Below are 57,154 nucleotides of genomic sequence, written 5' to 3'. Positions count from 1 at the left end.
ATTTATTATTAAGCATACTTGTTTATTTAAAAATCCTAATAATCACTCCTTCTAAAGCCCGGTCTTCTTAGATTGAAGAGCGGGCTTTTTATTAGGGAAATATTTATTTTTTCAACCGGATCTCTTTTTCCCTTTTTCAATTAAAAGTGTTGGCGCGACAACAGGACTAGTCTTTTGCTTCTGCTATAATATTGGTGTAGCAATAAAGCGCTCTCATGTGATAATTTTAGCAAATACATTATTTAAGCTGATTGGCTAACAGTCAGTTTACCGATTAATAAATAATACGAGGAGGAAAGACGATGTCACAATATGATTTAGTGATTGTGGGTGCCGGCCCAGCTGGGATGACGGCTGCGATTTATGGGGTACGGGCTGATTTGAAGGTATTAATGCTAGATAAATTAGCTCCCGGTGGACAAGTCATTAATACTAATGAAGTTGATAACTACCCTGGTAAACCCAAGATTAATGGTGCTGAATTATGTATGGACATGTTCCAACATACCCAATCTTTAGGGGCTGACTTCGACTACAAGACCGTTACCCGGGTTCAAGTCGCTGATGACGGTGTCATGAAGACCATTTACTTTGCGGAAGATGAGGAAACCGTCCAAGCCCCAACCGTGATTGTAGCTACCGGAACGCGGTCACGGACCTTAAACATTCCCGGTGAAGAACAATTCAAGGGCTCAGCTATCTCCTGGTGTGCTATCTGTGACGGGGCCAAATACCGCGACAAGGATGTTGTGATCATCGGTGGTGGGAACTCGGCTGTGGATGAGGGGACTTACCTGGCTGGCATTGTTAACCACCTCACCATCGTTACTGACTTTGACCTGACTGCTGATCCTGCTTCCTGTGACTACCTGCGTTCCCTAGACAATGTGACCGTTTACCCTTACAAGGCGGTACAAAGCTTCGAAGCCAATGAAGACGGCAGCCTCAAAGGGGTTAAATTCGCTGATAAGGAAACTGGCGAAAACGAACAAGTTGTTGAATGTGACGGGGTTTTTGAATACATCGGTGCAGTCCCAAGTACGGAATTCATCCAAGACCTAGGCATTACCGAATCACACGGTTATGTGGAAACCGATGCCCATATGGCGACCGCTGTACCTGGTATCTATGGGGCCGGTGACTCTAACAGTAAATTCTTACGTCAAATCGTGACTGCTACTTCAGACGGTGCGACCGCAGCCCAAGAAGCCAGTGGCTATATCAAGAAATTACGGGCAGAAGGCAAGTACGAATAAGAAGTCGCTGCTTTTATGATAAAGTATAATTATGAATAAATAAGGAGTGACTCTGAGTGATCAAAGAATTAGAAAAAGACACCTTCAAAGAAGATTTACAAAATGGAACCGTTTTGGTGGACTTCTATTCCAAAACCTGTGGCCCCTGCAAGATGCTATCCTTTATCCTAGATGACGTGGATAAAACCAAAGGCGATGACCTCTCCATCATCAAAATTCCCTTTGAAGAAAACCCTGACTTAGTCGAAGAATATGGCGTTGAAGGCTACCCAACCTTAATCGCCTTTAAAGATGGAGAAGAAGTTACCCGTAAAGCCGGCCTCCAACAAAAACCAGTCATCCTAAAAATGATCGAAGAAGCAGAATAAAAGGTAGAGTGCGACAAGTGCAATAAGAGGGGAGAGCGTTGGAAGGAGTACGCAGAAAATCTTCAAAGAGGATTTTCAAGGACTTCTGAAACGCAGCTCCCCTCGCACTTGGAGCAGGTTTGAAAAGGATGAGAGGAAGGATCAGGGAGGGCGATTCCTTGGAAGAAAAGGGGATAAGATCAGCCTGCTGATCGTTCAACTTTTCTGAAAGAACATCCCCTCACCTTTTCGAACTCAACTGTAGAGTGCGACAAGCGCAAGAAGAGAGAGCTGGGGTTTCCCTCAGCTCCTTTTTTAATAGAAAAGAGTGAGTTGATGAATAATCAAGCCATTGGTGATTTAATGCTCAACTGGGCTGAAGTGGCTAAAGGACAAGTGACAGCTGGCTTAGACCAGGACTTAGGCGTCAAGGAAAAGTCCAGTGCCCGGGACCTGGTAACCGTATTAGACGGTCAGCTGGAGCGTTTTTATCGTAGTCAAATACGAAAATACTTTCCCCATGACCGTATCCTAGGAGAAGAGGGTCAGGGCGACCAGGCCAAGTCCTTAGACGGGGCGGTCTGGATCATTGATCCCATCGACGGCACCCTGAATTTTGTTAAGCAGCGGGCCCATTATGTGACCATGCTGGCCCGCTATGTTGATGGGGTCGGACAAGTGGGTGTGATCTATGCTTTAGACACGGGCCAGTCACTCTTAGCCTTGGCTGGCCAAGGCGCTTATTTAAACGGCCAAGCCCTGGACCTGACAGGACCAAGTGACCTAGCCGAAGCTAGTTTAGACCAGGTCCTGATGTCAACGGAAGCCTTGCCTTTAGATGGGGACTTAGCCCTCTATCAGCTGTCTAAACAGAGCCTGGGTTTAAGAATTTTTGGTTGTGCTGGCTTGGATGCGGTTCATTTGGCACTAGGTCGGACCGGTTTGTACCTCAACCATCTCTACCCTTGGGATAATGCTGTTGCTCTCATCTTGGCTGAAGTCTGTGGCTTTAAGGTGACCGATTTTCAGGGTCAGCCACTTAACTTGTTGGACCGCCAATATGTCCTCATGGCCTATCCTAAGATTCATGACCAAGTACTCAACTATCTAAAAGACCGCCAATAACAACAAGTCGCGCTGAGTCAGGAATTTTCCTGTCGCTCAGCGCTTTTTTAATGGGTAATGGGTTCAAAGAAGGAACCTTGTCTCTGGCTGAAGAGTTGGATGAAGTCCTTAGCGGCAGAAGAGAGTTGGGCCTTGGCCTTGTAGATCAGGTAGGTTTCCCGGTAGAGTTCCATGTCACGAACCTCTAGATATTTAACCTGGGGGTAGGTCCGGCTAGCGGATTTGGTAGTTAAACTAATGCCGAAGCCGGACTGGACTAAGGAGATGATAGAGGCGTCGTTCATGACCTTGTGGCGGATAGAGATATCCGTGTAATGGATGTCTCCCGTTGAGCGACCGTATTTTTCCATGGCCAGTTTGCGCAGGTGTTCCGAATCATAAGTGCGAAAGAAGGTTTCTCCCTGGATTTGCTGGAAAGTGATGGCGTCAAAGTGGGCCAAAGGATGATCTATAGGCACCAAGATCCCTAGTCGTTCTTTGAGCAGGCGGAAAGTCTTTAGACCGGGAGTAGCCAGGTCAAATTCTTCGCCTGTCAAGCAGGCCAAGTCGTAACTCCCGTCCATTATCCCCATGACCACTTCTTGGCTGAGGACCTCGGTGTAGTTAATGGCAGTGTTAGGGTATTGGTCCTTAGAGACCTTGAGTAATTCCGGGATAACAAAGTAAGTGGTGGAAAATAAATTCGATGAACACAGTGACAGACTATCGGTGCTTTGGGCCAGTTCTTCCTGGACTTCACGAATACTATCATTAATATAGGTCATCCCTTGACTCAGGCGCTGGGCTAACTTGCGACCAGCATAGGTGATTTGAATCTCGCGTCCGGCTTTAACAATCAGGGGAATGCGGAGATTTTTTTCCAGTTTGGCGATGGCCTTAGACAGGGTCGAAGGGGACAGGTAGAGTTGGGCGGCAGCCTTAGTCAGACTTTCACATTCTACCACCTTGATAAAGTAAGCCAAGTGCTGCCAGTTAAGTTCTTTCATGATTTTATCCTTTCTATTGTTGAAAAATATTCACTGATAAGAGAATTTATTTCATTTTATCTTTTGCCTGGAATAATGTATGATTAATCACAAGAGGGTCGGTAACCGCTTCCATAATGGCACGGCTTTTACTTTAAGTCAAGGGCGGACTTTTCTCTCTAGCAAGCAACTTGTGACTTAATTATGAATATTTTTCACTTAAAAGGGATGACGAACGAGAAAGGAGCTGGAGAATGTTTGACAATTTACTTTATGAAATAAATCACCAGGTGGCGACCATCACTATGAATCGCCCGGATTCTGCCAATGGCATGGACCAAGGGATGATTAAGGACCTTGTAGCCGCCTTTCGCCAGGTAGAGACGGAGCCTGACGTCCGGGTAGTGGTGCTTAGGGCCAAGGGTAAGCTCTTCTCCGGTGGGGGCGACATGAGCTGGATGAATGAGATGATCGACCAGGGGCAGACCTTTGACTCCAGTGACATCTACCGGGCCAATCAAATCGCCCAAGCCATCCGCAATGTCTCTAAACCCGTTGTGGCTGCTGTTCACGGTACCGTGGCAGGTGGAGCAGCAGGAATTATCATGGCCTGTGACTTCCGCATTATGAGTGACAAGGCCAAGATCGTGCCAGCCTTCTCCAATATCGGTTTGAGTGGCGACACCGGTTTGATTTATTCCTTGATGTTGTCTTTAGGCTTTAGCCGGACCTATGAAATCATGGCCCTAGGACAAATCATTTCGGCCCAAGAAGCCAATGATTGGGGCCTAGTCACCCGCTTAGCCAGTCCGGAAGACTTTGAAAACACGGTGGCTGATTTTATCGAGCTCTTAAAGAACCGCCCTACCCTGGCCTTGGCGAGACAGAAACAAGCCATGAATGCATTCTTCTACCAAGACCTGGCCAAATTCGGTCTCAGCGAAGCCGTAAACATTCCTTACCTTTCTGGTACAGAGGACTTCAAGCAAGCCATTAAAGGCTTTGTCAATAAGGAAGAGGTTCACTTTCAAGGCAAGTAGCTTAAAAAAGTTGTGAATTAAAAAATGATAAAAACTAAGGAGGATCTATCAATGACAGATGTATGTGAAATGTTAGGCATTAAATACCCAATCTTTTGTGGCGCTATGGGGGGGATTTCCCGTCCAGAATTAGTGGCTGCCGTATCCAATGCTGGCGGCATGGGGATCTTGATGACTGCTGGGATGAAGGATGAAGAAAAAATTCGCCAAGCGGTCCAAAAAACCCGGGAATTAACCGACAAACCCTTCGGCGCTAACGTGGCCATTATTTCTGGTAACGCTAAAGAAGTGCTGGAAGTCCTCATTGACGAAGGCGTGAAATTCTTTACCACTGGCGCTGGAGACCCGATTCCTTATATTGACATGATCCACCAAGCCGGCGGAAAGATCTTCCCAGTGGTACCAAGTGCCCGGGTAGTCCGTAAGGTGGAAGACGCTGGTGCAGACGGTGTGGTTGTTGAAGGGATGGAAGCCGGTGGCCACGTCGGTCAAGCGACAACCATGACCCTGACCCGCCAAGCCGTTGAAGCGGTTGACCATGTCCCTGTTATTGCAGCGGGTGGGATTGCGGACGGCCACGGTTTAGCGGCTGCTTATGCCCTCGGTGCTGACGGCGTCCAAGTCGGAACCGTCCTCGTTGCTTCTACCGAAGCGCCGATCCATGATAACTACAAACAAGCCATCGTGGATGCTAACGATACCGCCACCTTTGTGTCAGGTTCCATGACCGGCGCACCGATCCGGATTGAAAAGAATGCTGCCGCTCAAAAACACCACGACATGGATATGGACCCAGAAGTGGACGTCAAAGCCATCGAAGCTTACACCATTCCTTCCCTAACCAAGGCGGCGGCTGAAGGGGACGTGAAGGAAGAAATCGTGACATACGGGCAAATCGCTGGTTTAGTCCATGAAGTCCGCCCGGTGAAAGAAATCATCGATTCCATCTTCCAAGAAGCTAATGAAGTCATTGACGCCTTAGCTGCTAAGAAGATTTAAAGAAGAGAGTGTGACAGTCACAAAATAGGACGAGAGCGCTGGAGCTAAAGGGCGAAAGAATTCTCAAAAAGGATGGGAGGGCGCCGTCAAAGATTTGAATCACTGGAGGAAAATACCATAAGCACAGGACACTGTGCGTTGGCATTTTCTGAAGTGACTTCAAAGCTGGCGCCCGAGTTCAACTAGAGAATTTGTTGACCTTTAGTAAAGCGGACGTTCGTCCTGTGACTGGAACAGGTTTTGAAAAGAGACTAGGACTTTTGACCTAGCCTTATCACTTAAAAAAGTAAAAATATTTCAAGGAGGAAAATGAAAGCATGAGTGAAACACGTAAAGACTTAATTCCCGAATACGGCCCCTTACATGGGGTAAGAATCCTGGGTTTAGGGTCCATTGTGGCCATGCCACATGCCGGTAACCTCTTAGCCGACTTAGGGGCAGAATTTATCCAAATTGAACGCCCCGGCATGGGAGATTCATTACGGATGTTGGCACCTTTTTCCAAGAAAACCAAGGTATCCAACGGCTGGATGCAAGATGCCCGAAACCGTCTAAGCATTACCTTAGAATCCAACCTCAACAATGAAGAGGCCAAGGCAGTTTTCTTAGACCTGATCAAAGAAGTCGACATCTTCATGGACAACATGGTTTGGTTGAAGAAATTAGGGATTGATGATGAAGAAATGTTGGCAGCCAATCCCAAATTAGTTATCTGCCACGTGTCTGGTTTCGGGCAAGAAGCCTTTGGTGGGGCAGAAGGCGTTTCTGGCCGGGCATCCTTTGACATGATCGGTCAAGCTTACGGTGGTTTCTTGAACTTGAATGGGGAACCTGACCAAGCACCAATGATTGTGAAACCTTACTTAAACGACTATGTGTCTGCCTTAAACGCTACCTATGGGGTATTAGCAGCTTATATTCACGCCCAAAAGACCGGCAAAGGCCAAGTGGTGGATGTGGCCCAATATGAAGCCATGGCCCGGATTTTGTCCGATACCTTCGTCACCTATACCGAAAACGGGGAAGACAAAGAACGGACCGGCAACAAGACCACTGCCTTCCAACCATACGGCCTCTTCTTTGACAAGAATGGAGAATACGTCGTTGTTGGTGCCTTTGGGCGGAACGTCTACAACCGTTTCTTGGAAGCAGTTGGCTTCGATAAAGAATACTTCGCCTATGAAGTGGCCGGTAACGGGGTAGAAGCCGTGATGTCTGAACGTGGCCAAGAGCTCGACCAAAAGATTAAGGAATGGTGTAGCCAACGGACCGCTAAGGAAATCGAAGAAACCCTCAACGCTCACCGGGTACCAGCTTCCAAGGTTAACAAGGCCTCAGACGCGCTCAATTCCGAACACTTCAAGGCCCGTAACAACTTCGTCACCTATACCGACCAAACCAGTGGTGAAGAAGTCACTGCCTTTGGTGTCGTGCCTCACATGAGCGAAACCCCAGGGAAAGTATGGCGGGGCGCTCCAGCCATGGGTCAAGACAACGAACTCGTTTATGGCGAGCTCTTAGGTTACTCTGAAGACAAGATCGCCGAATTAAAAGAAAAAGGGCTTATCTAGAAATAAGGATGTGAGGGCGCCACAAGAAACTTGAATCAATGGAGGAAAATACTATAAGCACAGGAAGCTGTGCGTTGGAATTTTCTGAAGCAACTTCAAGGCTAGCGTACGAACTCAACTATTAGAGTGTGACAAGCGCACCAGTTTATAAAAACAGCTCCCTCTTAAGTGATAGTACTTAGGGGGAGCTGTTTTTGTATGGTTAATGGAGATTAGCGAGGACTTTGATGAATTTAGCCACCTGGTCATTGGGCTCCTTGGAATAGATAATACCGTAGGGAACCCCAGGGCCAGACCAAGCCAGGGGGATAGTGATGAGGGAAGGGTGGATGTCTTCCCAAACATCTAAGGACAAGAGAATGGCTCCTGTCTGCTCACAACGGTTAAAGGTCGAAAGATCATAATAGTAAGCCGCATCGATAATATGGATACTGCGGTAGTGAGACTTGAGATAGCTTCTTAGGGCGTCATTACTTTGACTATGGCCCTCCTTTACCATAATTAAATCCTGATCGTTGAGGTCTTCAAGTTGGATACAGGCCTTGCCTTTGAGGGGATGGTTTTTAGCCATAGCACAGGTCAGCTTAGCTTCTTTCAAGGGCAAGAGCTGGACGTATTCTAGCCATTTCAAGGAATCGCAAGCCCCCACCATGAGGTCAAAGCCTTGGCCTAGGTGTTTAATGGTCTCGAGAATGCTTTGCTGGTTATCTTCAAAGGGCACGACTTCCAGTTTAAATTGGGGGTAGTGTTGGTTGAAACGATGCCACAAAGGAAAAAAGTCCTGGGCAGGATTTAAAAAGGACCGCCCCAAACGAATCAGGTAAGGCGATTTTTGGGCGATTTGCTTGGCTCGGTGTATGGCTTTTTGACTTTGGTCAATAAGAGCGAGACTATCCTGGTAGAAACTGTGACCCGCTTCGGTGAGCTTAACCCCGCGACTGGAGCGTTGGAAAAGATCGAGACCCAGGAGATCTTCTAAGCGGTCGATTTGTTTCTTAACAGCAGTCGGACTGATATACAAACGTTGAGCTGCCTGGCTGAAGGACCCTTCTTGGGCCACGGCAATGAATATTTCTAACTTGCGACTATACATCCTTAACCTCCTGTCTACTCGCTTTAACTTCTGGTTAATACTATTATAACCTTTTTGAACTGTTAAGGCAGCGCTTTTTAGGGGATAATACTAGTGAAACAGAGTGATTTGCTTAGGATTTGTGAAAAAAGAAAGGAAAGGAAAGGAAAAAATGAACAAGATTACTTTAAGTAATGGTGTCCAAATGCCGCAACTGGGTTTTGGTGTCTATCAGATTGAGGATTTGGACCTCTGCCAAGCAGCGGTAGAACATGCCTTAAAAACCGGCTACCGTCTGATCGATACCGCTGCCGCTTACTTTAACGAAGAAGCCGTGGGCAAGGCGATTCAAGCCTCTGATGTGCCACGCCAAGACATCTTCCTAGTCAGCAAGGTCTGGATCCAAGATTATGGCTATGAAGCGACCAAGGCAGCTTTTAATCGGTCCTTAGAGAAACTCCAAACCGATTATTTGGACTTATACCTGATCCACCAGGCCTATAATGACTATTACGGCGCTTGGCGGGCCATGGAAGAACTCTATGAAGCCGGCAAGGTCAAGGCCATCGGGGTATGTAACTTCAATAGTCGCCAATTGGTTGACTTAATTAGCTATAACCAGATCAAGCCCCATGTGGTCCAAGTCGAATTTAACCCACTCTTCCAACAAGAGGGCTTTAGACAAGTCCTAAATGACTACGACATTCAATTGATGGCTTGGGGACCCTTTGCGGAAGGACAGGGCAATCTATTTAATCACGAGGTCTTAAAAGCTATTGGCGACCAATACGATAAGACCCCGGCTCAAGTGATGTTACGCTGGAATTTGGACCAAGGCTCAGTCACGATCCCTAAGTCTGTACATAAGGAGCGAATCGAAGAGAACTTTGCGATTGGGGACTTTACTTTGAGCGCAGAGGACCAAGACAAGATCAAAGCCTTAGACCAAGGGAAGAGCATCGTTATTGATTTTGATGACCCTGAAACTGTGAAAGCCTTAAGCCAGTTTAAGATCCACGATTAAGAGTTCACTAGTCTAGCTGAGAAGAAGGCTAGCCGTGACTTGTGGGTCCAGGGGAGAAATAGAGGAGTACAAGCATGAAAAAAATTATTCAAACAGCCGGTCGGGACGCTTTAGGCGACTTTGCGCCAGAATTTGCCCATTTTAATGATGATATTCTCTTTGGTGAGAATTGGAATAATGAATCGATCTCTATCAAAACCCGGTGCATCATTACCTTAGTCGCCTTGATGAGCATGGGAATCACGGACTCTTCTTTAGTTTACCATCTCGAAAATGCTAAAAAGCATGGTGTCAGCCAAAGAGAAATTGCTGGCATCATCACCCACCTAGGCTTCTATGTGGGTTGGCCCAAAGCCTGGGCCGTCTTTAACCTGGCCAAAGATATCTGGGCCATCCATGAGGGCGACTCGACCTACTCAAACCCGGCCATGGCTGCCCATGCTAAACGGATGCCCTTCCCAATTGGAGAAGAGAATACCGCCTTTGCTCAGTATTTTATTGGCAAGAGTTACCTGGCTCCTTTATCAAGTCAACAAGTGGATATCCATAATGTGACTTTCGAACCGGGATGTCGCAATCACTGGCATATTCACCATGCTAGTCAGGGTGGGGGACAGATACTGATTGCGGTTGCTGGGACCGGTTACTACCAAGAGTGGGGACAAGACCCAATTAAACTAGAACCTGGTCATGTCATTAATGTGGGCGCCGGCGTCAAGCATTGGCATGGGGCCAGCAAAGAGGACTGGTTTTCCCATATCGCCATCGCCGTCCCTGGCCAAGATACCAGCAATGAATGGTGTGAACCCGTGGATGACGACTATTACCAACAATTAAAGTAAAAGCGGACAATTTTAAAATAAAACCAGGTCCCCAATAAGTCTCAATACTTAGAGGGAGCTGGTTTTCTGATGGAGAGAAAGTTAAGGGATAAAGGGAAATCAAATGCAATGTACTAGTCTTCACTCACCAAGGCATAGACTCTGGCCGGGAAACTCGGGGCGCCTTTGACCTTTAGCGGGGCAACGACAATGACTGCGCCTTGGGTCGGTAGGGCGGAGAGGTTATTTAAGACTTCGACCTGATAGCGGTCTTGGTCCAGCCAGTAAAATTCACCCGGTAAGGCTTCTTGGTCGTGGTAGACGTGGCCGGGATCGGTATCCAGGTTTTCATGGCCAATGGCTTTGACGTCGCGTTCGTGGGCTAAGAATTCCAAAGCCTCAACGGTCCAACCGGGGGTGTGGGCAATACCGTTTTCGTCTTCATTATAGAAGGCTTTTGGGTCATCCCAGCGCTTGGACCAGTCGCTAGCAAAGGCTACAAAGGTCCCGGCTGGAATCTTACCGTGGTCGGCTTCGTAGTCAAGGATAACGTCTTTAGTCACTGAAAAGTCGGGATCGGCAGCGACTTCTTTTTCCAGGTGGAGGACATAGAGCGGCAAGATCAATTCATCCAGGCCCACCCCATCTAGGAGCCGCTTCCCGGCGGCAAAGTGGCCGGGCGAATCGATATGGGTCCCGTAGGAAGTGGCCAGGGTGTATTCCTTAGCATAGAAACCATCTTCTTCGATGGTATTTAGGGTTTTCTCTTGTATGGGAGAGAAGGCATTGAAGAGAGGAATATTTTCGTGTAATTCATGGGACAGGTCGATGCGTTTAGCATTTAATAATTGAGAAAGATCTTGTGACATAGGGCATAGCTCCTTTTTATTCCTTAGTGACTAGTGACTTACTTTAGTTCTTTTGATGTGTTTTTATCTTAGAAAAGAGCAGGGAGAAATGCAAGGGTTTAGTCGCTAAGACTCGCCACTTAGGGGGTAGGCTTGCTGTGATGACGGGCTTTTAGGAGGTGTACAGAATAGTGATCACTAGTGATTTGAAGCCTGAGGAGACTCTTCTCTTATGCGGCGATGCTTCCTTTCATATCAGCACTTATCGCTTGAAGCGATTAAAAATCGGGGAGAGGCTGCCTTGACTGGGGTTCGCTTGTAACAATCAATTGTTAAGTAAAAAGCCCATCAAAGCAGGGATTGACAGGCTTAGATAAAGGGACTATGATGGACCCACAATAACTTATAACTAATGAAAGTGCGGGAGCAGAGCTTGACTAGGCATTTAGTCCCATCTGACTGAAAGACCGTAGTCAATCCTCCCGCGACCTTCAAGCATTGTTAAACGTCGACTGTCGCAACGCATCCGAGCAAACCTCCATTTAGGTTGCTGAATGGCTTGTGGCGGGACCGTGAAAGAGGTGGTTAAGCGAAAAATGATCAGTCGAATGTTACCCAATAGAAAAAGGGACTTGATAAAGAAAGCCTTGAATCAGTGACTTCTCTGGAAAAGAAGAACTGGATCAAGGCTTTTTTATTGGCTGTTAAAAGGCGGTGAAAATCTTTAGCGTTTCAATTTTTGAATGGTTTCAATGACTTGGTCCGGCTGATTGGGCTCTACAGCAATTCGCTGGGTCGCTTGGGCCATTTTATAGGTTTCATGGATGTAAGTTGACTCTGGAATGGCGGAAAAGTCAGGGAGATCGAAACGCAAGGGGATATTATAAAGGTTAATGGTCCCATCATGATTGCTGGAATAGGTTACCACCCCATCGATGAGCCGATTGCCAGTCAATTGGGTCACGGTTTCTGGGTATCTTGCCCCATTGGCTAGGTAGGGGTTAATGAGCGTGCCCTGAGGGATAATATGGACATTGATGGTGTCCGCGTCTTGGTTAGGGCCTAGTTGGAGCCAGATGCGGGCGTATTCAATGGCTAAGGGGTCATAAGCTGCTAGGGGATCAGTGTTAGAGGCGGAGGCATGGCCTTCATCGCTCTTTTCTTCACTGCTAGCGGTCGCACTGTCCACTTGCTTTGGACTAGGGGCAAGTGCTTGCTCAGAATTATCCTGGGAAGTGTCTGCAGACTCCTTAGCTGGACTTTGAGAGTGGCTCATGGATTGACTAGAATCTTGTTCAGGCGCTGAGGAAGTCTCCTTGGATTCTTTGGATGGCGAACAGGAACAGCCAAGTAGAGTGGCAGCTATTAGTGCCAATGACAGATAGTTTTTCCATTTCATGACGTTTCACCTCTTTAGTTAATTATATCATATAATGAATACAATTAAGCGCTTTCTAGTGAATGAGAGGAGTAGTCACGGTCCAGGACGACATGAATCCAGAGAAAAAAGTGAGCCTATGCTATACTAAGTCAAACCCAAATGAAAAAGAGATGATAAAATGACCACCATCAGACCGATCCAAGCTAAAGATGATAGGCAACTGGCTAAAATTATTAGACATTCATTAGAATCGGTAGGCTTAGACCAACCAGGAACGGCCTACTATGACCCAGAACTAGATCATTTAAGCCAGTTTTACCAAGCCAAGCCTGAAAGTCGCGGCTATTTTGTCGCTGTAGATGACAATGACCAGGTTCTTGGTGGGGTAGGCTTTTCGGCATGTGAGCTTTTCGACCAATCCGCTGAGCTACAAAAGATTTACCTAGCCCCAGGAGTCCGAGGTCTGGGCTTAGGCCAGGCTTTGATGGAAGAATTGATCCGGCAAGTCAAGTCAGCCGGCTACCGCCAATTGTATTTAGAGACCCATTTCTCCTTAAAAGCAGCCATTGGTCTCTATCAAAAATACGGCTTTAAGGAAATTCCTCAACCGGAAAATTTGATTCATACGACTATGGATCGTTTTTTCTTGAAAGATTTAGAGGATTAGCCCCTGGGAGAAATCCTGATAACAAGGAAAAGACACAGAGAGCTGTTAAACAAAGAACAGTTTTCTGTGTCTTTTTTTAGTTTTTATTGGAAGAGGTAGACTTTAATCGACCCGGTAATAAAATCTTTCGGGGGATTCAATATAACCCATATCCTGTGTCACGATGAGACGGTCACGGCTTTGATCCGAGGCATCAGTATATTGATGGAAGACAATCTGACTGCCTGCAGGAGCAACGATTAAGCCAGACCCAAATGAACCAGCGAGCAGGTTGGCCCATAAAATTTGCCCTTCAATTCTTGCAGTCGTCGTCTGTACGATTTCTCCAGTACTTACTTGGCCGTTTTGGCCAATAGTCATCTCCTCACCCAGACCATTACGCCAAGTTCCTGCTAGTGTAGACAGATCTCCTGCTTGGATTTGCTTGATGTCTACGCCCTGATGGCTAGCAGAGGGCGCCGGCTCACTGGCGGCTGTTGAGCTAGGTTGGCTGGCTTTTGGTGCTAATTTTTGCCAAGGCAAAGAGTCGATATCCAGTTTTTTGTCATTTTCTAGGCCCAGTAAGGGGGCAGGGTCCTTGGTCTCTTGTAAGTCGTAGGCCACTTTCTTAACTTCTTCGACTTGCCCATCCTTAGTGATGCGATAATTGGTCGCCTGGGCATCGGGACTTGGGGAGTGGAAAGTGTTGAAGACAAAGCTACCGTTGTCATAGAGAGTAAGGAGCCGACGTTCGCCACCAGAACCCGCAACGCCACCCTCCTTGGCCAGTATGGGTTTATCGCCTTGCAGGGTATAGATGGCAATAATGGTATACTGGTCTCGTAAGATTAATTCATCTTGGCCATCCTTATTGATGTCATAAAAAGCATATTGGATGTTTTCCCCATTGGAATCATTAATAATAAAAGCCACGTAAGAAGTTTCAGGGTCTTCGATAGTCGCTTTTTGGATGTCATGGTTCTTGGCCAGGTTAACGATTTCTTGATACCAATCGAGAGTGGCTTGGTAGAGTTGATGGACTTGCTCTGGTGTTTTACTTTCGGGCTTTTCAGCCTTATCGTCTTGATGCCCTTCTTTTTCTTTACTGTCCGCTTTTTCTGAGCTAGCTTCAGAAGTCACTGCCTCTTGGCTTTGGGAAGTGGCTGTTGACTGGTTACTGTCTTTTTGGCAGCCGACTACAAATAGGCTGACTAAGACGGATAAAGCGAGGAGAGATCGCTTTTGTTGGTGGATTCGTGCTAGCATGGTGGTTTTTGGTAAATTGATTTTCTTCATATGTCCTCCCTAAGGTTAAAATTTGACAAGTATTAGGATGGTTAATCCTATCATCTTATGCATTGAAAACCCTTTCCTTAATTAAAGACCTTGGGGATGCCTTTGTCAAGGGGATTTGGGGGAGTTTAGAGAGGATGTTTTGCTATGATTATTGCAAAGATCTGGATTATAAAATCAGGCGATTAATCAAAATATTTTCCACTACTGATATAAGTGAGTAATAAAAGACATTATATTTTATTTCCATACTATCTAAGACCAGCCAGCTTATATTTACGAGCTGGCTATTTTTTTCGACTAAGCCATTTATCCATAACAAGAAGTAAATGATTACTATTGATCGTTTACGGGAAAGCTTTTTCTGATTGAAGCTGTCGATCAAACACCACCTTAAGTTGAAAAAGCTGAATTGACGCCTTTTTTAGCAATAAAGCCAATAGGGCAAATGCATTTTTAACTCCTTAATAGCAAAAGACCTAAAGCGCCGATTATAACTGATAGTGAATGGGTATCTTGGTCGTATTGCTAGACCAAGAAAGATTATGCTAAACTTCCAAACTAATAACTGCCTAGTTATTAAATAAATCCTTGAAGAGAAACTGACGAGCCCAGTGCCCGTATTTTTCTTGGATAGAGATAAAACGAATGACCTTTGGAGGTAAATCTATGAAAAAAATTGTTTTGTCACTTGTTGCTATCGCCCTAGTTGCTGCGGGTTTTCTATATTTTTCTCACCAACAAGAAGAGAAGAAGGTAGTTCTCGGTGTTAGCGGACAGAGTGCAGGAATGGTTAAATACGTTGAACAAGCCTTGAATGAAAAAGGCTACAAGCTGGAACTGTCTGTTGCAGAGAGTACTATTGCAAGTAATGAAGGCCTGATGGATGGGTCAGTCGATGTCAATATCATGCAACATGAAGCTTATATGAATCAATTTAATAAAGACCGTGGTGCGAGCTTAGTCAAAGCCGGAAAGCCTCTCTTTGAACAATTTATTGGTGTTTACAGTAGAAAGTATAAATCCCTGGATGAGCTTCCTGATGGGGCCAAAGTAGCTATTCAAAATGATGCCTCAAATATTCAACGAGCCCTCCGTGTCTTAGAGCAGGCCAAATTAATTGAAGTCAAACAAGATATTCCTAAAGGGGAAACACTAACGCCGCTCGATGTGACCTCTAATCCGAAAAATCTGGAATTTGTGGAATTAGGTGGCGGGACCTTGATCGAGTCCCTGGATGAAGTGGATATTGCGGTTTTCTGTGGTCTAGCAGCAAATAAGGCCGGCTTTAAGACCGAAGATGCCCTGTATAAATTTGAACCCAAAGATTTAAAGGCCAATGCCCTTATCCTAGCCACCAAGGATGGTAACCAAGATAAAGAGGCGGTCAAGATTATCCATGACGCCTTTGAATCCAAGGAATCCGTCGAACTGGTCAAAGAGGTCAGCGGCGGGACCTGGTTCCCTTATACAGGTGATTAAGATGACTGAGCCTTTAGTAGAAATCAAACATTTGCGCAAGTTCTATGGAAATTTTGAAGTCTTATCGGATATTAACCTGACTATCAATGAAGGGGATATCTATGGCCTAGTTGGCAAGAGTGGGGCCGGCAAGTCGACCTTGCTGCGCTGCATCAACGGTTTGGAAAGTTTTGATGCGGGATCTATTCAAGTCCTCGGTGAGGATATTCAAAGCTTATCAGGCAATTCTCTTAGATACCTGCAAAAAGAAATTGGCATGATTTTCCAGCAATTTGAGTTAATTAATCGCAAAACGGTCCGTGACAATGTCGCCCTGCCCTTAAAATTATGGAATATTGAAGAGAATGACCAGCGGATCCAGAGTTTATTAGACTTAGTGGATATGTCGGCCAAGGCAGACGCCTATCCCAGCAAGCTATCCGGTGGCCAAAAACAGCGGGTAGGTATTGCTAGAGCTTTGTCCTTGAACCCTAAGCTTCTCCTCTCTGACGAAGCCACTTCCGCTCTGGACCCCTCAATTACCCGGTCAATCATTGACCTCTTACAGAAGATCAACCAAAAATTGAAGCTAACCATTATCGTGGTCACCCATGAAATTGAAGTGGTGAAAAAGATCTGCAATAAAGTCGCCATTCTAGAAAATGGCAAGATTGTTGCCGCAGGGAATACGGTGGATCTATTCCTTGACCAACCACCCGCTTTAAGGCGCTTAATGGGACTTGAAGCCGAGACCGAACCCCAAGTGGAAGCTGGGCACTTTGCCTTTAAGTTGGTTCTCCCTGATGTTGACCAGCAAAAGGACCTCTTATCGCGAATTTTTTCCGACTTACAAATTCCTTACACGATTGAGGACGCCCATTATGAGGAAATTAATGACCGAACTACCGCTTATTTTAAAATTCAGGTCGCTGCCCAGCACCGACCACTTGTGGAAGCCTATTTGAAAGACCATCAGATTGAATGGAGGGAATAAGATGGAAGCGAGCTTAATAAAATTATCAGCAATTTTAGGGCCATCGGTTTTTGACACGGCTTATATGGTGTTTTTTACCATGATTTTATCGACCGCCTTAGGTTTTATCATCGCGGTGGCCTTGTATTATACCGATAAGGAAGGGCTGCGACCCAATGCTCTTATTTATGGCATTTTGGATGCCTTCATTAATATTGTCCGGTCCTTTCCCTTCATTATCCTGGTCGTGGCTGTCATCCCCTTAACCCGAAGCATTGTTGGCGGGGTTATCGGGCGCACAGCAGCCTTGGTGCCCTTAACCATCAGTGGAACCGCAACCGTGGCGCGCCTATTAGAGAATTCCTTCCGTGAGGTCGGGCGATCCTTAATTGAGGCCATCCGCTCATTTGGCGCCAGTGACTACCAAATCATGAAGGAAGTCGTCTTAGTGGAAGCGGCGCCCCTGGTGATTGTGAACTTAACCGTGGCCATTATTGGAATTATCGGGACGACTTCAGCTGCCGGAACGGTTGGCGCTGGAGGACTGGGGTCAGTGGCCATTAACTATGGCTACAATAGCTTTGACTCAGTCATTATGTACGGGACCATCCTCGTAATTATCCTCCTGGTTCACTGTGCCCAATTTGTTGGCAACTACCTCTATAAACAGTCTCTAAGATAGCCCCCTGTAAAATGAATATAATGGAGAAAACAAAGATGAGTAAAATTGAATTAATCAGAAAAGTTATTAATAAAGAAGTCACTGACTATGTTCCCTTTTCCTTTAAGTCACACCTGCCTCAAGTCGACCATGATCCGGTAAAATATGCTCAAGCGCTGGCAGAAAAAGTTAAGCAATATGACCTGGATTATGCTGGTCACAGCAGTAACGGGCTGTTTACGGTGGAGGACTATGTGGATGAGGTGGACCATTCGCCGGTTTATAAAGGAGGCGTATCCAGAGTGGTTAAGACCCCTTATAACCAGCCAGGAGATTTAAAAAAGCTACCCCATAACCTCGATATTAGTACAGCCAGCTACCAGCGCGAGTTAAAATCGCTGACTTACCTATTAGATCTTCTTGGTGACCAGGTGCCGGTTACGGTGATTTCCTTCAGTCCGCTGACGATTCTGGATAAGTTGACCCAGGGTCGGGCGGTCGAATTTATCCGGAGTGAAGAAAAGGAGCTCATTCATCAAACGCTGGAAAACTTGACCAATGTCCAAGTCCAATATGTTCAGGCAGCCTTGGACTTGGGAGCCGCTGGCGTCTACCTGGCTTCTCAGTTTATTCGCTATGACCGGGTAACGGAGGAAGAATACTTAGAATTTGGTAAACCCTATGACTTAAAGATATTAGAAGCTTCCAAGGCGGGTTGGTTTAACAGCTTCCATGCCCATGGGACTAATATTATGTTTGACCTGATCAAGGATTATCCCATCCAAGTCTTTAACTGGCATGCCTTTGAGTCCTTACCCAGCGTAGAGGAAGTCTTCCGGTATAGCGATTTCGTCCTGAATTGTGGGGTTGACCGCTTTAGCTTCAACGACTTCAACCGGAACCTCATCCGTGATCAAATCTACCAAATCTACAAAGCCACCCAGGGGCAACGCTTATTACTTAGCCCCTCTTGTGGGACCAATAGCTTCTTTGACCCTGAGCTGATTTACTATATCAAGAAAGTCAAGGCGGAAACTGACCGCGTTTTTAATTTAAGGACTGAGGCTTAGTGGTTTGTTGGTGTTTATAGATAAAAATGATGTAGAATTTAAAAGGCACAGCAGTCCGCTAGTCATTGAAGGGATTGCTGTGCCTTTTTGTGAGTTGAAATTTTAGGTTTAGTCTACACGATAAAAGAATTCATTTGGGTATTCGATCATGTCATAAGTGTGTCCTCCAAGCAAGCGGTCACGGCTTTTATCTGAGGCATCAACTAGGTGATCCATAGAGTTATAAACTTCTACTCCTGCCGGAATAATGTAAAAGGCTGCTCCACCAATATAACCATCTGTGGCTCTAAGATCTGCCACTAAAAATTGACCTTCCCTTTTGCTACCATCCAAATTGATGAAGCTGTGGGGCTCGACATAGCCGTCTTCATGAATGACAAATTCCTGTCCGCGACCATTACGCCAAGTTCCTACCAGAGTGGAAAAATCCCCTGCTTGGATTTGATCGATATCAATACCTTGCTGGTCAGAATCAGTCGTCTGATCCTCAAGACTTGTGGCGGTGGACTCATTGGCTGAGCTTTCAGATTCAGTCTCTTCCGCTTGGCTTTCACTTTCAGCCTTTTCTTCCTTGGCAGCTTTTTCTGCTTTTTCCTCCTCTTGTTTGCTCTCAGACTCTTCTTTGTTGGATTCTTTTTCCTTGGCTTCTTCTTTTTCTGAACTGGATTCAGAACTTACCGATTCCTGGCTTTCGCTGGTGTCAGTGGCTTGGTCAGGATTGTTTTGGCAGCCGACAAGGAATAAGGCAAGTAGGGCGGTTAGATATAGGAATCCTTGTGGTCGTTTCTTCATATTATTTCCTCCATTAAGATATTGTTTGATAGTTGATTGTCTCGTTATAAAATACAATGAAAACACTTTCTTTAATTAAATCCGGTTAGAATGGATTTGTCAAGGGGATTGGGGTGAATTTGTCTTTAATAGAATGATAAACATAGGATAATTGATAAATTATTAAAAATAGAAAGCATTGAGCGATTTAATATTTTTTTAAAGTAAAAAATAAAACAACACTACCGCAATCACTAAATTAGCCTTATTCTTTGTTATACTTAAAAGAGTTAAAGTTTTTAAAGGAATTAGGTGTATTTATGGACGGTAGTATTCAAAATTTAGCTAACTTTCTGAAACGGTCTTCAAAGATCATTATCCCTGTTTACCAACGTAACTATGATTGGAAGTTAGATAACTGTAAACGTTTATTTTCCGATTTGATGAGTATTCATGAGGAAGGACGCCGGACCCATTTCTTCGGGTCCATTGTTGTAAAACCAGGCACCCTGATAGATGAAACCATTGTTATTGACGGTCAACAGCGGATTACTACGGTTTCTTTACTATTTCTAGCTTTGTGTAATTGGATGGACGATAACAATGTCAGTGAGGGGTCCTTCACGAGTGAGAATATCCGTGATGAATACTTGGTGAACCGCTTGTCTAATGAAGCTGATAAATATAAATTACGGCTGAATATTGAAGACGATAAAATTTATAAATTATTACTGACAGATCCCAAACATGCAGAGCGGGCAGTTGATGTTGGTAATACCAATGTGCTGGACAATTATAATTATTTTTACCAACAAGTAGAGCAAACGTCGCTGTCTATTGTTGATCTGATACAAGTGATTTCCAGGCTTGAAGTGATGGGGGTTAATTTGAGTTCGCCGGATGATGATGCTCAATTAATTTTCGAAAGCCTTAACTCAACTGGAGTGGATCTTACTGAAGCGGATAAGATACGGAATTTCCTCTTAATGAATGAAAACCAGGAAGACCAAAATCGTTATTTTATCACTTACTGGCATCCAATAGAAAAACGGACCCAATATGATTTAAGCTTATTTTTCTGGTATTACATGGCCATTAAGCAAGGCAAGTATCCAGTTAAATCGCGCTTATATGAAGATTTCAAAAGGTTTTATGAGAATAATTTCACGGACAAGGAAAGATTTTTTAAAGAAATTAATGATTATTCCTATGCCTTTCAGGAAGTGGTATCAGCCAATACAGGACACCATGCCATTGATGATATTCTATTCCGCCTTAGTCAAATCGATCTAACAGTAATGCGGCCTTTCTTGATGTCATTGATCCTGGCCTATAATAAGGGAGAACTATTGGAGGATGAGGCGGTTGCTATGTTAGAACTGATCGAATCCTTTACTGCTCGTCACATTATCATTAAATCCTCAACAAACCTATTTAATAAATTCTATTCTTCCTTATACCGTGATTTTCAACGGATCTATAAGCAGGCTAAAGAAGAAGGCCAATCCGTAGAAAAAGTCGAAGTTCTAGGCGCTTTACTGGTTAATAAGTCGAAAAATATAGCCTTCCCTAAAGATGAAGAAGTCTTACCTGACTTACGGATGAGGGATTTCTATAATATTCGCCCTAATTATCGGACTTATCTCTTTGAGCGATTAGAAAATTATAATCATCATGAGATTTTGAATATTTATCAAGGGATAGAGGAAGGAAATTATTCGATTGAGCATATCATGCCACAAAAGTTAAGTAAAACTTGGATAAATGAACTAGGTCCTAACTATGAGGCGATTCATGAAAGTTACCTAAATCGTTTAGGCAATTTAACTATCACTGGTTATAATTCCAAATATAGTAACAAGTCCTTTCAAACCAAGAAGACCATGGACAAAGGCTTTAATGAGAGCCATTTCGTATACCTTAATGCCTTGCCTAGGGAAGTGGACCATTGGAATGAAGAAACCATTAAGGAAAGAACACGTCTCTTAGCGGATAAAGCCTTGGAAGTATGGCCCTATCCGGACGTTGATTTTGAAATTAAAACGGAGAGCCAAGATGGATTAGAAACTTATGACGGGGAAAAAGATTTTAATAGCTATCAGATTAAAGGCTATATCTTTCGGGACCAGGAATATCGGCCGGTCAAAAATTGGAAAACCTTGTTGATTGAAGTTTTACAAGAACTTGCTTATCTGGACTATCAAACCCTTTATCAAATAGCAGAGGAACAAAAATCACGGGGCTGGCAAACGCGTTTGTCAACGAGTGAAGGTGAATGGCGTAATCAGGTCACTAAAGATATCTATATTGATACGGGCATTAATAATTGGAATAAGATGAACATTATTCGCCATCTTTTCGATATTTATGACATTGAATACAGTGAATTGCAGGTAGACGTACGTCCGCCTAAAAATAAGCGATAAAATTGAAAATAAAGGCTGAGACGATGGTCAAAGCCTTTTTTGATTTAGTGAAAGCTTAAAGCTAGTCAAGGATCTTTTGGGTTTTTTACTGGTTTACAGTATAATTAGAATTAAAAACTTTTTTATTATTTGAAGGTGGAGTGACTATTAATGTCTGAACAAGTAACGACCATTCAACAGGCTCTATGGAATTCGGCGAATGTGCTGCGTTCAAAGATGGATGCCAACGAATATAAGAACTATACCTTAGGAATTATTTTCTATAAGTTTCTATCCGACCAACTATTAGAAAAGACCTGTGATTTGATGGGGGAAGACTTTGTCGACCTTAACCAAGCGCAAGCCCTATACGAGGAAACTTATTATGATGAAGAGGACGGTGAAGATCTCCTTAATGAATTAAGATACACCTATTCTTACACCATTCATCCTGACTTTACCTTTACCAAGTTTATGGAAAAGATTAATGATAATAACTTTATGCTGGAAGAGTTAGCTCAGGGTTTCCGTGATATTGAACGGTCCCATCCTGATTTCGAGAACTTATTTGAAGACGTGGACCTCATGTCGCGCCGCTTGGGCCCAACACCTCAGAAACGTAACCAAACCATTACAGCGGTGATGAAGGAATTAGCGGGACTGAACTTTGCTAAAAATGCGGACCTCTTAGGGGATGCCTATGAATTCTTACTGGGTCAGTTTGCCTCTGAATCCGGGAAGAAAGCGGGAGAATTCTATACGCCCCAACCCGTCTCAGAATTAATGACCCGGATTGCTATCCAAGGAAAAGAAGACAAGCTAGGATTGACGGCTTATGACCCAACCATGGGGTCAGGATCTCTGCTCTTAAACACCAAGAAGTACGCTGATGAGAACGTGGAGAATTCCATTCGTTACTTTGGTCAAGAAATCAATACCTCAACCTACAACTTGGCCAAGATGAATATGATGCTCCACGGAGTGCCAACTGACCATCAGAAGTTACGCAATGGGGATACCTTGGACGCTGACTGGCCCACAGATGAACCAACTAACTTTGATATTGTCTTAATGAATCCACCATACTCCCAGAAGTGGTCGGCAGATAAGGGCTTTTTAGACGATCCGCGTTTTGCTGCCTATGGGGTCTTACCGCCTAAGTCACGGGCTGATTTCGCCTTCTTACTCCATGGTTTCTACCACTTGCGTACTGATGGAACCATGTGTATCGTCCTGCCGCACGGCGTCCTCTTCCGGGGTGCCTCTGAAGGTAAGTTGCGTCAGGCCATGCTTGAGAATGGGTATATTGATACGGTGATTGGGCTCCCTGAAAATCTCTTCTATAACACCAGCATTCCAACCACGATTATTGTTTTGAAGAAGAATCGGACCAGCCGTGATGTCTTCTTTATCGATGCGTCCAAAGAGTTTGAAAAAGTAAAAACACAAAATATCTTAACGAAAGAACATATTGATAAAATTATTGATACCTATAATAAGCGGGAAGACGTTGACAAATATGCCCATAAAGCAAGCTATGAAGAGATTCAAGAGAATGATTACAACCTCAATATTCCGCGCTATGTGGATACCTTCGAAGAACCTGAACCTATCGATATCGTCCAAGTCAGCAAGGACATGCAAGAAATTAACCAAGAACTTGAGCAAACCACAGCCGAATTCTTAGAAATGGTGGATGACTTGCAGGTGACAGATGAAACTGCGGAACTCATTCAAGCGATAAAGGATGTGTTTAAATAATGGCAGAAGAAAGAAAACAACCCGAGCTTAGGTTCAAGGGATTCACGGATGATTGGATTCAGGATAAGTTACATGAACTAACAGTAATTAATTCTGGAAAAGATTATAAAAATCTTTCTGAAGGACACATTCCAGTATATGGTACAGGTGGTTACATGTTATCGGTAAATAAGAGTTTATCCGATATAGATGCTGTAGGTTTGGGCAGAAAAGGAACTATAGATAATCCAATTTATTTAAAAGCTCCATTTTGGACAGTAGATACTTTATTCTATATAACAACACAGCAACAAAATAATATAATGTTTTTTTACTATCTATTTAAGACCATTAATTGGAAAAAGTATAATGAAGCCTCGGGTGTTCCCAGTTTATCAAAGCAAACAATATATTCAATTTCTGTAAAAGTCCCAAATACATTTGAACAATCTAAAATCTCTAAACTTTTCTATTCTTTAGATAGAATTATTACTCTTGAGCAACAAAAAATCGAGAAGTTAGAACTCCTGAAACAGTATTTGTTGCAGAATATGTTTGCTGATGAGAGCGGATATCCTAGAGTTAGATTTAAAGGTTATAATAACAAATGGGAAAGAAGTAAATTAAATACAATTAGCGATAGTTATTCAGGACTATCCGGTAAGACAAAAGAAGATTTTGGAAAGGGTGAAGCTAGATACATAGAATATAAAAATGTTTTTGATAACCCTGTAGCAAAACTTGATGGAACTGACGCAATTGATATCGACTATAAGCAAAACGAAGTTAAGAAAGGTGACTTTCTTTTCACAACTTCTTCTGAAACCCCTGAGGAAGTAGGAATGTCATCGTTATGGGATTACGATCTTAATAATATATATTTAAATAGTTTCTGTTTTGGAGTTCGGATAAAAGAAAAGATAGATTCTTATTATTTAGCTTACTATTTTAGATCTCCAGAATTTCGTTCAAGAGTTATGAAATTAGCTCAAGGGATCTCACGTTATAATATTTCTAAAAACAAATTTTGTGAATTGAAAATTTCTGTTCCTTCTTATGAAGAAGGAGTACGTATTGGTAGATTATTAAAATCAACAACTGATTTAATTGATTTGGAAGAAAACAAATTAAAAGAATTTAAGCTGATAAAATCCAAGCTCCTCCAATCATTATTTATTTAACATCTCCATAAACTTCCTGATAATAAGAAGGTTCGCTAGAACAAATATTATCAGGAGGTTTTATTATGGCAAGAAAACGAAAGATTGTTTTTCATGAATATTTTAAGGAGTGGTTTGAGCTATATAAGTTAGGGGCGGTGCGTGATGTGACTCTGAGGAAATACGACCTAACCTGGCGGCATTTGAAACACTTAGCGCCAAACTTAACTTTAGACCAGTTGACTAAGAAGAACTATCAAGCTTTACTTAATCAATTTGCCCAAAGTCATGAGAAACAAACGACTTTAGACTTTCATCATTTAGTGAAAGGAGCGATTCTGGAGGCTTATGACGAGGGATTAATTGATCGCGATCCGACGCGAAAAGTTGTGATTAAAGGCGTCAAAGGGAAGATTAAAAAGGCCAAGTATCTAAACCAGGAAGATTTGCATAAGTTATTAAATCAACTACACTTGCAGACAGAGATTTCTTATGATTGGCTCATCCTCTTAGTTGCCAAAACAGGCTTACGTTTCAGTGAGGCCTTGGGTGTTACACCTTCAGATTTCAATTTCAGCCAGCACATGCTCTCGATTAATAAGACCTGGGACTACAAGAAGGATGAAGGCGGCTTTGTGCCGACTAAGAATGCTTCTTCGGTGCGCAAGCTACGTCTAGATTGGCAGTTGACTCTACAATTCCAACAACTCATTCAAAATTATCCTCAACAAAAGCCGATCTTCGTTCAGGGACGGATCCATAATTCAACAGTCAATCAACGCTTGGCTAAACTCTGCCAACAGGCTGGAATTCCAGAGATCACTATTCATGCCCTCCGCCATACGCACGCTTCTATGCTGCTTTATGGTGGTGTGTCAATTGCAAGTGTGGCTAAACGCTTGGGCCATGCCAACATGGCGACGACTCAAAAAACCTATCTCCATATTATTCAAGAGTTAGAGGATAAGGATAATAACAAGATGATGGAGATTCTATGTCAGTTATAGCTTTGAATTGAAAGGTTGTACAAATTATTGTGCAATAGTGGTGAGGTGAGCACGATGGAAGTAACCAATTATAGTGATTTCAGACAGAATATGAAGAAATACATGGACCAGATTAATGAAGATGCTATTGAATATACTGTAACCTCTCAGAATGGGAATGATGTGGTTGTTATGGCCAAATCAGATTTTGACAGTCTGATGGAGACTTACCATCTCTTATCGAGCCGCGCCAACCGTGAAAACCTCTACCAAGCCATGGATGAGCTCGATCGTGGCGATTATGAAGTTGAGGAAATCTAATGAAAGTTCATTGGAGTCGGGGGTCTGTTATCGAACGTGACGTTTGGAAAGAAAATGACCGAAAAGTCTATGATAAGATCTATCGCTTATTACGAGCCATCAAAGAAGCCCCCTACCAAGGACTAGGTAAGCCGGAACCTTTAAAATATGATCTATCGGGTTATTGGTCAAGGCGACTGACTAGACAAGATCGTTTAGTTTACCGTGTCACAGATGACGCGATTGAAGTCCTATCGTGTAAATACCATTACTAAAGTAAATCGCCCCTGCTCAATCAGCTAGCAGAGGCGATTTTATTGATTTTAGATAAACAGGGAAGACAGGAGTTTTTGTTTTAGAGAGGTTAAGTTTTCTAATTTAGTTGTTCTGAGATTAATAAGAGAATCTAATGAAAATAATAATTTGGCGATTTTATTCTGTTCACTTAATGATGGAAAATTAATATTCAAAGTGCAAAAATCAGAAAAATTTATAGTTCTTCCATCTCTAATACCATAAGTTACTTTCTCTAATAGTAAAATAAAGTGATCATTTGCAAAGTAAAACTTCCAATAGATATCATTATGTTCGTTAGTATTTATAAAATCGAATATAGTATAAGCTGGAGAAGTTATACCTAAATAATTGGAGTGTGCAAACCCTCCCTGAAATGAACGTAAATGAACAACAAATTGACCAGGTCTTACAACTTTGTAATTAGAGAGGTTTTTTCTATCGTACTGTAGCCTTTCATTGAATTCATCTCTTAGCACCATGCCTTTATCTTGTGTTGCCGATAAGACAGGAAGATGGGCTTGTTTTTTTTCTGTAATCTTTTTAAATATATTTTTCCCTTTATTTTTGAACCAAGGACCGGTATAACCTCTAAACCTTAAGTTAGGATATCCACTCTCATCGGCAAACATATTCTGCAACAAATACTGTTTCAGGAGCTCTAACTTTTCGATTTTTTGTTGCTCAAGAGTAATAATAAAGTCTAATCGATTCAACAATTCACCTATCTTTATTTGCTCTAATTGTTTTTTAGGATAATGAATTATTACCTTAGACATTTCAGCTGAAGTTATTGCTGGGTAGCTGGTCCCTGTGCACATACTTAGGACCTTTAATACGAATTTATCTGTTTGCAATAAGTAAAAAAGAAACTTATTATTTATTATATTTGTCCTAATCTGTGCATAGCCAGTTGAAAAAACAAACTCATTATCATCTTCATTAAAAAGTAAATTATTTCTTTGATATGGTCGAACTGTTTGATAAAAAATATCACCTTTCTTAGCTAATCTTTTAGCTCGTGAAGGTGCCTCTTCCTTACTCATGAATTTATAATCGACTAATTGAGTACCACAAACAGACTCTAAATCCACATAGAAAAATTGCGAAGGCAATTCAGCATTTGGATTAAAGCTGCTGATGTTCCCCAACTTATCCTGAATCCAAAAATCTCTATTTTCAAAATTCCATTTTGCTTACTTAGCAATATTTCTATCCCCAGCCCCATCTTTTATACACACACACCGTTCTCTTGTAAAAAAATTCACTGAAAGCCTTTATTTTCTTTGCTATACTGGAAGTATTATAAAATGATAAAGACAATTAAAAGCTATGTTTTAGGTGAAGAAAAGCAATAGGATAAGTGATCATATGCCAAAAATTTTTACTCAAGAGCAGCAAATGGAAGAACGCTTAATAGAACTGTTAACGAAAAGGGAATCGCAGTGGACTTATCGTTCTGACTTGAAAACAGCGGACGATTTATGGGAGAACTTCTTCCAACAGCTAGAGGCTAATAATACGGCCAAATTAGATGGCGTTCCCCTAACTAGTCAGGAGAAGCTTTCGATTAAATCGCAATTGGACTTTCCGTCATTCTATGTCGCGGGAGAATGGTTAAGCGGTGAGAATGGGGTGGCCCAAGTAGAGCTTCATCGCGAGGATGCCTCGCTTGGCGCTTGCCAGTTAATGGTGATTAACGGAAATGAAATTGCAGGAGGCAGCTCTCATTATGAAGTGATTAATCAATTTCGCAGTGAAAAACGTGATTTTCTTGACCAAGACGGACGTTTTGATGTGACTTTGATGATTAATGGTATCCCTCTGATTCAAATTGAATTGAAGAATCGTTCGGAAGGCTATAAGAAAGCCTTTAACCAAATTGACCGCTATATCAAAACTGGAAAATACCATGGGATTTTCTCCATGCTACAAATGTTTGTGGTCTCGAATGGTGTTGATACCAAATACATTGCCGCTAATAGTAGGTTGAATGCTAAATTCTTAACGGGCTGGGTGGACCAAGAGAACCAACCCGTAACTAACTTAGAAGATTTTACGACTTCTGCGCTCTCAATTCCAGAAGCCCATGAAATGATTGCTAATTACTCAGTCTTGGATAAGTCCAGTAAGTCGGTAATCCTTTTACGCCCTTATCAAATTCATGCCATTAAGGCGATTCGCCAAGCGAGTTACCAACAAAAGGGAGGCTATGTTTGGCATACGACAGGGTCAGGGAAGACGTTAACCTCCTATAAGGTTGCGCGTAACCTTCTTAAAATTGCTTCCATTGATAAGACCATCTTTATTGTTGACCGCAGAGACCTTGACCAACAAACCACCAATGCTTTCACTTCATATGCTGAGGCGGATTTTGTCGCTGTGGATGAAACCGCTAATGTCAATGACTTGATCAAACGGTTAACGTCTAAGGATCGGTCCTTAGTGATTACCACAATCCAGAAATTAAACCATGTCATGAAACGTTACCAGCAAAATCCTGATAATAAACGTTTAAATAAACTCAGAGATTTAAGACTTGCCGTCGTTGTTGATGAATGTCATCGCGCGGTGACACCGCAGAAGCAATTTGAACTCGAAAAGTTTTTCAAATATTCGCTTTGGTATGGTTTTACGGGAACACCTCTCTTTGCTGAAAATGCTCGGGATGCCTTTGGTGACTTAGCTCGGACGACGGAAGAACAGTATGGGGAATGTCTACATAAGTATACCGTTCAAGAGGCCATGCATGATCAGGCGGTCTTAGGCTTTCAAATTGAATACAAGCAAACTTTTAGTGATTTTCAACTCGATCAACTGGTAGCTGATCAGTTTCCTAAGACGAACCTTTCAGCGATTGATAAGAAGGAAAAGGAAGTCCAACTAGATTCAGCCATCTTTGACCATCCTGATCATATGGAAGAGGTCGTTGATTCCATTATTAATAAGTCACAAAATAAATTTGGCTTCAATAATGGAGTAGGGAAGACCTATGATGCCATTTTAACGACCACATCAATTGATAAAGCCATTGCCTACTACAAACTCTTTAAAGAAGTTAAAACAGGTCAGCATCCGCGCGTATCCATTAGTGAGACGACTAAACGCGCTGTCTTGGATTTTCCTAAGGTCGCGATTACCTTCTCGATTTCTGACAATGAACACGATTCTCAAGACCGTAAAGAAGCGATGAAAGAGATTTTAGCAGATTATAACCAAGAATTTGGTATGAACTTTTCGCTTGAAACTTTGAATGCTTATAACCAGAACTTAAACCAGCGTTTGGCGCGTAAGTCAGATACTTATAAGGTGCGTTCCGAACAAGTCGACTTGGTGATTGTTGTCGATCGCTTACTCACAGGCTTTGATGCTCCTTGTCTATCGACCTTATTTATGGATCGACCACCCATGAAACCTCACCACTTGATCCAAGCTTTCTCGCGGACTAATCGTCTCTTCGATGACCATAAGAAATATGGGCAAATTGTTACCTTTCAAACCCCAGCGATCTTTGAAGAAGCCGTTAAGGAGGCTCTCTTACTCTATTCCAATGGTGGAGAAGATCAGATTCAAGCGCCAAGCTATGAAGAATCTAAGCAAGAGCTGGATGAAGCGGTTAAAGAATTAAGAACTCTGGTGCCAAGTGTGGAGAGTTTCAACAATTACACGGACTTAGCTGAAATGAAGCGGGTAGCCAAGGCCTTTCAACGTTTTGATAGTATTTACCGGACCATTGAGGTCTATAGTGATTTTAGTGAAGCGGAATTTGTGGCTCAATACGGTTTTGATCGTAAAGAATTTGAAGACTATACCGGTGCTTATAAGAATCTCATCGAACGGATTAAGGAAGAAATGAATGATGAGGATGAGCTTGAGGAAGATTATCCAATTGATATCGAATATGAGATTGAATCGGTTCGGACAGAGCAGATTGATTATGATTACCTCGTCCTTCTGATTGACCGTTACCGTGAATCAACGGAAGAACAAGACAAAGAGAAATTCAAACAGGAAGCTGAAAAGACCATTGATGAATTTGGCCGCCGTAAACCTGAATTGAGTGAAAAAATTCGTGATATTTTCCAAGCCATTATCTCAAGTCCGGAAAAATATAAAAATCAGTCCACGGATGAAATATTAGCCAATGAGATTAATGGTTACAAGGAACGCGTATTAGAAGACTATGCCAAGGCAGAATTTCTAAATGAAGAGTTATTGAAATACGTCGCCGCTAACTATGATGAAGACCGTGAAGGCCCACAAATTGGCGAAAGTGAAATGATTAATACAGCTGATTTTGAAGCTTATAAGGAAAACACTCAGAATCCTAAGTCCAAATTACAGTATCGTAAAAAAATACGTCATGGCTATAAAGACCTGATTAAAGAGAAAATTATGCCTTATGATGTGTAGCGACTTTTGGGGGGTTAGAACGTAGAGTTTAGATGGAAAGGAAGACTATAATGAGCGATAAGAATAAAAATTTGAAAAAGAACCAGTTTATTGGTGAAGATGGAAAATTATATGAAAGTGTGCAGGTGAAACCTTGGTATAAGAAGTGGTATGTATGGACTATAATCGTATTAGCTGGTCTATTATTACTTGCAATTGTACCTGTAGATCATTCCAATAATCATCCGGCAGAGAGTTCTTCTCAGGCTGCGTCACAAGACTCACAAGGGGAACATCCTACAGATTCCGAAGCAAATAAGAAACCGATTAGTAAGGCTAATGAAGAAGTTATTTTAGAAACTGCTGATGGAAATAAGGCATCATTAACGATAAAGTCCGCTAGTGCTAATCCTGATAGTTTGCCTAATTATATGCATAATAGTGATTATTTCGATTCGAGTAGAATTGTTGTGATTAATTTTAGTTATAAAAATTATGATTTACCGAAGAATTTTGTAGTAAATACCCATGATCTCCAAGTTTATGATGAAGAAGGGCATGCCTTGGAGCGCATTAGTAAACAAACAGGTTATGACGAAATAGCTCCTGGCAGATCAGCAGATTCACAAGTCTATTTTATGTATGCAGATCAAGAACATAAACCACAAAAAATTCAAATTGATTATGTTCCGATGAATTCAACAAATCCTTCTCCAGTCGCAACCATCGAAGTGGACGTTGAACAATAAGGGATTACTATTACCTATTGCGGGAAGATAGATATGCAGTCTTAAATAAATTAAAAAATATAAAAAGTAATTCAAGAAGGGCAGGCCATTTATAGTAAAGTGGCTTGCCCTTTTATTATAGAACCTTTCTTTACAGGTGATAATCAAGCTGTCGCTTGCTGTAGAGCATGCGACGGATTTTTATCACGGAGTCAATCACAACATAGAAGATAGAATAGTTAGAGACTAGTAAGGACATTCTCGTTTGAGCGTTTTCAATTGCTGCAAGTGTTTTCTACAAGATTCATAGCTGCAGCTGACTTGGATAATGTTAAAACAATTTAAGCGACAATTGATTTAAACCTTCTTCAAAGCTTGGAAGAATACGAATGTGATACTTAGGCATGCTGGTTAATACCTTCCTTGATGCGTTCAACCACTTCATCGAGACTATATCTTGTATCTGTGGACGCTGTCAGATGATCCGCTTCATCGAGCCTGATTTCAATATCTTGAGTCATGAATTCGTGTTGGTCATTACTCATCAGTACCATGGTGCTATAGCCATTTTTAGTTAAAAAGACAGGGCGGCCAGATTTAGGACTTCCTCTTCAACTTCAGGAAATTGGTTTATCAAATCTGAAACAGAATGAATATTCATAAGAAAACCTCCTATTCTTTTTATTGTAATTTTATCGTTAGCCTATCAATGAGACAACCTTCTATAATAAATGCCCCACCTCGTAAGACTAAGGCTTGGTCTAGCGGAAGCCATGATGAGAGCTTGCGTTACATAAGAATAATAAATCCTATTTCCCTCTTTCCTTCTATGAGAGAAAACTATAAACTATATGTAAGAGCTTACAAATATAATTCATAGGAGGTATGAGGGAGATGTCGAGAAATTGGAAGTCTTTTATAGCGGTTGTTCTAGTTTTTGTGGCCTTGTTATCGGGGTGTACGTCAAAAGAAGAAAGGGCAGCAATTGATAGTTTCAAAGAGGTGTCGGGTAAAGTAGAAAAAATGAATACGGACCTCGATAAACAAATCGCTGATGCGGAAGATTTAGTGAAAAAGAATGAGAAAGCACTCGATGAACAGGCGATTGGCAAGCTTGAAACAGCGGTATCTCAGGCAAAATCAGCTAAAGTAGAGGTTCCTGAACAGCCCAAGAAACTAGAAGAACTAAAAAGTGAAACAGAAAAACTCAACAAGGCAGACTACACAAGTGTCACTCAAGAAATCGCAGACACCAAGAAAGCTTATGAGGATAGCGTGAAGCAACTCAAACAAGTAACCGCTCCAGAAGAAAAATTTGTGATCGAACGGATACAGTCTGTTGAAGGCGTGACAGGTATTTCTGCCGTTACGGAAGATAATGATCCTAATAAACAGCTTGGAAAGCAAGGCGGTTATACCGCACAAGTCTATTTCTCCTACAATTTGGTCAATCAAGAGGAAGTCTTCGGAAATAGTTTGATTGACAAGGGAACAGAGGCTGGTGGCAGTATAGAAGTGTATCAAACTGCAGAAGACGCAGAAAAGCGAAACACTTATCTGGGTGCCTTTGACGGCAGTCCTATTTCACCTGGATCTCATCGTGTGGTGGGGACCGTAATTGTCAGAGTTTCCAACCAACTGACCGCTTCTCAACAAAAAGAATTAGAGGAGAAACTCATTGCGAGTTTGACGGAAATAAAATAGCGGCAAATGACATAAGCGACGCACGGAAAGGAGCCCTGTATGTTAAAAGGCGCTGATAACTTTAGAAAGCTAGAAGATCAATTGGAAGAAAATGGTATCATCGAGAATTTTGAAAAAGAAAATGGTCCGATTCTTGGACGTGTCATGATTGATTTGGGTGAAATACCTAACAATTTAAGATCCGAAGTGCTAAAGAATCATACGGAAGAAGAGATCTATGTCTTTGATTGTAGCTTTGATTTTTACGATATTCTGATAGGGATGGCGATTGATAAAGACACCTTTGAACCTGTTTCAAAAATTTGGTTTACTGAGCAAGCTGAAAATGCAGAGCATCCTGATGAAGTGTGGATTAAGTTCTTTGTCGAGATGCTCGCTGAAAATATTCTTTCTGTCATTAAAGCTGGAGAAGGGTTTGGTATTCCAGTTTGTATCTTGGTGAATGATGATTCTGAATTAGTGGCTGTTCCAAGTGCATAGCGACCTTTAAGCATCTACATCTTGTAGGTGCTTTTCTTATGCACATTTTTAGGGGACGATCTTATCGGATTATTTAATTGTTTATTCAAATCACGAGATCAGCAAAAAGATGAAAAGCAGATGGCGACTTCAGTCTTTCTTCTTTGGTCGAAATAAATTTTGATAAATAACACTTATTAACTTATAGTCGAAATAGATTTTGAAGGATTGCGTATTTCGTGTATAATTGAAGTAAATTTAATTTTTTTACTTTTATCGATTATAATCGAAAGGAGAGGGTTCCATGAATTATGTCAAGCGTGATAAATATCTTGGTAAAATAGCCCCCTTCGTTGATCAGCCTGTTGTTAAGGTATTGACAGGAATGAGACGAGTGGGAAAGTCCACCCTATTGCAGATGATCCAAGAAGAATTATTGCCCCAAGTGAATCCTCAAAATATGATTTCTATTAACCTAGAATCTGGTCAATACCTACAAATTAAAGACGGGGTTGATTTCTATAGCTATATTCAAAAGCAGGTCAAGGATTTAACAGGTAAGCTTTATTTCTTTATTGATGAAGTTCAGTTGGTTGATAGTTGGGAGCGAGTAATCAATGCTTTACGTGTTGATTATGAGTGTGATATTTACCTTACAGGTTCTAATTCAAGTTTGCTCTCTAGTGACTTATCGACTCTTCTGGCGGGGCGCTATGTCAGTTTTGAAATTCAACCCTTTACTTTTTCTGAATTTATCCATTTATACCGAGATCTTAATCTCGATAAGGAAGAATTATTTCAACAATTTATTTCTCTAGGAGGAATGCCTTCCCTACGTTACTTCCAAGGTGAAAAAGAAGCCAGCTACAAATATCTGAACGATATCTATAATACCGTGGTCGTTAAAGATATTCTTGAATACCAGGCGATCCGTGACGTTGATTTATTCAATCGCATTTTACGCTTTTGTTTAGAAAATATCGGGCAGACCTTTTCGGCCAATAGCCTCAGAAAATACTTCGCTAGTCAAGGCCGTAAAGTATCGGTGGATACGGTTTTGAATTACCTAACCTTCTGTCAGCGAGCCTATCTCCTCAAAAAAGTCGAGCGATATGATACCATTGGCAAGAAAATTTTAACAGTAGATGAAAAATATTATCTGACCGACCATGGTTTTAGACAAGCTGTGGGATTCTCTAATGAAAAAGCCATCGAACGTGTCTTGGAAAATATCGTTTATATTGAACTCCTGTCACGTGGATATCAGGTTCAGATTGGGCGGGTTCGTGATAAGGAAATTGACTTCATTGCAAGTAAGCAGGGACAAATCAGCTATTACCAAGTTTCCTACTTAATGGAAAGTAAAGAAACGCGAGATCGCGAATTTTCTGTCTATAGCCAGATAAAGGATAACTTCCCTAAGTACGTCTTATCTCTTGATTCCTTCGATTTTTCCCAGGATGGCGTTATCCATAAAAATCTTATCGATTTTTTATTGGGGGAGTAAGATGGTTCAACAATCATTAGTATAAGTAAAATATAGTATTAAATCTTTCAAGTACAGTGATCAATTAATAAAGTCCTTCCTAGTCCCATTCCTTAGCTAAAACTTTTCTAATAGGTAAACAAAGAAAAGGCGAATAAAGCCAAAATCGGTTATAATAAAACAAAAAGCACTAGGCGAGGACAGAAAAATAGAAGATGAGAAGAAAAATTCTAAACGAAGGGGTTGCTCGGGGAATATTTCCCTTTTGGTTGTTTTGCTTGCGCTTACCGCCATGTACTATTTCCTATATCGGACCTATCAACAACCGGATTATCCAGCCGCCAGCCAAGAATATTACGTGTCGGACTACAGTCAGCGCTTGAATGACTTCACCACCCAGCACATTATGACCGAGGGCTACAAGTTGGACCAATTCACCCAGGCCAAGCTAGCGGTGGCCGTTCTCCCAACGACTGAAAAACTCAATCGGTCAAAGTATAGCCAAACACTGGCCAGTCAGTGGGGGATGACGGATGAGCCTCAAAATGAATGGGCCCTTCTCCTCTTTAGAACGGACGCCTCTTATCCAAGAGAAACGAGCGTGGACAATCCTTACATGCATTTAGAAATTGGCGGGGGCTTAAAGGACGAGCTGACTAAGCAAGAGATTGAGGAAGTGGTCGAGCACTATGATAATGATATTTACCATAATCAAAATAACTATGACCAGGCGGCCTTTGATACTTTTAATGCTCTAGCTCGTCAAATCTACCAGGCCCACCAGTTAGAAGTTCCCGAATCTCTGACTCAGACTTATGAGGAAGCGGCCCAGGATCCGGCCAACCAAAGTAAGATCAATAGTCAGCTCATGCAGGCGGACCTCAAACAAGCCGAGTCCCAAACCCTAAGGAATCCCCGACCCCTTTATCGTCAGTTAGCGAATGCTTTCTTTGCGACGGTTGGCACCTTACTGGCTCTAGTGGTCGTTTCTGTCGTCTGTTTCTTTTTTGCAGCTGGATTTCTGGCTCTTGATAAATTCATCTCAAGAATATTTCATTGGGATAAGAAATAGGCGGATTTTCCCAAAAACCTTAGCTTATAGGGTATTAAATGAGAACTGTATGATACAGATATCATAATCAGCCGCCCACACACTTAGAAACCACACAAAAACACCGTTCCACCGGCTTTTATTCCAGCTGGAACGGTGTTTTTCTTATACTCTCCCCAAATGCGCAAAGACTCTTCCTAAGACTTCAAAGTCGTCACTGTCTCTGACTTCAGTTTTATCCCCCAGGGGCAGATAGAGTGGCAGGTCCTGGTAAACTTGGTATTTGGCTAATTTCAAGTGTCCGGAGTCCTTATCGGCCAGGCACAAGATATCGCCTGCCTTGACTTCAGCTAGGGGGTCGACTAGGGCATAGTCCTTTTTACTGAGCAGGGATTGGATGGATGGGTCATTAATTCTGACCGCAAAGATTTCCTCATTAGGGAGGCCCATGGAGGCAAGTTCGAAGAAGTGCTTTTTCTTAGCGGCTTTGAGCTTGCCTTTTTTGTATTTCTTATAGACTGGTACTTCAATAACATCGGCGCTCTTCATATCGGAAAAGCCGCGTAAGTAGAGCTCGGACACCCCATAAAGTTCGGCTAACTTGGTCAAGCTTTCCTGGTTGACTTCGGATTTTCCTTGTTCGTAGCGCCAGACGGTTGATACGGATTTACCGATTTTTTCACTGACTGCCTCAATGGTCAGTCCGGCCGCTTCACGGGCTGATTTGAGCCGGTTGGCAAGTGTAGGCATGGTCTTTCCTCCTTTGGCCATGAGATAATGGCAATTTTCTCATTTTTTATGAAATCCATCGATAGCTTTTCCACCATCATGGAAATGTTGCTTTTTGGGAACGTTTTTTTAACTTTCATATATTATACCGAAAAACGAGAGTAAATGCCCACAATTGTAATAGAAAAAGGGTAGAAATCTTAACAAACGTAGATAAGTCATTCACAAATGTGAACCGTTTATTTACATTTGTTATATTAAATTCTAAAATCTCAACCATCACAGATTGCTCTTATATTACATTTTGTATACTACTTTAAGTAGAAAACTTAGAAAAAAGTCTACTCAGAGTAGAATCTGAAAATAATATCGAAATATGAATATATCATAGGAATAGAATTTATGCAAAATATTATAAAAAGCCTTGCTTTTTTACATTGTATATAATATCTTTAAAAATGGAAAGGGGCAGACAGCTTCTTTCAATGCCGCAATGCTGGGATTTATAGGGAGGAAGGAGGGCCTTTTATCGAGATTTTTTTATGGTGACACAAGCCGACAGAAAGTGTCATTTCTTGCATAGTGAGGGGCCGACTTTTAAAGTCGCCTAGAAAATAAGTCAGTATTTTGGTCTGGTGAGATTGATTGAAGATTTTTAAGAGTTTTTTCAAACACTATAAGCAAAAATAACAACCAAGGAGGTCATAATGACAGTAAGACGTGTGGTTCCAACCAGCTTTTGGCGGTCGCTGGAAGCTTTGGACCATTATAGCCAGGAAGACCGTTATTTTGCCTTGTATTTGATGACCAATCCCAAGTGTAGCCAGGTGGGGATCTATAGTTTGCCCAAGCGGCTGATTGCCTTTGAGACGGGCTTTTCCATGGACCAGGTGGAGCTTTTATTAGAGCGTTTTAGCCGAGATTTTAAGAAGATTATCTATTCTAACCGCCACCAGGAAGTGACTCTCTTACACTCCCTGTCTTATTCCATCTTTGTGGGTGGGGGCCGGTGATGGATTTACTGGAGAAGGAGTTGTCCCTGGTCCAAGATAGCCAGCTTATTGAGGCCACCTTTGAAGCTATGCGCGACTTTTGGTTGAAGTCCAGTCGTCGGGTTGACCAGGCCATCATGCAACTTTTCGTCAAGGAGATCAAAAAACGCCGCTATGTGACCCAAGGCGATGAGAATGACAAAGCGACCGAGAGTGATAAAGAGAGTGGGGATGAAATCCACAATGAAAAGTCGGCCACCGAGTCGTCATTGCCGGAAAAACTCCAAACCCCAGCCTACCAAGACGACTATGAAGGTCAGGTGCTGGAGCGGATCACCAATCGCTATCAGATCCTCTTCAATGAAGCCATGCCTGAAGACGACCAGGACAAGTTAAAGGCTTATTGTCTGCTCTTTGAAGGCAAGCTCTTAGAAGAAGCCCTCTACCGGGCCAAGGACGCCAAGCACCCCTTGTCTTATTACTTCAAGATTTTAGAGCGCTGGGACAAGGACCATATTTACCGGCTGAGTGACCTAGCGGCGAATGGTGAGGAGGAGAAAAAGTTCAAAGCTAAATCTTTCAAAAAGAGCGGCTACCAGGAGCTAGAGCCCGCTTGGTTTAAGAGCCAGGCCAAATAAAGGGGAGAAGACCAGGCTTGTCAGAATTTTGGACTGGCAGAGGGATGTAAGTGGCTAGTTGAAGTCAGCCTGGATTACACATTCCTATAAATAAGTCGGCTGTTGAAAAGGATTAAAAGAAAAGGAGCAAAAATGAAGTTAACAAACACCCTGCATTTAGTTGAACATTACAACCGCCTCTATGGCTTTGATTTGTTGGATGCTTATGACCATTGTGTCTTGGTTTTGACCAAGTTTGCGCTTTTAAACCGGGTCCAAAACCAAGAGCCTTGTCAAGTCAAGTTGGCTTTAGCGGATGCCTATATGGCTTGTGTCATGATGGCAGATTCCTATGCCCGCTGTGCCAATTTGCGGCCGGATTCTTGGGATCAGCTGCCTTCGCTAGCCCAAGCCTTTACCAGTTTGGCGCTGGATGTTAGTGTTGACCGCGACTTGGGGCCGGCTATTTCTGACTTGGTGGCCCACTTGTGGGGAATTGGAGAAGACTTGGGTTATGACCTGGGCCAATGTTTGATTGAACGAGTAGCAGGACTATTAGACCAGGAGGAGATGGATTATGCGTCAATGGCTTAAGGATTTTATTGTGGCAATTTTAGCGATTTTACTTTTTCAATTACGGGGCTTTTTAGTGTCCTTTGGTATGGTTATTCCCTTACTCCTCTGCGCCACTTTGGCCGTCCTTGTCATGGCCCTCTATGAAAGTGTCAAAGACTAGGGAATTGGCTTGAGTCATGGTTGATTTTGCCCCAGGACTTGTTTCAATTAAGGAAGAAAGGAAGACAGCATGAGACTTGATAAATTATACGCCGACCGCTTATTACGTGAATTTGAAGCCCTGATCCACCGAACTTTGGCCGACCTAAATATTAGAAAGTGTCATGGCGACTACCAGGACTACGCCCAGGAATTGCGGCTTAAGCTCCTGGATGTGGTGGACCGCTTTGAGGGCGATCCCTTGGCTGAGGACCGCTACCGTTTTGTCGCCTATGCGGGTCGTTACTTGCGCTGGTCTTTACTGGACCTCTTGCGACAGACTAGCCGCTTGCCCCAGCTGACCCTGTCCGACCACCAGGACTGGTTGACGGAGTCTGAGAGTGCCGAGGATTTTGAGGCGGGAGCGGCCGACTTCCTCCAGGCGGCCCAAGATACTTTGTCAGAGCGTGACTACCAGTTGACCTTAGCCTTGGCGGAAGGGGACTTTTCCATTGCTGATATTGCCCGGACCTTTGGTGTGGCTAGAAAAACCATCTACCAATGGAAAGACCGCCTGGCCCAACGCCTGCTTCCCTTTAAGGATTTACTGGAAGACTAGTTCTTGACTAATATGAATTTTTTCACTGGCTCACCTTTGCGTGGGCTTTTTTGTGTCGGGGTAAAAAAATTTTGCTTTTCAGGTAACACTTGGCTGCCTTCAATCCGTATATAGGGTGTAGCTAGCTACTAAAGCAAAAAAAGGAGTGATTGAGATGCAAGAATTTATCGACAACAAGTTAGTGGTTAAGGTGACCAACTTTGAAACGGACACAGAAATCAAGACTACCTTCAAAGACCTGGTGGAAGAACCTGCCTTAGAAGCTGTCTTTGCGGTCCGGGATGCGGTGGCGAGTCTGGCTAAGGACCCCGTAACCGAAGTGGAAAGCATCTGCCGCCACATCTATGTCTAAGGCCTTGTGGATTAGTTAGGAGGAAGAACCATGCAAGAAACTTTAAACTTAGAACTCTTATTCAAGACTGAAGAGGGAAAAACTAAGAAAGTAACCATTAAAGAACCCAAAGAAGATGTTTCTAGCGAAGTGGCCCAAGCGGCCTTAGCGGCTATTGTAGGTGCCGACATTTTCTTCAATGAAGATGGCCTGGACCCTTATGCCCAAGCGACCGGCGCTCGTTATGTCCGCCGCGCGGTCCAAGACATCTACCAAGTCCAAGCCTAAGTTAGGGATTGACCTCCCAAGCCCTGCCTAGCGGGGCTTTTTTTATGAGAAAGTGCTAAGGAAAAGATGAAGAAAAGGAAATAAACAAGGGAAGGAGTGAAGGGGATGACCCTGATTGAAATGGGAGGACTGGCCTCCGCCTTTGTGGCCATTATCACCCTGGTCAGTAAAATCATCCAGTTGATTACGGCTATCCAGCGCTTGATCACTCGTTTGGACGTGATGGCTGAGGAATTGAACCAACAAAAAGACCGGCAAGAGGCTCTCCATGAGCGGATCCAAGTGGTGGAGAAGACCTTAATGGAGACCGCCTTTCGCTTCCAGGCAGTGGATAAGCAGTTGACAACTTTAGTTGAAAGGGTAAAGGAGATGATGGCAGAATGCTTTTGAGTAATCAGACCTATGACCGCTTAAAGTGGGTCGCCTTGGTCTTGATGCCGGCCTTGGCGGTTTTAGTCAAGGGACTGGGCCAGGCCTATGGTTTTGTGGGAACGGATACAGTAGTCGTGACCTTGAATTTACTGGCGATCTTCTTGGGATCGCTCTTGCAATTGTCTAGTGAGGACTACCATAAGGGAGGTGGGGGCTATGGTTACCGCCCAGCAAGTGCTTAAAACGGCGCAAAAGTACCTGGGCATGACCATGGGGTCGACGTCCCATCGTGCTATGGTGGACCGCTATAACCGGGTCCTGCCCCGGCCGGTAGGGTATGTGGCCAAGTATAGTGACGACTGGTGTGATATTTTTGTAACGGCAGTCGGGGATGAAGCGGGAGCGACAGATTTGATTGGACGGGAATGCGGGGTTCAGCGCCATATTCATGTCTTTGCCGGCCTTGGCATCTGGCTGGGCCAGGTTTATCCCCAAGCCGGAGACATTGTTTGCTTTGACTGGGATGGAGGTGGATTTGCTGATCATATTGGTTTTGTCGAGGCCGTGACCGGGTCGACCATTACCACCATTGAGGGTAATGCCAGTCGCCGGGTGGCCAGGAACCGCTTTGCCTGGAATGATTGGCAGATCAAGGGCTATGCCCGGCCTAAGTATGGAAGGGTCAGGAAGGGGGCCGATAAAACCGTCGACCAGTTGGCTCAAGAAGTCCTGGACCGCCAGTGGGGTAACGGGGCTGACCGGAAACAGCGCTTAGAGTCCGCAGGTTATGATTACCAGCTGGTCCAAGACCGGGTCAACCAGCTCGTGGCTCAGCGTAACCTTGGTGAAGGCAAGACTGAGTCGGTGGAGGTTGGGGCTTCCGTTCGAGTCGCTGATTGGGCGACCCACTGGCAAACCGGGCAAAAAATCGCTGACTGGGTCAAGGGCCAGGTCTTTGCCGTGATGGCGCGTAAGCCGATCGACCACCCGCAGAGTGACTGGGCTTACTTGTTAAGTAACCGGGGAGTTGCCATTGGCTGGCTCTTAAGTCAGGATGTCGCGGCGTAGAAGATCGGTAGAGGAGGAAAGCAGCCTGTAGGGGCTGCTTTTTTTGAGTTAATCAATATTTAAAAAATCGGGTTTTACTATATCTAATTTAGTGTTTAAATCATCTAATTGATAATCTAAGTTATCCAATAGAATTTCTAAAATAATATAAGCGGCACCTTTTACATAAATTTTAAGAGCAAATAACTGTGTTTCACTTAACTTTTCATGATGATGATTATAATAGTACTTCTCACTAAAAGAGAAGAAATTATCAGATACATATCTAATAAAGTCATTGGGGTTGTGCTTGTAATAATTTAAGATCATAGCACGATACTTATCCTTTAATAATAATTCACCATGTAAATACATGATTTCATAATATGTCATCTCTTTTGAATTAAGGAAAATAATATCTGCCTGATATTGATAAAAAGAAATAACCAAATCATCAATATTTTGAAAAAAGCGATAGAATGTTGTTCTTGATATGTTTGAGAATTCACAAAAAGACTTTACAGTAGCATCCTGGTAAGTATCGTCTAAATAATCTTCAAAACGACTAAATAGATATAGGCGCGTGTTCATTGTGATCAACCTCATTTAATTTATTTGTGATTGAACATTTAAGCAGAAATGTTCATATTTGTAACATTTGAAATCATGTGAAGCTTTACACTTATTTTGCTTATATTATCATTATATCTGTAAAGATAGCTGATATAAAGACTTTAGAAACTGGAAATGGTGATGAAGTAAAATTAGTAACTCATTGAAAGGCATCCTGCTCAAAACGCCTATGAAGAAAAGAATGGTAAATAATTATTTTTAGGAGGTATACACATGGAGACGAAAGTGGTAAGTGACCAAGGAGAAGCGATCAATGAAACCTATGATACCGATATCTTGGTGGTCGGCGGAGGAATTTCTGGTTTAGCTGCTGCAGTAGAGGCAGGGCATCAAGAGGGCGTTGAAGTCCTTTTAGTTGAATCTAACGCTTATTGCGGTGGGAATGGAATGGGCGTTGAAGGGATGCTCGGTGTGGACTCAGTTATGCAAAAAGAAGCTGATATCCATTTGGATCCAGTTGAATTGATCGGCTATGAACATCAACAAGCCCAATATACCCCAAACGGGTCTTTATGGTTGGATTTAATATATAACTCAGCAGAAAATGTGCAGTGGTGTCTTGATCAAGGAGTGGAATATGATAAGGTAGATGACTATCATGGTACCTGTGTAGCGCCAACTTTCCACTGGTTTAAGGGTGGCGTTGCTTCCAAGGGCTATGTTCCGCAAATGAAGAAAAGAGCTGAGGAATTAGGTGTGAAATTCTTATTAGAAACTCCAGTTACTGGTCTAATCGAGGAAGATGGAAAAGTAGTAGGTGCCTATTCAAAAACTAAAAATAAAAATATTAAAATTAATGCAAAGGCTGTCATACTGGCAACTGGTGGTATCGGCGGTGATAAGGACTTAGTTCATCGTGCTGGTTGGAAGTTAGAAAATACGGTATTGACAGGTATGCCTAGCGTTAAAGGTGATGGTTATAAATTAGCTATGAGCGCAGGCGCTATGGATACCATTACCAACTCGTGTCAGTTGATTGTGAATTATATTCAAGCTTTGCCTTATGAAGGGGTTTACCCACACTATGATCTATTGAATGGAATGATGGGTCTACCTGCCGGAGGGCCGTTCTTATGGGTAAATCAAGATGGCGATCGCTTTGTTAATGAAAATATTCGTCAAACCAATATTATGTTACAGTCATTAGCCATTAACAGTAATAAAGTGGCATATATGATTTTTGATCAAGAAATCTATGACAATTTTACGAAAGATATCGAAAATGCTAAAGAAGTTTTAGAAAAAGCTGTTGAAGAAAATAAGGGGAATTCTTTATATAAAGCAGATACCTTTGAAGAATTAGCAGAAAAGGTTGGCTTACCTAAGGAAGAATTCTTAAGAACTGTTGATCATTACAATGAAATGGCTGCAGAAGGAAGAGATATTGATTTTGGTAAAGAAACAGATAAGTTAATACCAATAAATAAGGCGCCATATTATATTGCTCGGTTAGACTTTAACTATATCGTTGGTATTGGTGGGATCGGTAGCAATAAGTGGTTTGAGGTAATTGATGATCAATTTGATCCAATTCCTGGCCTATACGTAGCAGGAATGGATACAGCAATGCAATATCATGACGTCTATACCATTAATGTCGGTGGATCAGCTTGTGCCCATAATGTTAACTCAGGCCGTACCGCTGTTAAGAGTGCTAAACAATATATTGATTCTTTATAAGAGGTGTGAGTATGCTAAAAGATGGAGTTTATACTGAAACCGAGAAAGGTCAAATGAGTGATGTTACTGTAGAGGTGACCTTAGGCAATAATACAATTGAAACAGTTAAAATTCTAGAAGAAAATGAAACGCCGGGAATTGGAGATATTGCTTTAGAAAGAATTCCTCAAGCTATTATCGAAAAACAGTCCGTTGAAATCGATACTGTCTCGGGAGCAACAGTAACTTCTCAGGCCATTCTTTCTGCTGTAAAAAAAGTGTTAGAAAAAGCAAATGAATAGCGATATTAGGAAAATGATTTAATACTGTATCATGTTTGGCGCCAAAACCTAGTAAATGATGTTTTGGCGCCATTTTATTTTAAGGACCACTATCCTTTAAAATAACTGAAATGATTTTAGGTAAATTTTGTTGAAAGAAATGCTAAGGTCCCGTAATCGCTTTCTTTGTTAATTTTCCTTATAATGAAAGTATTACTAATGTTTTGAATGGAGGAATGTATATGTTTGATTTATCCAATCGTGTGGCCGTGGTGACTGGAGGTGGAACTGGAATTGGCAAGCAATTTGCGACCGCCTTGGCTAGTCAAGGGGCCAAAGTGGCTATCTTATCTAGACGTCAAGAAGTGCTCGACGAAGCCGCTAAAGAAATTGCAGAAAAGACCGGTTCTGAAATCTTCCCGATTTCAACCGATGTGACCGATCCTGAATCGATCAAGGAAACCCACCAAGCTATCTTAGATAAGTTTGGCAAGGTAGATATCTTAGTCAACAATGCGGGTGGCGGGAATAACGCGCCCCTGGCTGAAATTACCGATGAGGCTTGGCACAAGACCTTCAATTTGGATGTGGACGGGATGATGTACATGACCCGCGAATTTGGAGCCAAGATGGTGGAAAATGGCTACGGCCGTGTGATCAACATTGCCTCCATTCTCGGCTTTGGTGGCTTACCCGAGCTTCCGATTATTGACTATGCGGCGGCTAAGGGTGCGGTGGTTAACTTCACTCGGGCAGCGGCAACGGAATGGGCCACTACTGGTGTGACGGTTAACGCCATCGCCCCTGGTTTCTTCGCTTCTGAAGCCAACAATCCTGAGGCCATGGAGGCCATGAGTGACTTTATTGAAGTCAGAACCCCAATGAAGCGTCCAGGTAAACCTGGGGAATTAGCTAGTGCGGTGGTCTTCTTAGCAGCCGACGAATCCACTTATGTCACTGGTCAAATTGTTGGTGTTGATGGGGGCTGGACAGCGATTTAATTAGAGGTTTTGGTCCTATCTATTCTTTGTAGGAGATCTTGAAAAAAGCATTCGTTTGAAAACATGAAGAAGCCTTACTTGAAAATGATTACAAGTAAGGCTTTTTGTGACTGTTAAATATTCTCCGTCAGAAAACGCGGCGTATAGATATCTATGATCAATTCGCCTGTACACTGACTATTAATAGCGGAGAGAATGCTGATGCGTTTCTTCCGACTACCGGTGATACACATCTTGCGTTCAATTTGGGCAAAGTCTTTTTGTGCAACACTGATGCGGCGTTCTTCTAGTGTCCCTCAATTAGGGGAGTGAAGAGGGTCCTCTTATTAAGATTACTCTAGCAATGCTTGGTCAATTCTTGTAGGGCCTTTCCTCAGCCCACAGTGATCGTGTCACCTTCTTCAAGAATAGTATTTAATCAATAGAATCCTCCCTCTCCATTCATAATAAATATCAATGGATAAAAGCGCATTCATTCTTATTTTTAATCAATTCTCCATGTATAATAGAATTGATAATGTGAAATATATAATTTGTGAGAGGAGTCGACAGACAATGGGAGAAAATATTCAATTTACCCCAGGGAAATACAAAACAAAGGCGAAAGGACATAATAGCGTCTTAGATATGCTGGTGACTTTTTCAGATTCAGCGATCCAAACTATAGATATCGATCAGTCATCCGAGTCGGAAGGACTCTCAGATAAGGTCTTTGAAATCATCCCCCAACAAATTGTTGATTACCAAACTTTAAATGTTGATACTGTGTCAGGAGCGACAATTTCTAGTTTGGGAATAATTGAAGGGGTTTCAGAAGCGGTCAAAGAAGCAGCTGGAGACCAGGCTGTGGAAGTCTTAAAAAATCGTCCTAAACCAGTCATTGAAAAATCTGATGAAAGTATCGAAAAAAATACCGACCTGGTCGTTGTTGGTGGGGGAGCAGCCGGTATCAGTGCTGCGCTTAGGGCCTCACAGCTGGGACTTAAAGTTATCCTTGTTGAGAAACAAAGTTTCATCGGTGGAGCCATCTCGATTAGTGGGGGGAATCAAGTCGTTTATGGCTCACATCTACAGAAAGACTTAGGCGTTACTGAAGATAGTGCAGAAGCCATGGTTGAAGATTTTAAAGCCAACGGTAACTATGAAAATATCGACGAATTGATTGAACTTTTGGCCAACAATGTTGGTGAAACCACCGACTGGCTCAATCAAGATATCGGCGTTCAATACGATACCGAAGAAGGACTGCATAACCTACCTGAGTATGCCTATGACCGTGAGCTTGCCTATGAAGACGGTGGTCACGGTTTTGCAACCACTGCCCGTCAAGCCTTAGAAGCTAGTGATGTTTTTGTGCTCAAAGAGACTCGAATGAAAGAACTCTTACTGGATCAAGCCGATGCTGTTTCCTCTGCTTCCGTAAGTGGGGACTCTGACTCTGCCATTCCGCAAGTTGTTGGTGTTAAAGCCCTTGCTGAAGACGGAACTACTTATATTCTTCATGCTAAGAATGTCATTTTAGCTAGCGGAGGCTACGGAAATAACAAAGAGCTTCTCTCTGAAGAATTAAAAGAAGTCCTTTATTATGGCCCCGCATCTTCAACTGGAGATGCGATTAAAGTCACCGAAGCTGTGGATGCTGGGACTAGAATGATGAATTACGGGAAAATTTATCCGAATGGGATCGAAGTTTCTCCGGGACGTGCTAAATCTACTATTGGAGGAAATATTCCGGTCTTAAAAATGAACGGTATCTTAGTTAATGACCAGGGGCAACGGGTGATTAACGAGAGAGCCACTAACCATGACGTTTTAAATGCTTTAATGGCAGAAGACCATAAGATTCTTTATCTCTTACTGGATGCCGAGCGTTTTGCTATTTTCCAAGAGGGAGTGGCTGAAGGTGGGATATCTAAGGCAGATATCGACAATTGGCTGGCCCAAGATGGTGAATCGACTCCCTTCTTCATTAAAAGGGACTCTTTACAGGAGCTTGAAGACAAGCTAGATTTTCCAGAAAATAATTTAGTTGAAACGGTTAAGGCCTTTAACCAAGCTGTCGAAACGAAAGAGGACCCTCTAGGCCGAGAAGAGATATTCTTAGAAGAAAAGATCTCCAATGAAGGCCCTTACTACCTTATTGAACAAAAACCGCGCTTTGCGACCACCATGGGTGGGCTAGTCGTCAACAGTCGACTACAAGTTGAAAATAAGGATGGTAAGGTAATCCCAGGACTTTACGCAGCTGGTGAAGTGGTTGGTGGAGTAATGGGTACCGACTCGCCTTCAGGAGCCAATAATGCCTGGGCCTTAACTTCAGGGAAATTAGCTGCAGAAGCGGTTGCTGAATAATTTAAAAGGACTAGCAATTAGACAGTTCTCCTTACGATTAGGGGGAACTGTTTTTTTAATAGTTCTTTTTGGATATTTTATAGTGAGACTTCCTTTATATATGTAATAAAATCTTCGACGACAGGGGCATGATAAATATCATTGCGGTAGACCATATAGTAGGAACGTTTATAGTCGAAATTCTTAATTGGGAGTATGGCTAAAGGATAGTTATTCAATACCTTATTATTAGCGATATAAGCAATGCCAAATCCTTCTGCGACCAGTCCGGCGACAGTTTCATCCTCATCGACTTCCAAAGAAATACCAATACTATCCCGGATGTTTAAATCGTTGGTAATTTTATCAATAATTGTTCGCATCCCTGCTTTTTTAGAGAACCATATCTGAGGATAGGCTAGAGTTTCAAAGATATTGACCGCTTTTTTTGCGGCTAAGGGATGGTCTTTAGATGTGATAAGAACAATATTTTCTTCAGCAATTTTGACAAAGGAGAGGCTGGGATCATTAACATTAATCTTTGTACAAAAGGCCAAATCGGTCTTTTTATTTTGGACATTTTTTATCATTTCACCGCTTAGTCCGTGAGCATTACTAAATTCAAAGCTGATATTTTTTTCGGGATTTTGATCAATGAATTGTCTTGCTAAATGAGGAACTAAGTTACTTAGAACTCTTAGTAAATTTAGACGCACTAATCCCTCACCATGGCCCTCCTTTTCTGCCTTGGTGATAGCTAAGTCAAGAATAGCTAATAATTCAGTCACATGTCTAAGAAAGTTATTACCTACTCGTGTGATTTTGACATTACGACCGTCTTTTTCAAATAGTTGAATACCTAACTCTGTTTCTAAGGACTTAATAGCATTACTGAGTGTGGGCTGAGTGATACGTAATTCCTTAGCAGCTAAGGTGTAGTGTTCATATTTAGCGAGGGTAACGAAATATTTTAGATGGTAAAGATTCATAACTAATCACTTTCTATTGTACTTTTATTCACTAACTTTTTAAAAGAAATTAAATTTATTAGATGATATAAAACCGACTCAGCTTAAGCGGTTACAATATTAAAAATAAAGAACATAGCATATTATAACTTCTTTCTATAATTTAGCATGATTCATTCAATAAATCTATAGATTAAAGGGTTATTATCAATTTGTTATTTGTGAATGTGAAAACTATAATTTGAATAGAAAGTAAATTATGAAAAAAGAGAAAGAGGTTATACGAATGACAGAACGTTTAGACGGACATACCTTATTAATTTCCTTATTAGCAACACCTATTAGACATAGTAAATCACCAACGATGCATAACGAAGCCTTTGCCAAGCTAAAACTTCCTTATGCCTATCTTGCTTTTGAAGTAGGAAATGACGAATTAGCCGATGCGATTCAAGGTATCCGGGCTTTAGGGATTCGCGGTTCAAATATTTCTATGCCTAATAAGCAAAAAGTTATTCCTCTCTTAGATGAACTTGATGAAAGTGCTGAATTGATTGGTGCTGTTAATACAGTAACCAATAAAGATGGGAAAGGGCACCTCGTTGGCTATAACACAGATGGTGTTGGAGCGATGAAGGCTTTAGCTGAAGAAGGCGTTGAAGTCAAAGATGCTACAGTAACCTTAGTTGGATGTGGTGGTGCAGGGACAGCTATTGCGGTACAAGGCGCTCTAGATGGAATTAAAGAATTACATATCTTCAACCAAGATGATGAATTCTACCCTAACGCAGTGAGTGTGGCTGAACGAATTAATCAAAAAACGAACTGTAAAGCGACTGTTGAATACTTAGAAAATCGTGAAGCGCTGAAAGAAGCCATGGATAAGAGCAGTATCTATATTGATGCCAGTGGAGTAGGGATGCATCCGCTTGAAAATGAGTCCGTGATTACTGATCCAAGCTTCTTACGTGAAGACTTAGTGGTCTTTGATACTGTTTATTCACCTGCAGAAACAGAATTATTAAAATTTGCCAAGGAACATGGCGTTAAAAAAGCAATCAATGGTTTAGGCATGATGCTTTATCAAGGAGCAGTAGCTTTCAAACACTTCTGTGGTGAAGACATGCCAGTTGAATATATCCACGAATTACTCTTTAAGGATAATTAAATGCTACTTTAATGAAGAAAGTGAGGAAGTAAAATGAGAAATAATCGTTACTTGCCCACAGCCTTAGGATTATATATTAACTATATTATCCATGGTATGGGGGTAATCATCATTTCCCAGAACCAGAACATGCTCATGGAGCAATGGGGTACTGATTTAGCGGGTATCGGTTCAGTGATTGGTTGGTTAGGTATTGGTCGTTTGATAGCTATTGTTATTTCTGGACCACTCTCAGATAGATTTGGGCGGAAACCTTTTGTTTATTTGGGAATGGCAACCTACATGGCTTATTTCTTAGGACTTATTTATAGCCATAGCGTAGCCATGGCCTCTGTTTTTGCCTTAATTGCTGGTTTATCTAACTCATTCCTAGATTCAGGAACATATCCAGCTTTAATGGAATCCTTCCCTGAAAATGCTGGGACAGCAAACGTTTTGATTAAAGCTTTTGTACAAATTGGTCAATTCCTCTTGCCATTGATCATTGGTTTCTTAACCAATAACTCCCTATGGTTCGGTTGGTCATTTATTATTGCCGTAGCTGTTTTAGGAATTAATATGTTAACCATGTGGAGAATGCCTTTCCCGGATGAGGATGCTAAAGAACAAGCGGAAGAAACCGGTGGCGATGACTTTGTTTCTGCAGTTAAATTTAAATCAAAACCTAAATGGTATATAGAAGGAATCGCCTTTGTAATCTATGGCTTTATTTCCCAAGCTACCTTTTACTTAATTTCGCAATCATTAAATACTTATGGACAAATGGCAGCGGGTTTATCAATGAATGAAGCCAATGCTTTGATGTCTTATTACTCAGTAGGATCCTTACTCTGTGTCTTCGTGACAGCTGTTGTCGCGACAAAAGTACGTTCAGTAAAACTTGTTGCAGGCTATACTTTCATGTCTTTAGTTGCTGCCGTTTTGATGTGGCTATACCCAACGCCATTGATGCTTAAAGTTGGTGCCGCAATGATTGGATTCTTTGCTGCTGGTGGTGTTATGCAGTTAGGCTTAACGGTTATGGGAGAAATGTTCCCTCAAGGAAAAGGTACCGTCACCAGTATCTTCTATACCTTTGGGAGTGTCGCTTCATGGCTCATCCCTAATATCAGTCCTTGGTTAATTGAAAATTATGATATAAGCGCTGTGATGTTATTTGAAGTCATTATCGCTGCGATCGGATTTATCATCGGTGTGATTATCTTTATCCGTTACTATCAAGTCGTTGATACTAGCGAAATGCCAGAATAAAAGAAGGAGCAATTATGAAAGAAGTAGTCGTTAAAGACGTTACTATCGGAAAGGGTCGGCCTAAGGTCATTATTCCAGTAGTAGCTAATAGCGAGAAAGCAATTATCGATACTTTCTCAAAGATCAACCAAGAACCCTGCGATTTAATTGAATGGCGAATTGACCATTTCGATGACGTCTTAGAAGAAGGCGCTGTGGCTGCTCTAAGTCACAAATTGAAAGGAGCTTGTCCCAAGCCATTGTTAATTACTTTCCGTACGCAACATGAAGGCGGCGCATGCCAATTGGATGATGAGGGCTATCAAAAACTCTATCAGACCATTATTGCAGAAGCAGATTTTGAATTATTGGATATCGAAATGATGATGCCTGAAGACATGGTAACTACACTTATTGATCGGGCTCATCAAAAAGGGATTAAAGTGATTCTAAGTAATCATGATTTTGACAAAACACCGAAAAAGGAAACCATTATCGATCGCCTATCAAGGATGGAAGAAAAAGGTGCTGATATCGCAAAAATTGCGGTTATGCCTAATGAAAATGCAGATGTCGTGACTCTGCTTAATGCCACCTTTGAGCGTTATCAAGTTGCTGAAACACCTTTAATCACCATGTCTATGGGGCAACTAGGGATGGTCAGTCGTTTAGCTGGCGAACTCTTTGGGTCTCAAGCAAGTTTTGGTGCCCTAGGCCAGGTTTCCGCGCCGGGCCAAGCACCCGTAGAAGATTTGCATAATGTTCTTAATTTATTGACATTAAATGCGGAATAATCCATGCAAGTAAAAGCCGCTTTCTTATGGAGAGCGGCTTTTTGGGGAAGGAGGAAGAATTGTGTTAGCCATTATTGCCTTATTGATGATTTGTACCTTTGTTTATTTCCTATTAAGTCAAAAATTAACAGTTGTTGGGTCCTTACTCATTATTCCTTTGGTGTTTGGACTTGGAATCGTTTTATTTACTGATAGTGGATTAGAAGCAGTCTTTAAGTGGATCTATGAAGGGGTATTCTATAGTATCGATGATGTGACTGGTGAAATTGTTTCCGGGGTTGCACCAGCGGTCTTCTTGATATTATTTGCTATTTTCTATTTTAATATGATGCTAGACGTAGGTCTCTTCGATCCTATTATTGAATTTTTTATTAAAGAAATGCGTGGGGACCCTTTACGAGTAACTATACTGACCGTTTGTTCATCGATTGCTGTTTCATCGACAGGGGACACCACTACGGCAGTTATCATTTTACTGGCTGCTTTTGTGGACTTGTATAAACAAATGGAGATGCGTTTACCTATACTGGCTTTATTAATAATTGGGCCTAATACTATTCTCAATATGCTTCCTTGGGGCGGACCGGCTGCGGTCATTTCCTCAGCTTTAAATATTGAATTAATGGATCTTTCTTTTGCTCTGTTTCCAGGGATGACTGGGGGTATCTTGTATACCATTTGTCTGGCCTTCTATTTCGGTTGTAAGGAACGTCAACGCCTCAATTTTGATAAGGAGGACAAGCTAGATGAAGGCCAAAAAGAAAAAATGCTGGCTTCTATTCGTAATCGTCGAGTAGAGTACAAACGCCCTCACTTGTATTGGGTGAATTTATTATTAACTTTAACTATTATTGGACTACTCATGCTAGGCTATGGGCATGGTTCAGTTCTCTTTCTTTTAGGAAGTATCATTGGAGCAACAATCAACTTTGGAGATTCTAAAATTGTTATGGATCGGATTCGTGAATATGTAGCTGGTGCCATTGCTCCACCAATGGCGACATTAGGTGCAGGTGCCTTTAGTGGGATTCTCTATGGTTCTGGAATGTCTCAGGCCTTAGCTTTCGGAGTAATTAAGGCGATTCCAAGGTTCTTAGGCCAGCATATGGCCTTAGTATATACTTTAATTACCATTCCAGGTTTAGTCTTCCTACCGCAAGAAGCTTATTATTTTGGAATTTCGAGTGTGATGGTAAATGTTATGGAACAATTCGGCGTTACACCTTTACAAACGGGAGTAGCTTCTATGATTCCTCAAGCTTTTGGGATGATATCTCCAATTATTCCTGCCCTGTATATTTTAACCGCACAAACCCAACAAACTTTCTTTGAATACCAAAAACGCTACATTAAATATCTCTGGCCTATTTTCGCTATCTTCTGCATCATCTATATATTAACTGGTAGTTTACCGGTATAAAGAATAACCGATAAGTACTGAGCGAAGCGGTACTTATCGGTTTTTTAGTTTTGATAACTTAAAATATATTTTAATTATATGTAAAATTTTTCCTGTAATATGTTAAGTTTATTGAAATACTTTTCCGCTAACGTATCATTATAAATGTAAGCGTTTTAAAAGATAGAGGAAAAGATGTTTGGGTTTTCTGTTTATTTAAATAGTAATTTAAGTCATGAAGATAGAGCATATATTGGAAGCATGAAACAGGGAGGTTTTCAAGGAGTTTTACTTCGATACAGATTCCAGAGGGAAATCAAGAAAAGTATTTCAAACGGCTGCAAGATTTAGCTAGCCTTTGTAAAACGCTACAGCTTAGTTTAATGGTAGATATGTCATTAGCTTCATTAGAGAAGATTGGCATCAGTTTGGACAAGGTTGAAGTTTTAACTCAATGGGGAATTACTGGAATACGATTAGATGATAGATTTTCTAACGAAGTCATTGCAAAATTGACTCACAAAATTCATTTAGGGATAAATGCTTCAACTATTGAAGAAAATGATATCAAGGAAATTATTGCCAACGGAGCAGATAAAGAGTATATCGCTGCTTGGCAAAATTACTATCCTCGTCCTTATACCGGACTCGGAGAGGATTACTTTATGCAAAAAAACTAGCTGTTTCATCAGTATGGTTTAACGGTGCAAGCCTTCGTTCCTGGAAATCAACCTTATCATGGACCGGTATACCAGGGTTTACCTACCCTTGAGAGGTTAAGAGGGAAGAAACCTTTTGTGGTTAGTTTAACTATGCTTAAACAATATAATGTTGACCAGGTTTATCTAAGCGATCCTTATTTATCAAAGCAAAATTTAGAACAATTTTCCTATTATATAAAAGATGGAATTATTCTCTTACAAGGCTCTTATGATGATAATTATAAAAGCGCTAAGGACCCCTACTTTCAAGAGGTTTAGATGTGTCGTCCAGATGTTAGTGAATACGTAGTCAGGAGTCAATGTGCTAGAGGAAAAATTACAGATTCTATTGAACCTTCCAATCAAACCTTTCGAAACAAGGGGAGCATCACGGTCGATAACAACTTAGCTGGTAGGTATGAAGGGGAATTTGAAATTATCAAGAAAGATCTACCTAGTACCCCTTCGTGCCCCTTCAGTCAATGTGATCGGATTGATTACTTCGGAAGATACTCCCCTAATCCAATTTATCGGCAGTAAGCAAAAGTATTTAATCCAATGGAGATGATTTCATGTCTAAGGAAGATTTAGCAAAATTAACTACAGAAACAAGAATAAGTCTACTTTTAGTCTTGATAAGTTATCTGTGTTAGAAGTATTAAAAACTATGAACACGAAAAATGATAATGTTCAGAGCGCCATAAGCAGGGTCTTGCCCAAGATTGAAGCAGCTATTCAAATGATTGTTGATTCCTTTAATCATGATGGACGCTTAATCTATATGGGCGCTGGGACGAGTGAACGGCTTGGGGTTTTAGATGCGGCAGAATGTGTCCCTACCTTTGGAACCTCTCCTGATATGGTGGCTGGTCTCATTGCTGGGGGCGAACGAGTAATGACAAAAGGCGTTGAAGGAGCCGAAGATGATGAAAAGTTAGGAAAAAATGATTTAAAAGATATTAAGCTAAGTCCGCTAGACACTGTAGTAGGGATCAGTGCCAGTGGAAGAACGCCCTATGTTATGGGCGGTTTAAAATATGCCAATCAGCTTGGCGCTAAGACGATTGCGCTCTCTTGCAATGATGAATCAGTAATTTCTGCACTAGCTAAAATAAGTATTGAAGTAATCGTTGGACCAGAAATATTAACTGGATCTACTCGACTCAAAGCAGGAACAGCACAGAAATTGGTTTTGAATATGTTATCAACGGTTTCAATGATCCAAATTGGTAAGGTTTACCAGAATTTAATGATCGATATTAATGTCACCAATGAAAAATTAGAAGATCGGGCGACAAGAATTATCAGTAATATTACTGAAGCTTCTTATGAGCAAGCACATGAGGCATTAGTAGCTAGTCATTTTAATGTGAAGAATGCGGTCGTGATGTTAGCTGAAAAAGTTTCTTTTGAAGAATCTCAAAATTTACTCCAAAAAGCAGATGGTTTTATATACAAAATTATTGAAGGCGAGGCTAGGGAAAAATGAGTAAAGAAGAACGCTTAGCAAAGAATATTTTTGAATATATTGGTGGAAAGCAAAATACAAATAAAATCTATAATTGCATGACACGGATTCGGATTGATATTAAGGATTTTCAAGCAGTGAACCTATCAGCCCTAGAAGAAGAGGAGGGCATCTTAGGAATAGTTAAGGACGACAATACGCTTCAAATTGTTGTTGGCCCCGGTATCTCACAAAAAGTAGCTGATGAAATGAACGAATTAAGTGGAATTTCACATACGGAAAGGATTGATGAAAATTTAGATCCTCATTTGACTAGTAATCGCTCTCATTCAGAAGAAATTGCTAATCAAAATAAGAAAAAAATAAACCTTCGTATTTTAAATCTTTTACTAGTACCATAGCGAGTGTCTTTGTTCCGCTAATTCCTGCTTTTGTAGGTGCCGGTATTATTGGGGGGATTGCCTCGGTATTTCAAAATCTCATAACTGCCGGTAATTTAGATGCGGCGACTTGGGGTAGTGCTGTAACCATACTAAATATTATTAAAAATGGCCTCTTTGCCTATCTCAATATTTATGTGGGGATTAATGCAGCCAAAGTATTTGGGGCTACTGAAGGTTTAGGGGGAATTGTTGCTGGAATCATTTATCTAACAGGAATGACGCCAGAAAATCCCTTAAAGAATATATTTACCGGTCAAACCCTAGCTCCAGGACAAGGGGGGATTATTGGGGTACTTTTAGCTGTATTCCTACTATCAATCGTTGAAAAGCAATTGCGGAAGTTTGTTCCAGATTCCCTAGATATTATTGTTACGCCAACGCTTTCCCTATTAACAGTAGGCTTAATGACGATCTTTTTAATTATGCCAATCGCTGGTTGGGTTTCAGCTGGCTTAGTGGGTGTGGTGAATTGGGTACTCAATGTTGGAGGAGCCTTTAGTGGCTTTATTCTCGGGGCCATCTTCTTACCTTTAGTGATGTTTGGACTACACCAAATACTCACACCAATCCATATTGAAATGATCAATGCACCTGGATCCACACAGCTCTTGCCAGTATTAGCGATGGCAGGTGCAGGTCAAGTTGGAGCTGCTTTAGCGCTATGGCTTAAATGTCGTCGTAATGGTCGATTAGTCAATATTATTAAAGGGAGCCTACCTGTCGGGATTTTAGGTATTGGTGAACCCTTGATTTATGCCGTCACCTTACCGTTAGGTCGTCCTTTTATCACTGCATGTATTGGTGATGGTATCGGAGGTGCTGTTGTTGGAAGAATAGGCAGTGTTGGTGCGACAGCAATTGGTCCTAGTGGTGTCGCATTGATCCCATTAATTGCTGATGGAAAATGGATGGCTTATGCTTTAGGCTTGCTCGCTGCTTATGCTGGAGGCTTCGTGGCGACTTACTTTTTTGGTGTGCCGAAAGAGGCACAGAATGCTGATTCATTTAGTAAAAACGCTAAGATAACGGGTAGATAGTCATGTCCAATTATTTTTTATTAGGTATTGAAGAAAAATTGACTAAGCTGTCGGGGTCTGAAGCTCAGGTTGGGAGATATATTATTGAACATGCTGATGACGTCATTCAAATGAATGTCAAAGAACTCGCCAGAGAGTCTGGTCCCAGTATCTCTACTGTGGTACGCTTTTGTCAGTCTATTGGGACTGAAGGGCTATTCGCAGTTAAAAATAAAACTGTCTTCAGAGAGTCAATTAGTTGTTGAAGAGGGACTAACGGATATTAAACCTGGGGAAAATTTAGAAAATATCATGACAATGTTA

General features: G+C 41.9%; 57 protein-coding genes and 3 pseudogenes (1 of these 60 cut by a window edge). 49 read left to right on the top strand and 11 right to left on the bottom strand.

What is annotated here, in order from left to right:
- Positions 1-302: 302 nt before the first annotated feature.
- The 3 genes from DBT49_RS09290 (at position 303) to DBT49_RS09280 (ending at position 2,728) form a co-directional block, all read left to right on the top strand.
- Entirely contained in the window at positions 303-1,256 is a 954-nt protein-coding gene (locus DBT49_RS09290) for an NAD(P)/FAD-dependent oxidoreductase (RefSeq protein WP_013670102.1), read from the top strand.
- Between the two features lie 56 nt (positions 1,257-1,312).
- Positions 1,313-1,624, top strand: a complete 312-nt coding sequence (locus tag DBT49_RS09285) for a thioredoxin family protein (protein ID WP_013669397.1) — start codon at positions 1,313-1,315, stop codon at positions 1,622-1,624.
- Between the two features lie 315 nt (positions 1,625-1,939).
- On the top strand, positions 1,940-2,728 hold the full coding sequence (locus DBT49_RS09280) for an inositol monophosphatase family protein (protein WP_013669928.1): 789 nt from the start codon (positions 1,940-1,942) through the stop codon (positions 2,726-2,728).
- Positions 2,729-2,775: 47 nt separating this feature from the next.
- Here the strand turns inward: DBT49_RS09280 and DBT49_RS09275 are convergent, their stop codons facing one another.
- Positions 2,776-3,714, bottom strand: coding sequence for a LysR family transcriptional regulator (locus DBT49_RS09275; protein ID WP_111872445.1), 939 nt, complete (start codon positions 3,712-3,714; stop codon positions 2,776-2,778).
- A 233-nt stretch (positions 3,715-3,947) separates the two neighbouring features.
- On the opposite strand from DBT49_RS09275, the gene DBT49_RS09270 reads away from it, so the two are divergent.
- From DBT49_RS09270 to DBT49_RS09260, 3 genes are all read left to right on the top strand, one after another.
- Complete coding sequence (locus DBT49_RS09270) at positions 3,948-4,733, top strand: enoyl-CoA hydratase/isomerase family protein (RefSeq protein WP_013668768.1); 786 nt, start codon at positions 3,948-3,950, stop codon at positions 4,731-4,733.
- A 51-nt stretch (positions 4,734-4,784) separates the two neighbouring features.
- Positions 4,785-5,732, top strand: a complete 948-nt coding sequence (locus tag DBT49_RS09265) for an NAD(P)H-dependent flavin oxidoreductase (RefSeq protein WP_013669897.1) — start codon at positions 4,785-4,787, stop codon at positions 5,730-5,732.
- A gap of 317 nt (positions 5,733-6,049) precedes the next feature.
- The gene (locus tag DBT49_RS09260; protein WP_013668464.1) at positions 6,050-7,303 is read left to right on the top strand and encodes a CaiB/BaiF CoA transferase family protein; all 1,254 of its coding nucleotides are present in this window, start codon (positions 6,050-6,052) and stop codon (positions 7,301-7,303) included.
- 202 nt (positions 7,304-7,505) lie between these two features.
- On the opposite strand, the gene DBT49_RS09255 is transcribed toward DBT49_RS09260, so the two are convergent.
- Positions 7,506-8,396, bottom strand: a complete 891-nt coding sequence (locus DBT49_RS09255; RefSeq protein WP_013669927.1) for a LysR family transcriptional regulator — start codon at positions 8,394-8,396, stop codon at positions 7,506-7,508.
- A 151-nt stretch (positions 8,397-8,547) separates the two neighbouring features.
- Between DBT49_RS09255 and DBT49_RS09250 the strand changes: the two genes are divergently transcribed.
- Positions 8,548-9,399, top strand: coding sequence for an aldo/keto reductase (locus DBT49_RS09250; protein ID WP_070558974.1), 852 nt, complete (start codon positions 8,548-8,550; stop codon positions 9,397-9,399).
- A gap of 74 nt (positions 9,400-9,473) precedes the next feature.
- A complete protein-coding gene (locus tag DBT49_RS09245; protein WP_013669361.1) occupies positions 9,474-10,241 on the top strand; it encodes a carboxymuconolactone decarboxylase family protein in 768 nt (255 codons plus the stop codon).
- Positions 10,242-10,354: 113 nt separating this feature from the next.
- On the opposite strand, the gene DBT49_RS09240 is transcribed toward DBT49_RS09245, so the two are convergent.
- Both DBT49_RS09240 and DBT49_RS09235 read right to left on the bottom strand, forming a co-directional pair.
- Positions 10,355-11,089 (bottom strand): cyclase family protein, encoded by a 735-nt coding sequence (locus DBT49_RS09240; RefSeq protein ID WP_013669522.1) that lies wholly within the window; start codon positions 11,087-11,089, stop codon positions 10,355-10,357.
- A gap of 703 nt (positions 11,090-11,792) precedes the next feature.
- Entirely contained in the window at positions 11,793-12,467 is a 675-nt protein-coding gene (locus DBT49_RS09235; RefSeq protein ID WP_013668974.1) for a hypothetical protein, read from the bottom strand.
- A 160-nt stretch (positions 12,468-12,627) separates the two neighbouring features.
- Between DBT49_RS09235 and DBT49_RS09230 the strand changes: the two genes are divergently transcribed.
- Entirely contained in the window at positions 12,628-13,116 is a 489-nt protein-coding gene (locus tag DBT49_RS09230; protein ID WP_013669347.1) for a GNAT family N-acetyltransferase, read from the top strand.
- A 102-nt stretch (positions 13,117-13,218) separates the two neighbouring features.
- On the opposite strand, the gene DBT49_RS09225 is transcribed toward DBT49_RS09230, so the two are convergent.
- Positions 13,219-14,391, bottom strand: coding sequence for a DUF6287 domain-containing protein (locus DBT49_RS09225; RefSeq protein ID WP_013668815.1), 1,173 nt, complete (start codon positions 14,389-14,391; stop codon positions 13,219-13,221).
- A gap of 666 nt (positions 14,392-15,057) precedes the next feature.
- Here DBT49_RS09225 and DBT49_RS09220 point away from each other — a divergent pair.
- Genes DBT49_RS09220 through DBT49_RS09205 form a run of 4 tightly spaced genes read left to right on the top strand, consistent with a single transcriptional unit; the run spans position 15,058 to position 18,553 of the window.
- A complete protein-coding gene (locus DBT49_RS09220) occupies positions 15,058-15,870 on the top strand; it encodes a MetQ/NlpA family ABC transporter substrate-binding protein (RefSeq protein WP_168163186.1) in 813 nt (270 codons plus the stop codon).
- A 1-nt stretch (position 15,871) separates the two neighbouring features.
- A complete protein-coding gene (locus tag DBT49_RS09215) occupies positions 15,872-16,843 on the top strand; it encodes a methionine ABC transporter ATP-binding protein (RefSeq protein ID WP_013668981.1) in 972 nt (323 codons plus the stop codon).
- 1 nt (position 16,844) lies between these two features.
- Positions 16,845-17,504 carry a methionine ABC transporter permease gene (locus tag DBT49_RS09210; protein WP_013669554.1) on the top strand — a complete coding sequence of 220 codons (660 nt, stop codon included), beginning with the start codon at positions 16,845-16,847 and terminating at the stop codon, positions 17,502-17,504.
- 35 nt (positions 17,505-17,539) lie between these two features.
- Positions 17,540-18,553, top strand: a complete 1,014-nt coding sequence (locus DBT49_RS09205) for a uroporphyrinogen decarboxylase family protein (RefSeq protein ID WP_013668572.1) — start codon at positions 17,540-17,542, stop codon at positions 18,551-18,553.
- A 108-nt stretch (positions 18,554-18,661) separates the two neighbouring features.
- On the opposite strand, the gene DBT49_RS09200 is transcribed toward DBT49_RS09205, so the two are convergent.
- Positions 18,662-19,345: a DUF6287 domain-containing protein gene (locus DBT49_RS09200; RefSeq protein ID WP_013669219.1), complete on the bottom strand. Its 684-nt coding sequence runs from the start codon at positions 19,343-19,345 to the stop codon at positions 18,662-18,664.
- A 299-nt stretch (positions 19,346-19,644) separates the two neighbouring features.
- Between DBT49_RS09200 and DBT49_RS09195 the strand changes: the two genes are divergently transcribed.
- The 6 genes from DBT49_RS09195 (at position 19,645) to DBT49_RS09170 (ending at position 26,190) form a co-directional block, all read left to right on the top strand.
- Complete coding sequence (locus DBT49_RS09195) at positions 19,645-21,750, top strand: DUF262 domain-containing protein (protein WP_013669213.1); 2,106 nt, start codon at positions 19,645-19,647, stop codon at positions 21,748-21,750.
- Positions 21,751-21,900: 150 nt separating this feature from the next.
- Entirely contained in the window at positions 21,901-23,490 is a 1,590-nt protein-coding gene (locus tag DBT49_RS09190) for a type I restriction-modification system subunit M (protein ID WP_111839811.1), read from the top strand.
- The gene (locus DBT49_RS09185) at positions 23,490-24,650 is read left to right on the top strand and encodes a restriction endonuclease subunit S (RefSeq protein WP_111835146.1); all 1,161 of its coding nucleotides are present in this window, start codon (positions 23,490-23,492) and stop codon (positions 24,648-24,650) included. Before DBT49_RS09190 ends, DBT49_RS09185 begins: the two co-directional genes overlap by 1 nt.
- A gap of 65 nt (positions 24,651-24,715) precedes the next feature.
- Positions 24,716-25,636 carry a site-specific integrase gene (locus DBT49_RS09180; protein WP_101560500.1) on the top strand — a complete coding sequence of 307 codons (921 nt, stop codon included), beginning with the start codon at positions 24,716-24,718 and terminating at the stop codon, positions 25,634-25,636.
- A 54-nt stretch (positions 25,637-25,690) separates the two neighbouring features.
- Entirely contained in the window at positions 25,691-25,936 is a 246-nt protein-coding gene (locus DBT49_RS09175) for a type II toxin-antitoxin system Phd/YefM family antitoxin (RefSeq protein ID WP_013669662.1), read from the top strand.
- On the top strand, positions 25,936-26,190 hold the full coding sequence (locus tag DBT49_RS09170) for a Txe/YoeB family addiction module toxin (protein WP_013668905.1): 255 nt from the start codon (positions 25,936-25,938) through the stop codon (positions 26,188-26,190). Before DBT49_RS09175 ends, DBT49_RS09170 begins: the two co-directional genes overlap by 1 nt.
- A gap of 48 nt (positions 26,191-26,238) precedes the next feature.
- On the opposite strand, the gene DBT49_RS09165 is transcribed toward DBT49_RS09170, so the two are convergent.
- The gene (locus tag DBT49_RS09165; protein WP_111835145.1) at positions 26,239-27,360 is read right to left on the bottom strand and encodes a restriction endonuclease subunit S; all 1,122 of its coding nucleotides are present in this window, start codon (positions 27,358-27,360) and stop codon (positions 26,239-26,241) included.
- A 220-nt stretch (positions 27,361-27,580) separates the two neighbouring features.
- On the opposite strand from DBT49_RS09165, the gene DBT49_RS09160 reads away from it, so the two are divergent.
- Together DBT49_RS09160 and DBT49_RS09155 are read left to right on the top strand one after the other, a co-directional pair.
- Entirely contained in the window at positions 27,581-30,622 is a 3,042-nt protein-coding gene (locus DBT49_RS09160; protein ID WP_013669659.1) for a type I restriction endonuclease subunit R, read from the top strand.
- A gap of 50 nt (positions 30,623-30,672) precedes the next feature.
- A complete protein-coding gene (locus DBT49_RS09155; RefSeq protein ID WP_013668700.1) occupies positions 30,673-31,350 on the top strand; it encodes a hypothetical protein in 678 nt (225 codons plus the stop codon).
- A 377-nt stretch (positions 31,351-31,727) separates the two neighbouring features.
- On the opposite strand, the gene DBT49_RS09150 is transcribed toward DBT49_RS09155, so the two are convergent.
- The gene (locus DBT49_RS09150; RefSeq protein ID WP_224786532.1) at positions 31,728-31,883 is read right to left on the bottom strand and encodes a hypothetical protein; all 156 of its coding nucleotides are present in this window, start codon (positions 31,881-31,883) and stop codon (positions 31,728-31,730) included.
- Positions 31,884-32,223: 340 nt separating this feature from the next.
- On the opposite strand from DBT49_RS09150, the gene DBT49_RS09145 reads away from it, so the two are divergent.
- The 4 genes from DBT49_RS09145 to DBT49_RS09130 all read left to right on the top strand — a co-directional run bounded on the left by DBT49_RS09145 (position 32,224) and on the right by DBT49_RS09130 (position 36,050).
- Positions 32,224-33,033: a hypothetical protein gene (locus DBT49_RS09145; RefSeq protein ID WP_013668943.1), complete on the top strand. Its 810-nt coding sequence runs from the start codon at positions 32,224-32,226 to the stop codon at positions 33,031-33,033.
- Between the two features lie 39 nt (positions 33,034-33,072).
- Positions 33,073-33,513, top strand: a complete 441-nt coding sequence (locus DBT49_RS09140; RefSeq protein ID WP_013670138.1) for a hypothetical protein — start codon at positions 33,073-33,075, stop codon at positions 33,511-33,513.
- Between the two features lie 283 nt (positions 33,514-33,796).
- Positions 33,797-34,999: an ATP-binding protein gene (locus DBT49_RS09135; protein ID WP_013669456.1), complete on the top strand. Its 1,203-nt coding sequence runs from the start codon at positions 33,797-33,799 to the stop codon at positions 34,997-34,999.
- Between the two features lie 244 nt (positions 35,000-35,243).
- Positions 35,244-36,050, top strand: a complete 807-nt coding sequence (locus DBT49_RS09130; protein ID WP_111872454.1) for a TPM domain-containing protein — start codon at positions 35,244-35,246, stop codon at positions 36,048-36,050.
- Between the two features lie 144 nt (positions 36,051-36,194).
- On the opposite strand, the gene DBT49_RS09125 is transcribed toward DBT49_RS09130, so the two are convergent.
- Positions 36,195-36,779 carry a helix-turn-helix domain-containing protein gene (locus DBT49_RS09125; RefSeq protein ID WP_013669643.1) on the bottom strand — a complete coding sequence of 195 codons (585 nt, stop codon included), beginning with the start codon at positions 36,777-36,779 and terminating at the stop codon, positions 36,195-36,197.
- A gap of 686 nt (positions 36,780-37,465) precedes the next feature.
- Between DBT49_RS09125 and DBT49_RS09120 the strand changes: the two genes are divergently transcribed.
- From DBT49_RS09120 to DBT49_RS09075, 10 genes are all read left to right on the top strand, one after another.
- Entirely contained in the window at positions 37,466-37,771 is a 306-nt protein-coding gene (locus DBT49_RS09120; protein ID WP_041705781.1) for a hypothetical protein, read from the top strand.
- Positions 37,771-38,388 (top strand): hypothetical protein, encoded by a 618-nt coding sequence (locus tag DBT49_RS09115; RefSeq protein WP_013668504.1) that lies wholly within the window; start codon positions 37,771-37,773, stop codon positions 38,386-38,388. Before DBT49_RS09120 ends, DBT49_RS09115 begins: the two co-directional genes overlap by 1 nt.
- A gap of 132 nt (positions 38,389-38,520) precedes the next feature.
- Positions 38,521-38,961 (top strand): hypothetical protein, encoded by a 441-nt coding sequence (locus DBT49_RS09110; RefSeq protein ID WP_013668914.1) that lies wholly within the window; start codon positions 38,521-38,523, stop codon positions 38,959-38,961.
- Positions 38,945-39,103 (top strand): hypothetical protein, encoded by a 159-nt coding sequence (locus DBT49_RS09105; RefSeq protein WP_168163185.1) that lies wholly within the window; start codon positions 38,945-38,947, stop codon positions 39,101-39,103. Before DBT49_RS09110 ends, DBT49_RS09105 begins: the two co-directional genes overlap by 17 nt.
- Before the next feature lie 69 nt (positions 39,104-39,172).
- Positions 39,173-39,700 (top strand): sigma-70 family RNA polymerase sigma factor, encoded by a 528-nt coding sequence (locus DBT49_RS09100; RefSeq protein WP_013670116.1) that lies wholly within the window; start codon positions 39,173-39,175, stop codon positions 39,698-39,700.
- Positions 39,701-39,854: 154 nt separating this feature from the next.
- Entirely contained in the window at positions 39,855-40,052 is a 198-nt protein-coding gene (locus DBT49_RS09095; RefSeq protein ID WP_013668536.1) for a DUF1659 domain-containing protein, read from the top strand.
- 30 nt (positions 40,053-40,082) lie between these two features.
- Complete coding sequence (locus DBT49_RS09090) at positions 40,083-40,319, top strand: DUF2922 domain-containing protein (RefSeq protein ID WP_013668734.1); 237 nt, start codon at positions 40,083-40,085, stop codon at positions 40,317-40,319.
- Between the two features lie 105 nt (positions 40,320-40,424).
- Positions 40,425-40,709, top strand: a complete 285-nt coding sequence (locus tag DBT49_RS09085) for a hypothetical protein (RefSeq protein ID WP_013669886.1) — start codon at positions 40,425-40,427, stop codon at positions 40,707-40,709.
- Positions 40,700-40,933, top strand: coding sequence for a phage holin (locus tag DBT49_RS09080; RefSeq protein WP_013668939.1), 234 nt, complete (start codon positions 40,700-40,702; stop codon positions 40,931-40,933). The genes DBT49_RS09085 and DBT49_RS09080 overlap by 10 nt, the downstream gene beginning before the upstream one ends.
- A complete protein-coding gene (locus tag DBT49_RS09075; protein ID WP_013669968.1) occupies positions 40,908-41,759 on the top strand; it encodes a CHAP domain-containing protein in 852 nt (283 codons plus the stop codon). The genes DBT49_RS09080 and DBT49_RS09075 overlap by 26 nt, the downstream gene beginning before the upstream one ends.
- 48 nt (positions 41,760-41,807) lie before the next feature.
- On the opposite strand, the gene DBT49_RS09070 is transcribed toward DBT49_RS09075, so the two are convergent.
- A complete protein-coding gene (locus tag DBT49_RS09070; protein ID WP_013669113.1) occupies positions 41,808-42,329 on the bottom strand; it encodes a TetR/AcrR family transcriptional regulator in 522 nt (173 codons plus the stop codon).
- Positions 42,330-42,584: 255 nt separating this feature from the next.
- On the opposite strand from DBT49_RS09070, the gene DBT49_RS09065 reads away from it, so the two are divergent.
- The 4 genes from DBT49_RS09065 to DBT49_RS09050 all read left to right on the top strand — a co-directional run bounded on the left by DBT49_RS09065 (position 42,585) and on the right by DBT49_RS09050 (position 47,664).
- Positions 42,585-44,051 (top strand): FAD-dependent oxidoreductase, encoded by a 1,467-nt coding sequence (locus DBT49_RS09065; RefSeq protein WP_070558906.1) that lies wholly within the window; start codon positions 42,585-42,587, stop codon positions 44,049-44,051.
- A gap of 11 nt (positions 44,052-44,062) precedes the next feature.
- Complete coding sequence (locus tag DBT49_RS09060) at positions 44,063-44,332, top strand: FMN-binding protein (protein WP_013668802.1); 270 nt, start codon at positions 44,063-44,065, stop codon at positions 44,330-44,332.
- A gap of 221 nt (positions 44,333-44,553) precedes the next feature.
- Positions 44,554-45,312 (top strand): SDR family NAD(P)-dependent oxidoreductase, encoded by a 759-nt coding sequence (locus DBT49_RS09055; RefSeq protein ID WP_013669887.1) that lies wholly within the window; start codon positions 44,554-44,556, stop codon positions 45,310-45,312.
- Between the two features lie 555 nt (positions 45,313-45,867).
- Positions 45,868-47,664 (top strand): FAD-dependent oxidoreductase, encoded by a 1,797-nt coding sequence (locus tag DBT49_RS09050; protein ID WP_013668955.1) that lies wholly within the window; start codon positions 45,868-45,870, stop codon positions 47,662-47,664.
- Positions 47,665-47,741: 77 nt separating this feature from the next.
- Here DBT49_RS09050 and DBT49_RS09045 read toward each other — a convergent pair whose 3' ends face one another.
- Positions 47,742-48,632 (bottom strand): LysR family transcriptional regulator, encoded by an 891-nt coding sequence (locus tag DBT49_RS09045; RefSeq protein WP_013668611.1) that lies wholly within the window; start codon positions 48,630-48,632, stop codon positions 47,742-47,744.
- Between the two features lie 265 nt (positions 48,633-48,897).
- Between DBT49_RS09045 and aroE the strand changes: the two genes are divergently transcribed.
- The 10 genes and pseudogenes from aroE to DBT49_RS09005 form a co-directional block, all read left to right on the top strand.
- Positions 48,898-49,779 (top strand): shikimate dehydrogenase, encoded by an 882-nt coding sequence (gene aroE / locus DBT49_RS09040; RefSeq protein WP_013669708.1) that lies wholly within the window; start codon positions 48,898-48,900, stop codon positions 49,777-49,779.
- Positions 49,780-49,812: 33 nt separating this feature from the next.
- Positions 49,813-51,030: an MFS transporter gene (locus DBT49_RS09035; RefSeq protein ID WP_013668521.1), complete on the top strand. Its 1,218-nt coding sequence runs from the start codon at positions 49,813-49,815 to the stop codon at positions 51,028-51,030.
- 14 nt (positions 51,031-51,044) lie between these two features.
- On the top strand, positions 51,045-51,803 hold the full coding sequence (gene aroD, locus DBT49_RS09030) for a type I 3-dehydroquinate dehydratase (protein WP_013669859.1): 759 nt from the start codon (positions 51,045-51,047) through the stop codon (positions 51,801-51,803).
- A 61-nt stretch (positions 51,804-51,864) separates the two neighbouring features.
- Positions 51,865-53,223: a CitMHS family transporter gene (locus DBT49_RS09025; RefSeq protein WP_013668960.1), complete on the top strand. Its 1,359-nt coding sequence runs from the start codon at positions 51,865-51,867 to the stop codon at positions 53,221-53,223.
- 227 nt (positions 53,224-53,450) lie between these two features.
- Positions 53,451-54,182 (top strand): annotated as a pseudogene (locus tag DBT49_RS09020) (MupG family TIM beta-alpha barrel fold protein).
- Positions 54,183-54,443 carry a phospho-sugar glycosidase domain-containing protein gene (locus tag DBT49_RS09775; protein WP_081456591.1) on the top strand — a complete coding sequence of 87 codons (261 nt, stop codon included), beginning with the start codon at positions 54,183-54,185 and terminating at the stop codon, positions 54,441-54,443.
- A 32-nt stretch (positions 54,444-54,475) separates the two neighbouring features.
- Positions 54,476-55,392 (top strand): annotated as a pseudogene (gene murQ / locus DBT49_RS09015) (N-acetylmuramic acid 6-phosphate etherase).
- Positions 55,389-56,851: pseudogene (locus tag DBT49_RS09010) on the top strand (PTS transporter subunit EIIC). Before murQ ends, DBT49_RS09010 begins: the two co-directional pseudogenes overlap by 4 nt.
- Positions 56,852-56,853: 2 nt before the next feature.
- A complete protein-coding gene (locus tag DBT49_RS09770; protein WP_070558902.1) occupies positions 56,854-57,096 on the top strand; it encodes a MurR/RpiR family transcriptional regulator in 243 nt (80 codons plus the stop codon).
- 46 nt (positions 57,097-57,142) lie between these two features.
- Positions 57,143-57,154: the beginning of a MurR/RpiR family transcriptional regulator gene (locus DBT49_RS09005; protein WP_168163183.1), read on the top strand. Its footprint extends 510 nt past the window's final position; 12 of the gene's 522 nt are visible here — the first part of the coding sequence; its start codon is at positions 57,143-57,145; its stop codon lies beyond the right edge, outside the window.

This window comes from Aerococcus mictus (genome assembly GCF_003286595.3).
In the GTDB taxonomy this organism is placed as follows: Bacteria; Bacillota; Bacilli; order Lactobacillales; family Aerococcaceae; genus Aerococcus; species Aerococcus mictus.
The sequence above is the reverse complement of the archived record's forward strand: the minus strand, read 5'-3'. Positions and strand labels throughout refer to the sequence as shown.

Excerpts from the sequence above, each read along its gene's own strand:
- DBT49_RS09135 (WP_013669456.1), top strand. The coding sequence starts at position 33,797 with ATGAATTATGTCAAGCGTGATAAATATCTTGGTAAAATAGCCCCCTTC.
- DBT49_RS09060 (WP_013668802.1), top strand. The coding sequence starts at position 44,063 with ATGCTAAAAGATGGAGTTTATACTGAAACCGAGAAAGGTCAAATGAGT.
- DBT49_RS09100 (WP_013670116.1), top strand. The coding sequence starts at position 39,173 with ATGAGACTTGATAAATTATACGCCGACCGCTTATTACGTGAATTTGAA.
- DBT49_RS09260 (WP_013668464.1), top strand. The coding sequence starts at position 6,050 with ATGAGTGAAACACGTAAAGACTTAATTCCCGAATACGGCCCCTTACAT.
- DBT49_RS09155 (WP_013668700.1), top strand. The coding sequence starts at position 30,673 with ATGAGCGATAAGAATAAAAATTTGAAAAAGAACCAGTTTATTGGTGAA.
- DBT49_RS09150 (WP_224786532.1), bottom strand. The coding sequence starts at position 31,883 with ATGGTACTGATGAGTAATGACCAACACGAATTCATGACTCAAGATATT.
- DBT49_RS09110 (WP_013668914.1), top strand. The coding sequence starts at position 38,521 with ATGAAGTTAACAAACACCCTGCATTTAGTTGAACATTACAACCGCCTC.
- DBT49_RS09045 (WP_013668611.1), bottom strand. The coding sequence starts at position 48,632 with ATGAATCTTTACCATCTAAAATATTTCGTTACCCTCGCTAAATATGAA.
- DBT49_RS09140 (WP_013670138.1), top strand. The coding sequence starts at position 33,073 with ATGTTAAAAGGCGCTGATAACTTTAGAAAGCTAGAAGATCAATTGGAA.
- DBT49_RS09195 (WP_013669213.1), top strand. The coding sequence starts at position 19,645 with ATGGACGGTAGTATTCAAAATTTAGCTAACTTTCTGAAACGGTCTTCA.
- DBT49_RS09190 (WP_111839811.1), top strand. The coding sequence starts at position 21,901 with ATGTCTGAACAAGTAACGACCATTCAACAGGCTCTATGGAATTCGGCG.
- DBT49_RS09160 (WP_013669659.1), top strand. The coding sequence starts at position 27,581 with ATGCCAAAAATTTTTACTCAAGAGCAGCAAATGGAAGAACGCTTAATA.
- DBT49_RS09050 (WP_013668955.1), top strand. The coding sequence starts at position 45,868 with ATGGGAGAAAATATTCAATTTACCCCAGGGAAATACAAAACAAAGGCG.
- DBT49_RS09280 (WP_013669928.1), top strand. The coding sequence starts at position 1,940 with ATGAATAATCAAGCCATTGGTGATTTAATGCTCAACTGGGCTGAAGTG.
- aroD (WP_013669859.1), top strand. The coding sequence starts at position 51,045 with ATGAAAGAAGTAGTCGTTAAAGACGTTACTATCGGAAAGGGTCGGCCT.
- DBT49_RS09215 (WP_013668981.1), top strand. The coding sequence starts at position 15,872 with ATGACTGAGCCTTTAGTAGAAATCAAACATTTGCGCAAGTTCTATGGA.
- DBT49_RS09220 (WP_168163186.1), top strand. The coding sequence starts at position 15,058 with ATGAAAAAAATTGTTTTGTCACTTGTTGCTATCGCCCTAGTTGCTGCG.
- DBT49_RS09105 (WP_168163185.1), top strand. The coding sequence starts at position 38,945 with ATGCGTCAATGGCTTAAGGATTTTATTGTGGCAATTTTAGCGATTTTA.
- DBT49_RS09210 (WP_013669554.1), top strand. The coding sequence starts at position 16,845 with ATGGAAGCGAGCTTAATAAAATTATCAGCAATTTTAGGGCCATCGGTT.
- DBT49_RS09085 (WP_013669886.1), top strand. The coding sequence starts at position 40,425 with ATGACCCTGATTGAAATGGGAGGACTGGCCTCCGCCTTTGTGGCCATT.
- DBT49_RS09075 (WP_013669968.1), top strand. The coding sequence starts at position 40,908 with ATGGTTACCGCCCAGCAAGTGCTTAAAACGGCGCAAAAGTACCTGGGC.
- DBT49_RS09255 (WP_013669927.1), bottom strand. The coding sequence starts at position 8,396 with ATGTATAGTCGCAAGTTAGAAATATTCATTGCCGTGGCCCAAGAAGGG.
- DBT49_RS09235 (WP_013668974.1), bottom strand. The coding sequence starts at position 12,467 with ATGAAATGGAAAAACTATCTGTCATTGGCACTAATAGCTGCCACTCTA.
- DBT49_RS09180 (WP_101560500.1), top strand. The coding sequence starts at position 24,716 with ATGGCAAGAAAACGAAAGATTGTTTTTCATGAATATTTTAAGGAGTGG.
- DBT49_RS09175 (WP_013669662.1), top strand. The coding sequence starts at position 25,691 with ATGGAAGTAACCAATTATAGTGATTTCAGACAGAATATGAAGAAATAC.
- aroE (WP_013669708.1), top strand. The coding sequence starts at position 48,898 with ATGACAGAACGTTTAGACGGACATACCTTATTAATTTCCTTATTAGCA.
- DBT49_RS09035 (WP_013668521.1), top strand. The coding sequence starts at position 49,813 with ATGAGAAATAATCGTTACTTGCCCACAGCCTTAGGATTATATATTAAC.
- DBT49_RS09275 (WP_111872445.1), bottom strand. The coding sequence starts at position 3,714 with ATGAAAGAACTTAACTGGCAGCACTTGGCTTACTTTATCAAGGTGGTA.
- DBT49_RS09065 (WP_070558906.1), top strand. The coding sequence starts at position 42,585 with ATGGAGACGAAAGTGGTAAGTGACCAAGGAGAAGCGATCAATGAAACC.
- DBT49_RS09055 (WP_013669887.1), top strand. The coding sequence starts at position 44,554 with ATGTTTGATTTATCCAATCGTGTGGCCGTGGTGACTGGAGGTGGAACT.
- DBT49_RS09230 (WP_013669347.1), top strand. The coding sequence starts at position 12,628 with ATGACCACCATCAGACCGATCCAAGCTAAAGATGATAGGCAACTGGCT.
- DBT49_RS09240 (WP_013669522.1), bottom strand. The coding sequence starts at position 11,089 with ATGTCACAAGATCTTTCTCAATTATTAAATGCTAAACGCATCGACCTG.
- DBT49_RS09265 (WP_013669897.1), top strand. The coding sequence starts at position 4,785 with ATGACAGATGTATGTGAAATGTTAGGCATTAAATACCCAATCTTTTGT.
- DBT49_RS09250 (WP_070558974.1), top strand. The coding sequence starts at position 8,548 with ATGAACAAGATTACTTTAAGTAATGGTGTCCAAATGCCGCAACTGGGT.
- DBT49_RS09225 (WP_013668815.1), bottom strand. The coding sequence starts at position 14,391 with ATGAAGAAAATCAATTTACCAAAAACCACCATGCTAGCACGAATCCAC.
- DBT49_RS09245 (WP_013669361.1), top strand. The coding sequence starts at position 9,474 with ATGAAAAAAATTATTCAAACAGCCGGTCGGGACGCTTTAGGCGACTTT.
- DBT49_RS09095 (WP_013668536.1), top strand. The coding sequence starts at position 39,855 with ATGCAAGAATTTATCGACAACAAGTTAGTGGTTAAGGTGACCAACTTT.
- DBT49_RS09090 (WP_013668734.1), top strand. The coding sequence starts at position 40,083 with ATGCAAGAAACTTTAAACTTAGAACTCTTATTCAAGACTGAAGAGGGA.
- DBT49_RS09170 (WP_013668905.1), top strand. The coding sequence starts at position 25,936 with ATGAAAGTTCATTGGAGTCGGGGGTCTGTTATCGAACGTGACGTTTGG.
- DBT49_RS09205 (WP_013668572.1), top strand. The coding sequence starts at position 17,540 with ATGAGTAAAATTGAATTAATCAGAAAAGTTATTAATAAAGAAGTCACT.
- DBT49_RS09290 (WP_013670102.1), top strand. The coding sequence starts at position 303 with ATGTCACAATATGATTTAGTGATTGTGGGTGCCGGCCCAGCTGGGATG.
- DBT49_RS09115 (WP_013668504.1), top strand. The coding sequence starts at position 37,771 with ATGGATTTACTGGAGAAGGAGTTGTCCCTGGTCCAAGATAGCCAGCTT.
- DBT49_RS09200 (WP_013669219.1), bottom strand. The coding sequence starts at position 19,345 with ATGAAGAAACGACCACAAGGATTCCTATATCTAACCGCCCTACTTGCC.
- DBT49_RS09770 (WP_070558902.1), top strand. The coding sequence starts at position 56,854 with ATGTCCAATTATTTTTTATTAGGTATTGAAGAAAAATTGACTAAGCTG.
- DBT49_RS09145 (WP_013668943.1), top strand. The coding sequence starts at position 32,224 with ATGTCGAGAAATTGGAAGTCTTTTATAGCGGTTGTTCTAGTTTTTGTG.
- DBT49_RS09775 (WP_081456591.1), top strand. The coding sequence starts at position 54,183 with ATGTGTCGTCCAGATGTTAGTGAATACGTAGTCAGGAGTCAATGTGCT.
- DBT49_RS09185 (WP_111835146.1), top strand. The coding sequence starts at position 23,490 with ATGGCAGAAGAAAGAAAACAACCCGAGCTTAGGTTCAAGGGATTCACG.
- DBT49_RS09120 (WP_041705781.1), top strand. The coding sequence starts at position 37,466 with ATGACAGTAAGACGTGTGGTTCCAACCAGCTTTTGGCGGTCGCTGGAA.
- DBT49_RS09080 (WP_013668939.1), top strand. The coding sequence starts at position 40,700 with ATGCTTTTGAGTAATCAGACCTATGACCGCTTAAAGTGGGTCGCCTTG.
- DBT49_RS09125 (WP_013669643.1), bottom strand. The coding sequence starts at position 36,779 with ATGCCTACACTTGCCAACCGGCTCAAATCAGCCCGTGAAGCGGCCGGA.
- DBT49_RS09270 (WP_013668768.1), top strand. The coding sequence starts at position 3,948 with ATGTTTGACAATTTACTTTATGAAATAAATCACCAGGTGGCGACCATC.
- DBT49_RS09070 (WP_013669113.1), bottom strand. The coding sequence starts at position 42,329 with ATGAACACGCGCCTATATCTATTTAGTCGTTTTGAAGATTATTTAGAC.